Origin of the sequence: Sphingobacterium nematocida, assembly GCF_900168125.1 — a bacterium.
Classification (GTDB): domain Bacteria; phylum Bacteroidota; class Bacteroidia; order Sphingobacteriales; family Sphingobacteriaceae; genus Sphingobacterium; species Sphingobacterium nematocida.
Window position 1 is genome coordinate 115,343 of sequence record NZ_FUZF01000007.1, and the last position, 57,671, is coordinate 173,013.

Annotated in this window: 55 protein-coding genes and 1 pseudogene (1 of these 56 cut by a window edge); 34 read left to right on the forward strand and 22 right to left on the reverse strand. The window is 38.7% G+C overall.

Features of this window, described 5'->3' with window-relative positions; all coding sequences use genetic code 11:
• The 3 genes in view from B5X76_RS09745 to B5X76_RS09755 are tightly spaced (at most 26 nt apart) and all read right to left on the reverse strand, a layout consistent with a single transcriptional unit that may run on beyond the window.
• On the reverse strand, positions 1–182 hold the 5' end (the start) of the coding sequence (locus tag B5X76_RS09745; protein WP_139375267.1) for a gliding motility lipoprotein GldH. 280 nt of this gene lie to the left of the window's left edge; 182 of the gene's 462 nt are visible here — the first part of the coding sequence; its start codon is at positions 180–182; its stop codon lies off the left edge, out of view.
• Positions 183–208: 26 nt separating this feature from the next.
• Entirely contained in the window at positions 209–1,639 is a 1,431-nt protein-coding gene (locus B5X76_RS09750; RefSeq protein WP_176141036.1) for a PSP1 domain-containing protein, read from the reverse strand.
• Positions 1,640–1,647: 8 nt separating this feature from the next.
• Entirely contained in the window at positions 1,648–2,793 is a 1,146-nt protein-coding gene (locus tag B5X76_RS09755) for a DNA polymerase III subunit (RefSeq protein ID WP_079642924.1), read from the reverse strand.
• Positions 2,794–2,958: 165 nt separating this feature from the next.
• Here B5X76_RS09755 and dnaN point away from each other — a divergent pair, with 165 nt between their 5' ends.
• From dnaN to nadD, 6 genes are all read left to right on the forward strand, one after another.
• Positions 2,959–4,083 carry a DNA polymerase III subunit beta gene (dnaN, locus tag B5X76_RS09760; protein WP_079642925.1) on the forward strand — a complete coding sequence of 375 codons (1,125 nt, stop codon included), beginning with the start codon at positions 2,959–2,961 and terminating at the stop codon, positions 4,081–4,083.
• A 12-nt stretch (positions 4,084–4,095) separates the two neighbouring features.
• The gene (locus B5X76_RS09765; protein ID WP_079642926.1) at positions 4,096–4,755 is read left to right on the forward strand and encodes a DedA family protein; all 660 of its coding nucleotides are present in this window, start codon (positions 4,096–4,098) and stop codon (positions 4,753–4,755) included.
• A gap of 198 nt (positions 4,756–4,953) precedes the next feature.
• Positions 4,954–5,526 carry a CAP domain-containing protein gene (locus B5X76_RS09770; protein WP_079642927.1) on the forward strand — a complete coding sequence of 191 codons (573 nt, stop codon included), beginning with the start codon at positions 4,954–4,956 and terminating at the stop codon, positions 5,524–5,526.
• Positions 5,527–5,567: 41 nt separating this feature from the next.
• Positions 5,568–6,443, forward strand: coding sequence for a YicC/YloC family endoribonuclease (locus B5X76_RS09775; protein ID WP_079642928.1), 876 nt, complete (start codon positions 5,568–5,570; stop codon positions 6,441–6,443).
• A 4-nt stretch (positions 6,444–6,447) separates the two neighbouring features.
• Positions 6,448–7,017: a guanylate kinase gene (gmk, locus tag B5X76_RS09780; RefSeq protein ID WP_079642929.1), complete on the forward strand. Its 570-nt coding sequence runs from the start codon at positions 6,448–6,450 to the stop codon at positions 7,015–7,017.
• Positions 7,017–7,598, forward strand: a complete 582-nt coding sequence (nadD, locus tag B5X76_RS09785) for a nicotinate (nicotinamide) nucleotide adenylyltransferase (RefSeq protein ID WP_079642930.1) — start codon at positions 7,017–7,019, stop codon at positions 7,596–7,598. Before gmk ends, nadD begins: the two co-directional genes overlap by 1 nt.
• A gap of 3 nt (positions 7,599–7,601) precedes the next feature.
• Here the strand turns inward: nadD and B5X76_RS09790 are convergent, their stop codons facing one another.
• The 3 genes from B5X76_RS09790 to kduI are packed head-to-tail and all read right to left on the reverse strand — an operon-like array spanning position 7,602 to position 10,367.
• Entirely contained in the window at positions 7,602–8,366 is a 765-nt protein-coding gene (locus B5X76_RS09790) for an SDR family oxidoreductase (RefSeq protein WP_176141040.1), read from the reverse strand.
• Positions 8,367–8,380: 14 nt separating this feature from the next.
• Positions 8,381–9,502 (reverse strand): DUF4861 family protein, encoded by a 1,122-nt coding sequence (locus B5X76_RS09795; RefSeq protein ID WP_079642932.1) that lies wholly within the window; start codon positions 9,500–9,502, stop codon positions 8,381–8,383.
• Positions 9,503–9,521: 19 nt separating this feature from the next.
• The gene (kduI, locus tag B5X76_RS09800; protein ID WP_079642933.1) at positions 9,522–10,367 is read right to left on the reverse strand and encodes a 5-dehydro-4-deoxy-D-glucuronate isomerase; all 846 of its coding nucleotides are present in this window, start codon (positions 10,365–10,367) and stop codon (positions 9,522–9,524) included.
• A gap of 189 nt (positions 10,368–10,556) precedes the next feature.
• Here kduI and surE point away from each other — a divergent pair, with 189 nt between their 5' ends.
• The 7 genes from surE to B5X76_RS09835 all read left to right on the forward strand — a co-directional run bounded on the left by surE (position 10,557) and on the right by B5X76_RS09835 (position 18,175).
• Positions 10,557–11,339 carry a 5'/3'-nucleotidase SurE gene (surE, locus tag B5X76_RS09805; RefSeq protein ID WP_079642934.1) on the forward strand — a complete coding sequence of 261 codons (783 nt, stop codon included), beginning with the start codon at positions 10,557–10,559 and terminating at the stop codon, positions 11,337–11,339.
• Position 11,340: 1 nt separating this feature from the next.
• Complete coding sequence (locus B5X76_RS09810; protein ID WP_079642935.1) at positions 11,341–11,601, forward strand: hypothetical protein; 261 nt, start codon at positions 11,341–11,343, stop codon at positions 11,599–11,601.
• A gap of 9 nt (positions 11,602–11,610) precedes the next feature.
• Positions 11,611–12,486: a menaquinone biosynthesis family protein gene (locus tag B5X76_RS09815; protein WP_079642936.1), complete on the forward strand. Its 876-nt coding sequence runs from the start codon at positions 11,611–11,613 to the stop codon at positions 12,484–12,486.
• 144 nt (positions 12,487–12,630) lie between these two features.
• Positions 12,631–15,924, forward strand: a complete 3,294-nt coding sequence (secA, locus tag B5X76_RS09820) for a preprotein translocase subunit SecA (protein WP_079642937.1) — start codon at positions 12,631–12,633, stop codon at positions 15,922–15,924.
• Positions 15,925–15,935: 11 nt separating this feature from the next.
• A complete protein-coding gene (locus B5X76_RS09825; RefSeq protein WP_079642938.1) occupies positions 15,936–16,391 on the forward strand; it encodes an SPOR domain-containing protein in 456 nt (151 codons plus the stop codon).
• Positions 16,392–16,403: 12 nt separating this feature from the next.
• Positions 16,404–17,594: a M20 metallopeptidase family protein gene (locus tag B5X76_RS09830; RefSeq protein ID WP_079642939.1), complete on the forward strand. Its 1,191-nt coding sequence runs from the start codon at positions 16,404–16,406 to the stop codon at positions 17,592–17,594.
• A gap of 17 nt (positions 17,595–17,611) precedes the next feature.
• Positions 17,612–18,175, forward strand: coding sequence for a hypothetical protein (locus B5X76_RS09835; protein WP_079642940.1), 564 nt, complete (start codon positions 17,612–17,614; stop codon positions 18,173–18,175).
• Here the strand turns inward: B5X76_RS09835 and B5X76_RS09840 are convergent.
• The gene (locus B5X76_RS09840; RefSeq protein ID WP_079642941.1) at positions 18,172–19,473 is read right to left on the reverse strand and encodes a M20/M25/M40 family metallo-hydrolase; all 1,302 of its coding nucleotides are present in this window, start codon (positions 19,471–19,473) and stop codon (positions 18,172–18,174) included. The genes B5X76_RS09835 and B5X76_RS09840 overlap by 4 nt on opposite strands.
• Before the next feature lie 199 nt (positions 19,474–19,672).
• On the opposite strand from B5X76_RS09840, the gene B5X76_RS09845 reads away from it, so the two are divergent.
• The 4 genes from B5X76_RS09845 to B5X76_RS09860 all read left to right on the forward strand — a co-directional run bounded on the left by B5X76_RS09845 (position 19,673) and on the right by B5X76_RS09860 (position 22,237).
• Positions 19,673–19,987 carry a rhodanese-like domain-containing protein gene (locus tag B5X76_RS09845; RefSeq protein ID WP_079642942.1) on the forward strand — a complete coding sequence of 105 codons (315 nt, stop codon included), beginning with the start codon at positions 19,673–19,675 and terminating at the stop codon, positions 19,985–19,987.
• Positions 19,988–20,258: 271 nt separating this feature from the next.
• A complete protein-coding gene (locus B5X76_RS09850) occupies positions 20,259–21,677 on the forward strand; it encodes a Glu/Leu/Phe/Val family dehydrogenase (protein ID WP_079642943.1) in 1,419 nt (472 codons plus the stop codon).
• A 30-nt stretch (positions 21,678–21,707) separates the two neighbouring features.
• Positions 21,708–22,010, forward strand: a complete 303-nt coding sequence (locus B5X76_RS09855; RefSeq protein ID WP_079642944.1) for a hypothetical protein — start codon at positions 21,708–21,710, stop codon at positions 22,008–22,010.
• Positions 22,007–22,237 carry a DUF6358 family protein gene (locus B5X76_RS09860; protein ID WP_079642945.1) on the forward strand — a complete coding sequence of 77 codons (231 nt, stop codon included), beginning with the start codon at positions 22,007–22,009 and terminating at the stop codon, positions 22,235–22,237. The genes B5X76_RS09855 and B5X76_RS09860 overlap by 4 nt, the downstream gene beginning before the upstream one ends.
• Before the next feature lie 57 nt (positions 22,238–22,294).
• On the opposite strand, the gene gcvT is transcribed toward B5X76_RS09860, so the two are convergent.
• From gcvT to B5X76_RS09895, 6 genes and pseudogenes are all read right to left on the reverse strand, one after another.
• Complete coding sequence (gene gcvT / locus B5X76_RS09865) at positions 22,295–23,374, reverse strand: glycine cleavage system aminomethyltransferase GcvT (RefSeq protein ID WP_079642946.1); 1,080 nt, start codon at positions 23,372–23,374, stop codon at positions 22,295–22,297.
• A 184-nt stretch (positions 23,375–23,558) separates the two neighbouring features.
• Positions 23,559–24,388, reverse strand: a pseudogene (locus B5X76_RS09875) (DUF6929 family protein).
• Between the two features lies 1 nt (position 24,389).
• On the reverse strand, positions 24,390–25,073 hold the full coding sequence (locus B5X76_RS09880; protein ID WP_079642949.1) for a pseudouridine synthase: 684 nt from the start codon (positions 25,071–25,073) through the stop codon (positions 24,390–24,392).
• Positions 25,073–25,441, reverse strand: a complete 369-nt coding sequence (locus tag B5X76_RS09885; protein ID WP_079642950.1) for a DUF4359 domain-containing protein — start codon at positions 25,439–25,441, stop codon at positions 25,073–25,075. The genes B5X76_RS09880 and B5X76_RS09885 overlap by 1 nt, the downstream gene beginning before the upstream one ends.
• 85 nt (positions 25,442–25,526) lie before the next feature.
• Entirely contained in the window at positions 25,527–26,018 is a 492-nt protein-coding gene (locus B5X76_RS09890; RefSeq protein ID WP_079642951.1) for a DUF4112 domain-containing protein, read from the reverse strand.
• Position 26,019: 1 nt separating this feature from the next.
• Positions 26,020–26,739 carry an SIMPL domain-containing protein gene (locus B5X76_RS09895; protein ID WP_079642952.1) on the reverse strand — a complete coding sequence of 240 codons (720 nt, stop codon included), beginning with the start codon at positions 26,737–26,739 and terminating at the stop codon, positions 26,020–26,022.
• 132 nt (positions 26,740–26,871) lie between these two features.
• Between B5X76_RS09895 and B5X76_RS09900 the strand changes: the two genes are divergently transcribed.
• Positions 26,872–27,063, forward strand: coding sequence for a cold-shock protein (locus tag B5X76_RS09900; protein ID WP_079642953.1), 192 nt, complete (start codon positions 26,872–26,874; stop codon positions 27,061–27,063).
• Between the two features lie 79 nt (positions 27,064–27,142).
• Here the strand turns inward: B5X76_RS09900 and B5X76_RS09905 are convergent, their stop codons facing one another.
• On the reverse strand, positions 27,143–27,634 hold the full coding sequence (locus B5X76_RS09905) for a DUF805 domain-containing protein (RefSeq protein ID WP_079642954.1): 492 nt from the start codon (positions 27,632–27,634) through the stop codon (positions 27,143–27,145).
• Positions 27,635–27,717: 83 nt separating this feature from the next.
• Complete coding sequence (gene recO, locus B5X76_RS09910; protein WP_079642955.1) at positions 27,718–28,440, reverse strand: DNA repair protein RecO; 723 nt, start codon at positions 28,438–28,440, stop codon at positions 27,718–27,720.
• Between the two features lie 395 nt (positions 28,441–28,835).
• On the opposite strand from recO, the gene rpmB reads away from it, so the two are divergent.
• From rpmB to rimO, 5 genes are all read left to right on the forward strand, one after another.
• Positions 28,836–29,069, forward strand: a complete 234-nt coding sequence (rpmB, locus tag B5X76_RS09915) for a 50S ribosomal protein L28 (protein ID WP_021069554.1) — start codon at positions 28,836–28,838, stop codon at positions 29,067–29,069.
• Between the two features lie 74 nt (positions 29,070–29,143).
• Positions 29,144–29,326 carry a 50S ribosomal protein L33 gene (rpmG, locus tag B5X76_RS09920; RefSeq protein ID WP_002998409.1) on the forward strand — a complete coding sequence of 61 codons (183 nt, stop codon included), beginning with the start codon at positions 29,144–29,146 and terminating at the stop codon, positions 29,324–29,326.
• A gap of 49 nt (positions 29,327–29,375) precedes the next feature.
• Positions 29,376–29,537, forward strand: coding sequence for a DUF4295 domain-containing protein (locus B5X76_RS09925; protein ID WP_079642956.1), 162 nt, complete (start codon positions 29,376–29,378; stop codon positions 29,535–29,537).
• Between the two features lie 211 nt (positions 29,538–29,748).
• Positions 29,749–30,711, forward strand: a complete 963-nt coding sequence (gene ftsY / locus B5X76_RS09930; RefSeq protein WP_079642957.1) for a signal recognition particle-docking protein FtsY — start codon at positions 29,749–29,751, stop codon at positions 30,709–30,711.
• 174 nt (positions 30,712–30,885) lie between these two features.
• Entirely contained in the window at positions 30,886–32,220 is a 1,335-nt protein-coding gene (gene rimO / locus B5X76_RS09935) for a 30S ribosomal protein S12 methylthiotransferase RimO (protein ID WP_079642958.1), read from the forward strand.
• Positions 32,221–32,255: 35 nt separating this feature from the next.
• On the opposite strand, the gene B5X76_RS09940 is transcribed toward rimO, so the two are convergent.
• Entirely contained in the window at positions 32,256–33,080 is an 825-nt protein-coding gene (locus tag B5X76_RS09940) for an N-acetylmuramoyl-L-alanine amidase (protein WP_079642959.1), read from the reverse strand.
• A 95-nt stretch (positions 33,081–33,175) separates the two neighbouring features.
• On the opposite strand from B5X76_RS09940, the gene rlmN reads away from it, so the two are divergent.
• Positions 33,176–34,249 (forward strand): dual-specificity RNA methyltransferase RlmN, encoded by a 1,074-nt coding sequence (gene rlmN, locus B5X76_RS09945; RefSeq protein ID WP_245801017.1) that lies wholly within the window; start codon positions 33,176–33,178, stop codon positions 34,247–34,249.
• Positions 34,250–34,405: 156 nt separating this feature from the next.
• Positions 34,406–34,996: a ComF family protein gene (locus B5X76_RS09950; protein WP_176141037.1), complete on the forward strand. Its 591-nt coding sequence runs from the start codon at positions 34,406–34,408 to the stop codon at positions 34,994–34,996.
• Between the two features lie 125 nt (positions 34,997–35,121).
• Here the strand turns inward: B5X76_RS09950 and B5X76_RS09955 are convergent, their stop codons facing one another.
• Positions 35,122–35,505, reverse strand: a complete 384-nt coding sequence (locus B5X76_RS09955) for a VanZ family protein (protein ID WP_079642961.1) — start codon at positions 35,503–35,505, stop codon at positions 35,122–35,124.
• 176 nt (positions 35,506–35,681) lie between these two features.
• Between B5X76_RS09955 and B5X76_RS09960 the strand changes: the two genes are divergently transcribed.
• The 5 genes from B5X76_RS09960 (at position 35,682) to B5X76_RS09980 (ending at position 42,588) form a co-directional block, all read left to right on the forward strand.
• Positions 35,682–36,026, forward strand: coding sequence for a PadR family transcriptional regulator (locus B5X76_RS09960; protein WP_079642962.1), 345 nt, complete (start codon positions 35,682–35,684; stop codon positions 36,024–36,026).
• A gap of 18 nt (positions 36,027–36,044) precedes the next feature.
• Entirely contained in the window at positions 36,045–37,670 is a 1,626-nt protein-coding gene (locus tag B5X76_RS09965) for a PspC domain-containing protein (protein ID WP_079642963.1), read from the forward strand.
• 50 nt (positions 37,671–37,720) lie between these two features.
• On the forward strand, positions 37,721–40,123 hold the full coding sequence (locus B5X76_RS09970) for a TonB-dependent receptor domain-containing protein (protein ID WP_079642964.1): 2,403 nt from the start codon (positions 37,721–37,723) through the stop codon (positions 40,121–40,123).
• Between the two features lie 307 nt (positions 40,124–40,430).
• On the forward strand, positions 40,431–41,255 hold the full coding sequence (locus B5X76_RS09975) for an SMP-30/gluconolactonase/LRE family protein (RefSeq protein ID WP_079642965.1): 825 nt from the start codon (positions 40,431–40,433) through the stop codon (positions 41,253–41,255).
• Between the two features lie 37 nt (positions 41,256–41,292).
• Positions 41,293–42,588 carry a UDP-N-acetylmuramoyl-tripeptide--D-alanyl-D-alanine ligase gene (locus tag B5X76_RS09980; protein WP_079642966.1) on the forward strand — a complete coding sequence of 432 codons (1,296 nt, stop codon included), beginning with the start codon at positions 41,293–41,295 and terminating at the stop codon, positions 42,586–42,588.
• Here B5X76_RS09980 and B5X76_RS09985 read toward each other — a convergent pair.
• Entirely contained in the window at positions 42,585–43,205 is a 621-nt protein-coding gene (locus B5X76_RS09985) for a trimeric intracellular cation channel family protein (protein ID WP_079642967.1), read from the reverse strand. The two genes, B5X76_RS09980 and B5X76_RS09985, sit on opposite strands and share 4 nt — an antisense overlap.
• A 188-nt stretch (positions 43,206–43,393) precedes the next feature.
• Between B5X76_RS09985 and B5X76_RS09990 the strand changes: the two genes are divergently transcribed.
• From B5X76_RS09990 to B5X76_RS10005, 4 genes are all read left to right on the forward strand, one after another.
• The gene (locus tag B5X76_RS09990) at positions 43,394–44,782 is read left to right on the forward strand and encodes a DUF3472 domain-containing protein (protein WP_079642968.1); all 1,389 of its coding nucleotides are present in this window, start codon (positions 43,394–43,396) and stop codon (positions 44,780–44,782) included.
• A gap of 501 nt (positions 44,783–45,283) precedes the next feature.
• Complete coding sequence (locus B5X76_RS09995; protein WP_079642969.1) at positions 45,284–46,507, forward strand: CotH kinase family protein; 1,224 nt, start codon at positions 45,284–45,286, stop codon at positions 46,505–46,507.
• Positions 46,508–46,524: 17 nt separating this feature from the next.
• A complete protein-coding gene (locus B5X76_RS10000; RefSeq protein ID WP_079642970.1) occupies positions 46,525–48,870 on the forward strand; it encodes a hypothetical protein in 2,346 nt (781 codons plus the stop codon).
• 10 nt (positions 48,871–48,880) lie between these two features.
• Positions 48,881–50,101 (forward strand): carboxypeptidase-like regulatory domain-containing protein, encoded by a 1,221-nt coding sequence (locus B5X76_RS10005; protein ID WP_079642971.1) that lies wholly within the window; start codon positions 48,881–48,883, stop codon positions 50,099–50,101.
• 167 nt (positions 50,102–50,268) lie between these two features.
• On the opposite strand, the gene B5X76_RS10010 is transcribed toward B5X76_RS10005, so the two are convergent.
• The 4 genes from B5X76_RS10010 to B5X76_RS10030 form a co-directional block, all read right to left on the reverse strand.
• Positions 50,269–50,745: a hypothetical protein gene (locus B5X76_RS10010; protein WP_079642972.1), complete on the reverse strand. Its 477-nt coding sequence runs from the start codon at positions 50,743–50,745 to the stop codon at positions 50,269–50,271.
• 312 nt (positions 50,746–51,057) lie between these two features.
• On the reverse strand, positions 51,058–53,865 hold the full coding sequence (locus B5X76_RS10015) for a peptidase associated domain and porin domain-containing protein (RefSeq protein ID WP_176141038.1): 2,808 nt from the start codon (positions 53,863–53,865) through the stop codon (positions 51,058–51,060).
• A gap of 2 nt (positions 53,866–53,867) precedes the next feature.
• On the reverse strand, positions 53,868–55,022 hold the full coding sequence (locus B5X76_RS10020) for a 6-bladed beta-propeller (RefSeq protein ID WP_079642974.1): 1,155 nt from the start codon (positions 55,020–55,022) through the stop codon (positions 53,868–53,870).
• Between the two features lie 696 nt (positions 55,023–55,718).
• Complete coding sequence (locus B5X76_RS10030; RefSeq protein WP_079642976.1) at positions 55,719–57,383, reverse strand: TlpA family protein disulfide reductase; 1,665 nt, start codon at positions 57,381–57,383, stop codon at positions 55,719–55,721.
• Positions 57,384–57,671 lie beyond the last annotated feature (288 nt).

Consider the following 57,671-nt stretch of genomic DNA (forward strand, 5'->3'; position numbering starts at 1 on the left):
CGTAGATTGATATATACGTTATATTTTGATTTATTATCGTCTATATGTACATCGAATCGAGGCTTTTCTTCGTATGACCAAGATCTATTTGGAATAGCTTGATTTTTTTCATAAACAGCGTCATTACTACAAGAAACCGATAGGCCAATCGCAATACAGGAATATAGAATATACTTTATCATATTATTGAAAAAGTAGTGACGAGCATTTATTCGCCACTATTATTGGGTTTATCGTTATTCTTATTTTTATTCCGATTATTGAATCTTTTCTTTTTCTTTTGTTCAGGCTTGTCCCCCCCTTCTGGATTTATGGTTGGTTTTGGTTGACCTGAATTCTTATTGTTATCCCTATTTTGGGAATTTTGTCTATTTGGCCTAGGACCTGAATTGACGTTGTTTTCTTTCTTTTGGGCTGTGGGTGTTTGTTTGGCTACAGACGATTCATTGGTTGTCCCATTTGTCTCGTTTTTTTGATTTGTAGCTTGCTTTGGCTTGCTTTTTTTCTTCTTCCGTCTTTTGTTTTTATCATCAAGACGAGTTAGACTATCCTGCCCAACAACGTTTTCGTAGTCTAGGATGACCGGTTTTTTTGTTTCTGTCGTTTGTGGCGTATAGTCTAGGGCATCAGGCTTGACACCGCCTTTATTCATCTCAGCAAGCTCTTTAACCTTACTTATAGATAGCGGGATCCAGTTTTCTGCACCAGGATAAGAGAACCACATCGTTTTCTTAAATATATCCGTTTTTTGGAGGTATGCCATTCCGCTAGTAGTTTCTATTCGATCTACATCATTAGGAATATCTTTAAGGGCATCCATATAACTGTCAAGCTCATAATTTAAGCAACATTTTAGTTTGCCACATTGACCAGCCAGTTTTAGGGTATTTAGAGATAAGTTTTGGTATCTAGCGGCGGATGTAGATACAGTTTTAAAATCCGTAAGCCACGTGGAACAGCAAAGTTCTCTACCACAAGACCCTATACCACCGAGGCGACTGGCTTCCTGTCTCATACCGATCTGCCTCATTTCAATTCTGATTCGGAAAGATTCGGCCATACGTTTTATTAGCTCGCGAAAGTCTACACGTCCTTCAGCTGTATAATAAAAGGTAGCTTTGGTTTTATCGCCTTGGTAATCTACATCGGAGATCTTCATGGATAAACCAAGATCGAGGGCTAGTTTTCTAGCTCGGTGCATTGTCTCCCATTCAAGTTCTTTTGCTACGTTAAATTTGTTAACGTCTGCCTCATTAGCTTTACGATAGATCTTTTTGACAACAGAATCTGGAGAGATATTATTTTTCTTCAATTGAAGTCTTACAAGCTCTCCTGTAAGCGACACATGTCCGATATCATATCCTCCTGTAGACGGTTCTACGGCAATCATTTCACCCATTTCTAGGTATATATTATCCGAATTTACGTAGTAGTCCTTACGCGATCCCTTGAACCGAACTTCGACGATATCAAAAGGTTTATAATTTGAAGGCAAATCCATATCGGATAGCCAGTCATATACATCTAATTTATTACATCCGCTGGTCATGCAAGAACCATTGTTATTGCATCCTGCTGGTACTGTACCTAATTTACTTCCAGTACCACAACCTCCAGATGAGCAACTGCCACACCCCATATTTCTTTCTATATATATTGAGTCCCTCTAGGGAACGTTTGATATTTGAACAATAAAACTAATTGCAAAGATAAATCTAAAAATAATATTTTCGCATTGCCATTCCGCTCAATTCCATAATGTGATTTTTCTAGGATATTGATAGCCTCTTCTAATTGTTCAAATTGGAATAACCCACTAAATTTTTCTACAAATGCAAACTCTTCTTCTTGTAAGAAGACCAGGTTTCTTAATCCTTGTTGCATTAATATGATCTGTCTCATCATATTAATGGCATAAAGTAAGAAACTTTTTTGATTTTCTCTTCCTAATTTTGAAAGTTTGTCTTCAGTAAGACTTATTATTTCCTTTCCATTGTCTGTCACGATACAGCGAAGCCATTGTACTAAAATGGAAAAAGTTTCGTTTTCGCCATGTTGATGAATCAAATTTAGTGCTTCTTGAACATTTCCATCGGCGATGAAAGCTATTTCCTTTGCTTTGTTAGTATCTATTCCCCTGTCTTCAATCAAATAATTTTTCATCTCATCGTGATGAAGTTTATTTATTTTGATTAATTGGGTTCGGGAAATAATGGTGTTTATTATTTTATCTTGATTTTCAGCAACTAACAGAAATAAGGTTTTGGCAGGAGGTTCTTCAATTAATTTTAATAAAGCGTTACCTTGCGTATCCAGATATTCTGGTAGCCACATAATTAAGACTTTATACTCAGACTCAAAGGACTTCAGACTTAATTTTTTAATAATATCATGGGCTTCAGCGATGTTGATATTCGCTTGTTTATTTCCTGAATCGAGTTGTTCTCTCCAAAAACTTAAGCCTAAATAGGGATTGGTAAGAAAAGCTTTGCGCCATTCATCCATATAAGTGGTAGCTGTCTCTTCTTTGCCCTTAGCAAAGAACGGATACGAAAAGTGTAAGTCAGGATGAATTAATTTTTCGTACTTTCTGCAAGAGGGACAAGCACCACAGCTGTCATCTTCATTTTTATTTTCACAATTGATATACTGTGCGTAGGCTAAAGCCAAAGCGAGACTTCCAGATCCTTCAGGACCTAAAAAAAGCTGCGCATGACTGACCCGGTTGTTTTTTACCGAGTTGATTAAATGGCTTTTAATGCTCTTCTGTCCTACTATTTCCTTAAACTGCATATTATTAGTCTATACAAACTTAGATAAAATGCGCTGTATTCACGAATACCAAATGGAAAAAGTATAGCTATATTCACGCTGTTAGAGAACATAAAGGACGAGTTTCATTGTAAAAATTTAAATCTTTTCAGTATTATTGCATATAAAAATATATCGAAGCTAGACATGAGATTTATAGTATCCACATCCGTATTATTGAAACAATTACAGGCCATAAGCGGGGCATCCAGTAGCAGTACTGTTCTTCCTATTTTGGAGAATTTTCTTTTTGAAATAAAGGATAATACGTTAACAATTTCTGCTACGGATTTGCAGACAAGTATGGTGACTTCTTTATCGATTGAAGCTAAAGAAGAGGGGCGCGTAGCAATGCCATCAAAAATTTTGATTGATACCCTAAAGACTCTTCCTGATCAACCGGTTGCTTTTTCTGTGGATACAAAGACCTTGGCTATTGAAATCAGTGCTGGTGACGGAAAATATAAGCTTAGTGGGGAGAATGCTGACGACTTTCCAAAAATCCCGGTAGTAGATAATGTTTCGACGGTAAAACTTTCAGCGTCTATACTTTCAGAGGCGATCAACAAAACAATATTTGCAGTAAGCAGTGACGAGTTGAGACCGGCGATGTCGGGTGTGTTAGTTCAATTGGGTGAACAAAACATCACTTTTGTAGCGACAGATGCACATCGATTGGTTAGGTACCGTCGTACTGATGTGGGGGCAGAGAAGCCAACATCGATCATTTTACCGAAAAAGGCACTGACGTTATTGAAGTCTTCTGTACCATCAGACGAAACATCGGTGTCAATAGAGTACAATACGACAAATGCATTTTTCCAATTTGGGAGTATTCATTTAATCTGTCGATTGGTTGATGAGCGCTATCCAGATTATGATGCTGTAATTCCTCAGGTCAACCCAAACAAGCTTACAGTAGATCGCGCGTTGTTTCTAAATACTTTACGTCGTGTTGTTATTTTCGCGAATAAAACGACACATCAGGTACGTCTGAAGATTAACGGTAGTGAGTTGCATATTTCTGCAGAAGATCTCGACTTCTCTAATGAGGCTCATGAACGCCTAAACTGTCAGTTTGAAGGTGAAGACATGGAGATCGGATTTAATGCTAAGTTTTTAGTTGAGATGTTAAATAACCTGAATTGTGAAGAAGTGGTGCTTGAAATGAGTACACCGAATCGAGCAGGTTTATTGCTGCCAGCGATTAAGCAAGATAATGAAGATATCTTGATGTTAGTGATGCCAGTAATGTTGAATAGTTTTAATTAATACATTACACCTTTGGATTTAATATATTCATTGATAGATTTTATTCTCCATATAGACGATCATCTTGTGGAGATTGTAAATAACTATCAGACCTGGACCTATTTGATTTTGTTTCTCATCATCTTTGTTGAAACGGGAGTCGTTGTAATGCCATTTTTACCTGGTGATTCATTGCTTTTTGCTGCAGGTATGCTTGCTGCACAGCCGAATGATCTTAATATTGTGATTATGATTGTTCTTTTGCTTATTGCGGCTATTACAGGTGACTCCCTGAATTATTCTATCGGGAAGAATTTTGGAATGCGCATCACCAAGTTTAAGCTTTTTGGTAAGCAAATGGTCACTGACGAGCAGATTGCAAAAACACATTCATTTTACGAGAAGTATGGTAGCAAAACCATTGTAATCGCCCGTTTTGTACCTATTGTAAGGACGTTGGCTCCTTTTGTAGGAGGGATTGGTAGAATGAAATATAGTACATTTATCACTTATAATGTGGTTGGAGCGATACTTTGGGTCGTTGGTATTACATTGGCGGGTTATTTCCTTGGTAATATCCCAATTATTAGGGACAATTTCTCTAAAGTGGTTTTGATCATTATTTTTCTTTCGGTACTACCGATTGTATTTGAAGTGGTGAAGGAAAAAATAAATAGAAATAAAGCAACATAATAAGTTGCGAAAAGTAAAAAAGGAAGGGGCATCCAAAAGGATAGCCTCTTTTTTTTATCCGGACGAATGACTGTTAACTTGTTCATTAATAATGATTTTTTTGTGTATAATCATTTGTACTGACGTAATAAGAAGATTTTATCTTTAGCGTATTAAACATTGAAACGAAAAAGGAGTCCATTCTAAAAGAATAAAAGTATGCGTATTATATTATTTTTCCTTTTAATCTCCACTTCTGCAATCGCTCAAAACAGAAGCATTACTACGGATGTACAGCAAGCTAAAGAAGCCTATGTCCTATTGAACGATATACGAATGCATCCAGAGAGATATGCTAAAAAATTAGGAATATCCCCTGTTGGAAAAGTTAAGAGAACAAAATTGGTATGGAATGAGGAGTTGGCTAGGGCTGCGGAGTTTAGAGCGTACGATATGGCTAAGCGTAATTATTTTGATCATGTCACTCCAGAAGGTTTGGGCCCTAATTATTACATTGTTAAGGCGGGCTATAGTTTAAATTCCGATTGGATCAAAAAGAAGTCTGCCAATAACTTTGAGTCTATAGCAGCGAACCACGCAACCGCGACCGACGGTATCAGGGCATTTATTATCGGTAAGGGCTCACCAGGGTATATGCATCGTAAACATGTATTGGGGATGGACGATTGGAATGGTTCGCTTATGGATATAGGTATCGGTTTCGTTCATTCGCCTACAGGTTCAACCTATAAAACCTATTTATGTGTTATAATTGCGAAACACGATTGGTAAAAGGGTGTTAGAAATAAACGTTAGTTTTCCTACCTTTGCATATGATAAAATCAATGACAGGATACGGTGTTGGCTCGTGTGAGAACGCGAAGGTTAAATACACTGTAGAAATAAAGTCCTTAAATTCCAAGTTTTTAGAGTTAGGTATACGTTTGCCTAAAGCCGTTTCGGATAAAGAACTAACACTTCGTGGTGAGTGCAGTAAACTTATCGAAAGAGGTAAGGTGAATATTATGATTTCATCGGAATATACAGACCAGACTGCAAAGGCTTCTTCTATCAATGGAGAGCTGTTAAAGAAATATTATAATCAACTTAAGGATATTGCATTGCAGCTTGGAGAAGTCCAGTCGAACTTGTTTAGTTTGGCATTGGGTATGCCTGAAGTGGTAACGAATAATGAAGAAGAAGTAGATGAGGCAGAAGGAAAAGTATTGTTGGATGCATTTTATCAAGCTATTGAAAAATTCAATGTATTCAGGGCAGATGAGGGGAAGGTTTTAAAGGTTGATTTGGAGAAGAGAGTACAGCTGATATTGGACTACTTGACTGAGGTTGAATCGGTAGAGGGAAGTAGAATACCTTTAATAAGAGAGCGTATTAGTCAATACATGGATGAAGCTGTTGGGAAGGAAAATATAGATAAAAATCGATTTGAGCAGGAACTGATTTTTTATATTGATAAGTTGGATATTACGGAAGAAAAAGTACGTTTAAGAAGCCATTGTAATTATTTCTTAGAGGCATTAAATGCCGTCGACTCCAACGGTAAAAAATTAGGTTTTATTTCTCAAGAGATGGGGCGGGAGATTAATACTTTGGGTAGTAAGGCTAATAATGCCGGTATACAGCAAATCGTTGTTCGAATGAAAGAAGAGTTAGAAAAAATTAAAGAACAATTATTAAACGTTCTGTAATCGCATGCGTAAAAAATTAATAATATTTTCTGCGCCATCAGGTGCAGGTAAAACGACTATAGTAAGATATCTGTTGAGTAAGTACAGCGATAAGCTTGAATTTTCTATCTCTGCAAGTACAAGAGATCCTCGTGGAACAGAGGAGGATGGAAAAGATTATTATTTTATCTCAAAAGATGATTTTTTGCATAAGGTGGCAAAACAAGAGTTTATAGAATTTGAGGAAGTCTATTCAGGTACTTATTATGGGACTTTGCGTTCTGAACTGGATCGTATATGGTCTTCGGGTAAAAGTGTGATTTTTGACATAGATGTTGTGGGTGGACTGCGGTTGAAATCTAAATTTCCTGAGGAAGCATTGGCAATATTTGTAAATCCTCCATCACTTGAAGTTCTTAAAGAGCGCTTATCAGGACGGGGTACTGATTCTGAAGAGAAGTTAAAAGAGCGATTTGCTAAGGCAGAGTTAGAGTTGAGCTATGCGAATAAGTTTGATGTAATCTTAAACAACTTTGACCTAGACACAGCGTGCAAAGAGGCAGAGAAGCTAGTACTTGATTTTCTAAATAGGTAATGGCAAATAAAAAGGTTGGACTTTTTTTCGGTTCTTTTAACCCTATTCATGTGGGTCATCTAATTATCGCTAATTATATGGCTCAATATACGGATCTTGAAGAGGTATGGTTTGTTATTTCTCCCCAAAATCCTTTCAAGGATAAAAAGAGCCTGGGAAATATGTATGACCGCCTTGAAATGGTTCATTTGGCTATAGAGGGAGCAGAAAAACTTCGCGCGTCTGATATAGAATTCAGTCTTCCACAACCTTCATACACGATTGATACATTAAGTTATATGACAGAAAGGTTTCCCAATAAAGAGTTCGTCCTCATTATGGGAGAAGATAACCTTATAGGCTTGCATAAATGGAAAAATGCGGAAGTATTACTGCGGGACTATCGTATTCTGGTATACCCGAGACCAGGATATGATGCTGGTGAATGGCGTCAGCATCCTTCTGTCACTTTGACAGATACGCCGCATATGGAATTGTCGTCTACTTTTATAAGAGGAGCGATCAAGGATAAAAAGGATATGAAATTTCTTGTCCCCGATCGCGTATTAGAATTTATTGATAAAAAGGGGTTATACCTTTAACCGCTATCGTCCCATCCAGCCACCATCAACCGTTAAAATAGTGCCGTGTACATAATCAGAAGCAGAAGAAGCCAAGAAAACAGCAGGACCTTTAAAATCTTCTACTTCCCCCCATCTTCCTGCAGGGATGCGGCTAAGAATAGATGCTGATCGATCAGCATCTTCTCGCAAGGCTTCAGTATTGTCTGTGGCGATATATCCAGGTGCTATGGCATTTACATTAACTCCTTTAGAGGCCCATTCGTTTGCAAAAGCTTTGGTTAGAGATCCGATGGCTCCTTTGGATGCTGCATAGCCAGGAACGTTAATGCCTCCTTGAAAAGTGAGTAATGAAGCCGTAAACACTATTTTGCCAGATCCACGAGTGATCATCTCTTTTCCTATTTCCCGCGTTAATATAAACTGTGCGTTCTGATTGATTTCTATAATTTGATCCCAGTATTCGTCTGGATGTTCGGCTGCTGGTTTACGTAAGATATTCCCCGCATTATTGAACAGTATATCAATTACAGGATGATCCTTTTTGACAAGTTCAATAAAGTCATATAAGCTTTTTCGGTCAGAAAAATCACATTGATAAGCATAAAATTTGCGGCCTAAGGATTTTATAGATTTTTCTACAGCAGAATTGCTTAACTCTAAGCTGGCGGATACACCAATGATATCTGCCCCTGCTTCTGCTAATGCTTCTGCGAGCGCTTTTCCAATTCCCCGTTTACAACCGGTGACTAAAGCTATTTTTCCAGATAGGTCAAAAGATGTTAGAATAGACATAGTGTTATTTATTTCAGTTTAACTTTAAGTGGGGTCTGTAATGATTCTGAATAATCTTCGACAAAATCTTCCCAATCATCAAAGGAGGTGATTTTCCCTGCCCTGTTCCAGGCTGCCCCATTGTAATATGTAAGCGAGGTATGGTTTTTTACAACTGTTTTCAAAAGAAACTGCTTGGTATCATTTGGTAAAAAATTGACTTTTCTCTTTGGGACGATAAGGGCTGTGCCTGTTTGTCCGAAGTTTTTGATTGTAGGCTCCCAGTAGATAAGTGTATTATTTTCCTGATCAAACTCGTATTTAGGATTGGTTTCATTACGTTTTGCTAATCCCAGTACGATAGGTGTGTTTTTAGCAGTGTTGTTTGCAAGATCTATTGTGATCTTATTGAAATTTTGGCCAGCATCTAAGCTTATCGTTTTAGAAAAAGTAATTTGTTGACCATCGAAATTTTGTGTCTCAAAACTAAGCTTAAATGTTGTCCGTAGGGGACCATTGTCCAGTATCTGATACGCTCTATAATGTTTAGTATACTGAATCTGATTTCCGAGAAAGAGTGCCATATCTCCTACCCCAAGAGTCTGTCCGACAGAATAGTAATCCAAACCATCTCCATGATCCTGGTGGTAGTCTTCGCTTTTATACCATTTATCGATAATTAGCTCTTTGGTTCTTTTGGACCAATAGTCCATACCTTGTGCATCATCTCCCCTTCCTTCTAAGGCTTTGCCGTACAGCCGAAACGCAACGACATCATTTTCCCAAGCGAAATCATCGAAACGCTCCGGAACGTATCGGGCATAGGTCTTCGGTTGGATAACTGTGGGCTTTTCATTTTTTATAACCAGTTTCAGGCTGCTTTTGGGAGCTATATCTACTTGGATCAGTACATTTTTGATTTCTGAGCCACCTAGTTTTTCTAGTTGATAGGGATATACGGCTTCAGCATTTTTTTGCACTATATTGAAAATACTATCCACCGTAAAATGTCTGCTGAATTGTTTATAGGGTATAGAAACTATCTCTAATCTATTTTTGTCGGAAGAGTTCGTGATCTCAATGAATTTTTGTGCTTGGACCAAAGAATGGCCTAGACAGCTAATCGCTAGAGTAAAAAAAATCGCCTTCATATTTTAACTACTTGGATGGTTATCTTAAATCTGTTATTGGGCTTTTATCCATATCGTCATAATCCATGTTTTCCCCAGCCATTCCCCATATAAAAGTGTAATTGCTGGTACCTGCGCCCGAATGTATAGACCATGGCGGCGATATGACTGCCTGCTCATTTTGCATCCAGATGTGTCTAGTCTCGTCTACAGGTCCCATGAAGTGGGATACGGCTTGTCCTTCTGGTACTTCGAAGTAAAAATAGACCTCCATCCGACGGTCATGTGTATGTGAGGGCATCGTATTCCATACTGATCCGGGTTTTAACTCAGTCATTCCCATCTGCAGCTGGCATGTCTGTATTACAGTATGTAGCAACATCTGGTTTATGGTCCGGTGATTAGCCGTTTCCATACTTCCTAACTCAATTTTGTTTGCTTCGGCCTTTGTGACGCGCTTAGTGGGATAGCTTTGATGTGCTGGTGTTGAATTTAAATAAAATTTAGCTGGATTATTACTGTTATTACTGCTGAAGTACACTTCTTTAGCTCCTTTTCCAATATATAAGGACTCTTTGGTATCTAGACTGTATACCTCACCATCTACCTCAACAATACCTGCTCCTCCGACATTGATAATACCTAGTTCTCTACGTGCAAGAAAATAGGATTCTTTCAATAAAGGTTCTATCGTGTCAAGTTTGATTTTCTGACTTGTAGGAAAGGCCCCGCCAGCCATGTATCGGTCGTAGTGGCTATAGACAAAGTGTATCTTGTTTTCGAAGAATAATTTATCGATTAAAAAGTTTTGACGGAGACCATTTGTATCCAATGATTTGGTTTCGTTGGGTCCAATCGCATACCTAGATTCAAAAGTTGTTGACATGGTTTTTTATTTGTTTGAAATCGTACTAAGCTTAAATATAGCCAAGATAGTTTGTAAACAACAATTCGGGGATTGTAAATTCACGGGATCGTTTGCGTAAAGTGACTGAAAGTAGTCTGGTCTGTGTTAGTGAAAGAAACGGAGTGAATTATAGTAGTGTGGGATTATATTATTTATTACCTTAGCTCTATGACAAAGAAGCAACCTACAATACTTGTTGTAAACGACGACGGGATAACAGCTCCGGGAATAAAGGTGCTGCTTGAGGAAATGAAGAAGCTCGGTAAGGTGATCGTGGTGGCTCCTGATGGTCCTCAGTCTGGCATGGGACATGCTATCACAATAGGTAAACCACTAAGACTTGATAAAGTGGATCTTTACGAAGGTGTAGAGATGTATAAATGTTCAGGGACTCCTGTAGACTGTGTAAAACTTGCCGTAAACCGTATTTTTAAAGGAGATAAGCCTGATTTATGCGTATCTGGAATCAATCATGGGTTAAATTATTCCATCAATGTCTTATATTCAGGTACTATGTCTGCCGCAGTGGAAGGCGCAATAGAAGCAATACCTTCTATCGGTTTTTCTCTAGATGACTTTTCACATGGAGCTGATTTTTCACATTGCAGACCTTATATAGGGGCTATTGCAGAGCAGGTATTGACGAATGGGTTGCCTAAAGGAACATTGCTTAATGTTAATTTTCCTCATGTGGATAAAGAAATTAAAGGGATAAAGATCTGTAGGCAGGCAAACGGTCATTGGATTGAAGAGTTTGAACACCGATTGGATCCCTATAATAGGGAATATTTTTGGTTGACGGGACAATTTGAATGGAGTGATCGTGGTGAAGATACAGATGTTTTTGCATTGAAGAATGGCTACGTATCTGTGGTACCTACACAATTTGACATGACAGCGCACCATGCTATTCAAGAATTGAACTCATGGAGTTTTAATTTTAAAAAATAAGATGAAAGATTCTTTTTGGTTTGGAGGATTAACGGCGGTTATCGCACCGATATTGGCTTATTTACTATCAAACTACACAAGCCTACAGACAAGTTTTTTTGCAGACAAGCCAATAGCAATATATGTGATTGCGGCTCTGGTTAACTTAATCACGGTCCGCTTTACTTATCGAGCAGAAAAGGAGTCTTTTGCTAAAGGGATGATTTTTGTAACGTTTGTAGCCATGCTTGTTTTAATAGTTACTACAAAAATGAAAATATAATTACAATCGATGAAATTAAGTTTAGGTTTTTCCCCCTGCCCAAATGATACCTATATTTTTGATGCATTAATTCACCACAAGATCGACACGGAAGGTTTGGATTTTGATGTGGAGTACCATGATGTAGAGAGCTTAAATCAGAAAGCTTTTCGGCAGGAGTTGGCTATTACAAAACTAAGTTACCATGCTTTCGCATACGCAATTGAAGATTATGAATTACTGGATTCAGGAAGTGCATTGGGGTTTGGTGTAGGGCCTTTATTGATTACCCGAAATAAAGAGCTGGCAGAAGAATTAATGGGGTATGTTGGTAAAGAATTACCAGAACGATTAAAAAATCTAGTTGTAGCAATTCCCGGAAAATATACTACGGCAAACTTTCTATTAGGTTTAGCTTTTCCCGATTTACAAAAAAAGAAAGAGGTTGTTTTTTCTGATGTGGAACAAGCTGTGGCGGCGCAGGACGTAGATTTAGGGTTGATTATTCATGAAAATAGATTTACTTATCAGGATAAAGGCTTGTATAAGGTAGTCGATTTGGGTGATTTTTGGGAAAAGACGACAGATAGCCCTATACCGCTAGGAGGTATCGTTGTGCGTAGAGATCTGCCAAAAGAAATCAAGGAAAAAATTAATCGTCTGGTACATGAAAGTGTAGAGTACGCATTTGCACATCCAAAATCTGGAATTGACTATATTCGTAGCCATGCACAAGAGATGGATGAAGCGGTGATGTATAAGCATATCGAACTGTATGTGAATATGTATTCGTCCGATTTAGGCCGCACCGGAAGATCTGCAATAGAAAAAATGTTTGAACAAGCGAAGGAGCTAAAATTGATTCCTGAAACGGATAAAAACATCTTTTTGACAGAAAGACGCTAATAAAGCAATAGGACAATAAAAAAAAACATTATAAGAGTGAAAGTTCTCATTTCGAATAAGTAAATTTGCCCGGTTAGTGCCAAAATGTCCTAATTATTTGTTTGGATTCAATTTTGTGCATGTGGAAAGAGATAAAAAAAAATTATGTTAAAATTCTTAAGTAAACTATTTGGTAGCAAGTCCGAGCGTGATATCAAAGCTATTCAACCTTATGTAAATAAGATTAAAGATGAATATAGCAAGCTAACCAATCTATCACATGACGAGCTTCGTGCCAAAACAATTGAATTTAAAGCACGTATTCAGGAATATTTAAAGGAAATCGATGCAGAGATTGCCGAATTAAAGAACAAGTCTGACGATACCAATACAGACATGTCTGCCAAAACGGAAGTTTATGAGAAGATTGACAAGCTAACAAAAGATCGTGATAAAAAACTAGAAGAAATATTATTAGAGATATTGCCAGAGGCATTCGCTGTTGTTAAAGATACTGCGCGTCGTCTTACCGAAAATTCGGTGTTAGAGGTGACGGCTTCAGATTTTGATAGAGAACTGGCTGCTCGTAAACCAAATGTCACTATTCAGGGAGATAAAGCCTTATGGAGCAATTCTTGGATTGCTGCGGGAAATGAGGTGAAATGGAACATGGTACACTACGATGTACAGTTGATTGGTGGTATCGTGTTGCATCAAGGTAAGATTGCGGAGATGTCTACAGGTGAAGGTAAGACGTTAGTCGGTACGCTACCTACTTATTTGAATGCATTATCTGGTCAGGGAGTACATATTGTAACCGTCAACGATTACCTAGCGAAACGTGACTCGGAGTGGAATGGTCCACTTTTTGAATTTCACGGCTTGAGCGTAGATTGTATTGACAAGCATCAACCAAACTCTCCACAACGTCGCGATGCATACAAGTGTGATATCGTATATGGTACTAATAACGAATTTGGTTTTGACTATTTGCGTGACAATATGACGCAAACGCCAGATGCAATGGTACAACGTAAATTGCATTTTGCAATGATTGATGAGGTCGACTCTGTATTAATTGATGATGCACGTACGCCACTGATTATCTCTGGCCCTATTCCGATGGGAGATCAACACGAATTCTATCAGTTAAAACCAAGAATTGAACGTTTAGTAAACGCACAAAAAGCATATATTAATACTGTATTTAACGAAGCGAAGAAGGCTATCGCTGCTGGTGATACAGATCCTGAAGCCGGAGGCTTGGCGCTATTCCGCTCTTTCAGAGGCTTACCTAAGAACAAGGCTTTAATTAAATTCTTGAGTGAAGGCAATCACCGTCAGATTTTGCAAAAGGTAGAAAACTACTATATGCAAGAGCAAAATCGTCATATGCCTAAGGCTGACAAAGAGCTTTTCTTTGTTATCGATGAGAAAAACAACCAGGTTGAGCTTACAGAAAAAGGGATCGAGCTTATTACGGCTTCTGGTGAAGATCCAAGTTTCTTTATTCTTCCGGATGTTGGGTCAGAGATTGCAGATATTGAGAAATCAACAGCTTCATTAGAAGAAAAAGCTACGCGCAAAGAAGAGTTGTTACGTGATTACTCTATAAAAGCAGAGCGTATTCATTCGATAAATCAATTATTGAAGGCATATACCTTATTCGAGCGCGATGATCAATACATAGTTGATGAGGGCAAAGTTAAGATCGTAGATGAACAAACTGGCCGTATAATGGATGGTCGTCGTTATTCTGATGGTTTGCATCAAGCGATTGAAGCTAAGGAAAATGTAAAAGTTGAAGATGCTACCCAAACTTATGCTACGGTAACGTTGCAAAACTATTTCCGTATGTATCATAAATTGTCTGGTATGACGGGAACGGCTTCGACAGAAGCTGGTGAGCTTTGGGAAATCTATAAATTAGATGTTGTTGAAATACCGACAAATAGAGGTATTCAACGTCATGATAAAGAGGATTTTATCTACCGTACAGCTCGTGAAAAATATAATGCTGTAGCTCAGGAAATACAAAATTTAACGGAGCAAGGTCGCCCTGTTCTTGTCGGTACGACTTCTGTGGAGATTTCGGAATTACTGAGTAGGATGCTAAAACTTAGGGGGATTAAGCATAACGTATTAAATGCTAAATTGCACCAAAGAGAAGCAGAAATTGTAGCTGAAGCAGGACATCCAGGACAGGTAACAATCGCGACGAATATGGCTGGTCGTGGTACGGATATTAAACTGACAGAAGAAGTTATCAAGGCTGGAGGTTTAGCCATTGTTGGTACAGAGCGCCACGAATCTCGTCGTGTCGATAGGCAGTTGAGAGGTCGTGCCGGACGTCAAGGTGATCCAGGATCTTCTCAGTTTTTCGTTTCATTAGAAGATCCGTTGATGCGTTTGTTCGCATCAGAGCGAATCTCCAATATTATGGTGAAGATGGGTGTTGAAGATGGGGAGGTTATGCAACATAGTATGTTGACCAAATCCATCGAGCGCGCTCAACGTAAAGTCGAAGAAAATAACTTTGGTATTCGTAAGCGTTTATTGGAGTATGATGATGTCATGAACTCACAGCGTACTGTAATTTACACTAAACGTAAAAATGCTTTATTTGGAGAGCGTCTGGATGTTGACTTGAACAATGCTATCTATGATGTAGTAGAAGATGTTGTAACTGAATCCAAAGAAGGAGGTTCTTATGAAGAGTTCCAAATAGAGGTGATTCGTTTATTTGCTGTAGATCCTGCTGTGACTAGCGAAGAATATACGTCCAGTAGTATTCCGGCCTTAACAGATAAGCTTTTTGATCAAATCATAAGTCATTACGAGCAAAAGGCAAAGCATATAGCCGCTCAGACTTTACCTGTTTTAACAAATGTAATGGCTGAACGAGGAGACATGATTGAAAATATCGTTGTTCCTTTTACAGATGGTATTCGTGGCATACAAGTTGCGACAAACCTTAAAAAGGCTATTGAGACGGAAGGTAAAGAGGTATTCCGTTCTTTTGAAAAAGGTGTTGTTTTAGCTTTGATAGATGAAGCTTGGAAGGAACATTTACGCGAGATGGATGATTTGAAACAATCGGTTCAGAATGCTGTCTATGAACAAAAAGATCCGATTATTATCTATAAAATGGAAGCCTTTAACCTATTTAAAGGAATGTTGTCTAGTATGAACAAGGAGATTGTAAGTTTTCTTTTCAAAGGTGAGATCCCTGGACAAGCTCCACAACAGGTACAGGAAGCAAAGCCGGTCGTTCAGCCAAAGGTTATAGCGACAAAAGAAGATTTAAGTTCTCCTACAGGTGTTTCTGAAGAGGATATTGATAATAAATCGGGGCAGGTAACTCAACCCATCAAGAAAGATCAAGTTATAGGACGAAATGATGAATGTCCTTGTGGATCAGGGTTAAAGTATAAAAACTGTCACGGTAAAAACGGATAAAAGATAAAGTAATGTTGAAAAAAGGGTTGATTTTGGGGTTCGTTCTAGGGACAATGATATTGTCTACTAAAGCACAGCAAACGGGTGTCGTTGAAGTATCTAAGGATACGCTGATTTCCATTTTGCAAAGTTTCAGAGCAGAACATGAAATCAACCCAACAACTACACGTACTATTAGCTTAGGACCAAAGGTTGTAGATAAAAGTAAGGCCACTCGTGTCAAGAGAAAAGGTTTTCGTGTACAGATATACTCTGGCTCGAATAGAAATGAAGCCTATGCTATTCAAGGACGATTTAAGAATCAGTACTCGGATATGGATAGTTATATAAACTATGATGAACCGAACTATAGAGTGAAAGTTGGTGACTTTACGAGTCGATCTGAAGCGAATAATTTCATGCGTGTCTTAAGGAATCAATACAGCAATGTTTTCGTTTTTCAAGAAGACATTTGGGTATGGGAATAAAGCTGTCCAGTTATGAATAACCTCAAGTTTGATATCCAACAGCTAGCAAAAGCTCTTTTTACAGAAACTGTCAATATACGTCGTCATCTTCATCGTAATCCAGAACTTTCGTTTGAGGAATTTGAAACCGCGACATTCGTAAAGAAGATTTTATCAGAGCTTGGTATCAGTTACCAAGCTATGGCGAATACGGGAGTTGTCGGTCTTATTAAGGGAGAATTGCCCTCTGATAAGGTCATTGCTTTGCGCGCAGATATGGATGCTCTTCCTATCATGGAGGTAGAGGGGCGATCATACGGTTCACAGCGGCCAGGTGTTATGCATGCTTGTGGGCATGATGTACATACTTCTTCCCTATTGGGCGTTGCGAAGATTTTGCAAGAGCTGCGGCCTCATTTTGGTGGGACGGTAAAGTTAATATTTCAACCTGGAGAAGAAAAGCTTCCTGGTGGAGCTTCTTTAATGATTAAGGAAGGGGTATTGAATAACCCTAACCCAACAGCTATCTTTGGCCAACATGTGATGCCCTTTATTGAAGTTGGCAAGGTCGGATTTAAGTCGGGGCAGTATATGGCTTCTACCGACGAACTTTATATGACAGTCAAAGGTAAAGGAGGCCATGGAGCTCATCCACATCAGAATATAGACCCAATTGCTATAACAGCTCAAATTATAACCGCCTTACAGCAGGTCGTAAGTAGGTACGCTGATCCAAGAATTCCAACAGTGTTGTCCTGGGGAAAGATCGCGGCTAATGGAGCAACGAATATTATTCCAAATGAGGTCTATTTGGAAGGAACGTTTCGTACCTATGATGAAAAATGGCGGGAAGGAGCGCATCAGCGAATGACAAGTATGGCCAAAGGAATTGCAGAAGCTATGGGAGCTACTTGCGATTTTGAGGTGCGTAAAGGTTATCCTTTTTTGACGAATGATCCCGCTTTAACAAATAAATCAAGGATTCTTGCCGAGGAGTATTTGGGAAAAGAAAATGTTGTTGATTTGGAGCTTTGGCCCGCAGGCGAGGATTTCGCATATTATTCACAAGAGATTCCTGCTTGTTTTTATCGACTAGGAACAGGAAATGTGGCCAAAGGAATTAATTCGGCCGTCCATACCTCCACATTTGATATTGACGAAGATGCTTTGCAGTTGAGTATCGGTCTGATGGCCTATATCACGATAGGCGAGTTGAATTCTTAGCATTTAGCTTCTGAAAAATGTCTTCACATCATATTGTACGGGAGAACCAAGAGCCTGCGCTTCTAATCCAAGACTTTAAAGCTCTGGATAGGGAAATGTTAGATCAACTTTTAGAGTGGTCCCCTACTATTATTGTTGATGAATATGCTGTAGATTTTCTTCTTGCCGAGGAAATAAAAATAGATATCGTTTTTTCCAAAAGCACACCCTTTTTTATTCAGGAGCAGACTAAGCTATTTTCTATTAGAGATTCCTTTTTAGATAGTGCTTTTGATTATTTAATTTCTAATTCGTATTCTGCGGTGAATATCCTTTGTTCGAGTCTCGATAGTTTGGCAGATAAATATGCTGCATTCATTAACATTGTAGCCTTTTACGATAATAAGAGATATGTTTATGTACAAGGGCATTATGAAAAGTGGAAGCAGAATGGGGAGAAAGTCTATGTAAATGAGGGAGCAGTGAAGTCCTTAGAAGGATTGAGGAGGCTTGGCCAGGGTGTCTTCGAAACAACGCATAGCGGCTTCTTTCGATTGGATTTCAATTCCTCAGACTTCATCTGCGTGGGTGAAGATATTTAATCTTTAAGTTTTTCTACACGGCTGGGTGTTTGGGAGCCATTAATGATACCAGTAGCTCCGATAGCAATAGCTTCAATACTTGACTTTATATTATCAATATCTAAAGTACTGACATCATCTTTGACCGTATGATAAAACTCATCTTTGTCAATCTGAGAAGTAGAAAAGGTATGTGCGGGTACCCCTAATGCCGCTAGAACAGCATTGTCACTACGATAGAACAGGTTTTGTTGCGGATAGGGATCTGGGTAAAATTTGAAAGAAGATCCAATTAGATTTTGTTGCATGAGGCTTCCGAGGTTCGATTTGTCATAGCCCGTTATGTAAAGAGAGTTTGGGCCAAACTTTGCGTCTTTTCCGATCATTTCTATGTTTATCATGGCTACAACACTGTCCGCATTGATATTGTTTGAAAAGTACTTGGAACCAAACATGCCAATTTCCTCCGCTGTAAAAGCCACAAATATTAAAGTTCGTTCATTATTATTAAGACTCTTATAATATTTTGCCAGACTGATCATTGCTGTTGTTCCAGACGCATCATCATCGGCTCCATTAGCGATCGAGTCCTGTCCTTCGGACTTGATTATGCCAATATGGTCATAATGAGCAGAAAATATCACGTATTTATTAGGTTTTGACTTTCCAGGAATAACTCCTGCCACATTTGAAAGGGAAATGGCCTTTACATTGTTATTGCTTACTATTTCAAAGTCTTTTGCTATTTTATCGGCAATGACGAAAACTTTAGTTGCTGAGGAGCCCGTTGCTGAAACAATATTTTCTTTGTTATAGATTTTGTTAAAGCGGGCTATAAACGAATTAAAAGTGGGATCGACAACGATTATGGCATTCTCATTCGATTGAGCAAAAGCTCTAAAGGAGCTTGCAAAATCGTCCTTTTTAGTTATAGTATATACAGGAATATTTGAGGAGGCATTCCAGCGGGTATGGGTTTCATCTCCCAATATCAGAAAGCTGCTTTGCTCTAAAATATTGCCATCCCAGGTAATGGAGCTATTTAGTCTACTGACCTGTTGCATGAAAAAAGTTTGCCTATAATTGCTTTCTGTGTACGAGTTAAGGCCGATCAAGCGAAATTCCTGTGCGATAAAATCTGCTGCCCGGTCTGCGTTCTCAGTTAGCGCATGGCGTCCCTTCATATCGTCCGAAGCTAGTGTATTTAAAATTCTTTCGATATAAGGTTTGTCTATTATCGATTGTGAAGGCGTCTGACTGAAAGCAGAGCTGCTGAGGAATAATGTAGAGAGTAAGGGGAGTAAAAGGCTGTATTTCATCTTTTCTGTTTTAGGAATCGTGGTACAATTTAGCAAATATGGCTGAAATAATTTTTTTAGTTATGTATTCGGGAATTTCAAGCATTTTATCTAAGTTTGATTATATTAAGTTAAAACAAAGAAATATCCTTGTTGTTTATAGGGTGTTCAATCCCAATTCATAAGGGAGTAAATATTGACAAACGAAAATCAAATATATATGAAAGAAGTTACAGTTCAAGAGTTAAAATCAATGATGGATCAAAATGAGCAATTTCAGTTGATTGACGTTCGCGAATCATTCGAATATGAGGTTTCTAATTTGAATGGGTTAAATATACCTTTAGCAGGGATCTTAATAGAATCGGAAAAGGTCTCTAAAGATATTCCGGTTATTATTCAATGTCGTTCTGGAAAACGTAGTGCACAAGCGGTTATGTTATTAGAGCAGCAAGGGTTTGAAAATTTATCGAACCTTAAGGGCGGAATATTGGCTTGGAAGGAAGAAATCGATCCTGATATTGACGTGTACTAAAATAGCGACGAGAATTTAAAATCTAGTTCGCGTTAATTTGTTGATAATAAAAGAGGTATTCGAAAGATTACCTCTTTTTGTTTTGCACGTGTTATGGGAGGCTTATGGCGGTTAGCTATTGATTTTACGATAAAAATTACAAGCTTTGTAAGCTACAGATGATGAATTAGTATTGTCGATGTTCTTTTATTGATATTTTGGTAAAAAAGCTGAATGTCAGTGTTTTCGTGGGCTGTTTTTGTTAATTTTATATAACAAATTATAGACGCATATGTCAACAAAAAATACGTATAGCTTTTTTAAAGGAGTGGAACGAAGCTTCGATAAAGCGGCCAAATTCACTCGGTTTTCTAAGGGAATATTAGAACAAATAAAGGCGTGTAATTCTATTTTGCAGGTGAAATTCCCAGTTCGGATTGGTGATCAAATTGAGGTTATAGAAGCCTATAGAGTGCAACATTCTCATCATAAATTACCTTGTAAAGGCGGAATTCGGTTTAGCATGGAGGTTAATCAGGATGAAGTGATGGCTCTTGCTGCCCTGATGACCTACAAATGCGCTATAGTGAACGTGCCGTTTGGCGGCGGTAAAGGTGGAATTAAGATCGATTCATCTAAATATACGGTCTCTGATTTAGAAAGGATAACTCGCCGCTATACTTCTGAATTGTGTAAAAAGAACTTTATCGGACCGGGAATAGATGTTCCTGCTCCAGATTATGGGACGAGTGGAAGGGAAATGAGTTGGATTGTAGATACATACTCTTCTCTAAATCCGAATGATGTTAATGCTATGGCATGTGTTACGGGAAAACCGATCTCCCAAGGCGGCGTTAGAGGACGGGTAGAAGCGACTGGATTAGGTGTGTTTTTCGGCATACGGGAGGCATGCTCTATCGAAGAAGATATGAAAAAGCTTGGGTTAACGACAGGGATAAAAGGTAAGAGAATTATTGTACAAGGTTTGGGAAATGTTGGATATCATGCTGCCAAGTACTGTCAAAATGCTGGAGCCATTATTGTTGGATTGATTGAATATAATGGTGCAATCTATAATGAGGAGGGTATAGATGTCGATGTAGCGCAAGCATATCGATCAAAGAATGGATCGCTTTTGAATTTTCCAGGAGCAAAAAATATCGAAAAGGCTGAAGAGGGGCTAGAGCAGGTTTGTGATATTTTAATCCCGGCAGCTTTGGAGGCCGTCGTCCACGCGGGAAATGCGGACCTTATTCAAGCAAAGATAATCGGTGAGGCTGCAAATGGACCATTGACGCCAGAAGCGGATGAAATTCTTAACAAAAAGGGCATATTGGTGATACCTGATATGTATCTTAATGCAGGAGGTGTTACGGTTTCTTATTTTGAATGGCTAAAAAATTTAAGTCATGTTCGTTATGGTCGTTTAGAGAAACGATTTAGTGAAAATCGTTATGCAGAAATTGTGAACTCCGTAGAGGATCTCACAAATAAGAAAATATCAGAAAAGGAGCGTAAGCTGATTTTGAAGGGGCCTGATGAGATTGATTTGGTTCACTCTGGTTTGGAAGATACGATGATGGGATCTTATCAAGAGATTCGTGATGTCTGGATGAATACGCCTGGTGTAGAAGATTTGAGAACAGCGGCATTTATCTGTGCCATTAATAAGATTGGTGTGGCTTACGAGGAACTAGGTATTTTTCCATAAACCCTGATCCTTTTTTCGTATTTTCGAAGCATGAAAAATTTATTTCACCAGACTAAACAGGCATTCTATTTTAGTCTGGCTTTTTATTTATTGACAATAGCGATGATGGTGCTTAAGGTGCCCTTTTCCTTAGTGTTGTTTAGTGTATCATTGTTAATATCTATGATCTGGGTCATGCTGGTGTTACGAGAGGTTATGTTATCGACGAGGGTGAACAACGTAGAACGTGTCGTTTTAATACTTTTTGTTATTTTGACAAATATTCTAGGAGGTATCGTATATTTTGTATTTGTTAGAGAGCGGGTAATTGGTAAAGAAAATATAAAAAAATGAAGAAACATTTTATTTTAAACTTGCTACTGAATTTAGGTATAATCTTTTTGATTATGAGTGGTGTTGCTGCTTACCAAAGCGGTAATATGTTGATTTTAGGAGCCGCTATAGCTATATCTGTTGTTTTAATCTATTTGAAGGTGGTTCTTCTGAAATATGTGAAGACAGATTTGGTAAAGCGACAAAAAGAAAAGGCCTCTACGGGGAGCAAAAATAAAAAGGGTTAATATTTAAATATTAACCCTTTTTATTTTTTATTTATAATACCTATACTTTGCAGTGTACTACTTTACAAAAGGAGGTTTTTTGACTATTGCCTTAATTTTCTGATTTCTTATATTGATATAAATATCAGTTCCTTCTTTTGTAAATGCATTGTTGACATAGCCTAAGCCTACAGATTTTTTTAATGTAGGCGATTGTGTTCCTGAAGTTACACGCCCGATTATATTGCCATCTACATCTACGATTTCGTAATCATGACGAGGGATACCTCTATCAATCATTTCAAAACCAACTAATTTTTTTGGAGTACCAGCCTCTTTCTCGGATTTTAAATTTTCAGAATTTACAAACTCCTTTGTAAATTTCGTTACCCAGCCGAGACCAGCTTCTAGAGGAGAGGTAGTATCGTCGATATCGTTTCCGTATAAGCAGAACCCCATTTCTAAACGAAGGGTGTCACGTGCTCCTAGACCTATTGGTTTGATACCAAATGGTGCTCCAGCGGTGAAAATAGCATCCCATACCTTCTTCACATCTTCATTTGCTACGTAAATCTCAAATCCGCCCGCACCAGTATATCCCGTCGCAGATACGATAACGTTTTCAACACCAGCAAACGTTCCTTTTTGGAATGTATAATATTCCATGGAAGCAAGTTCTATGTCGGTGAGCGACTGCAGTGCCTCTGCGGCTTTTGGACCTTGGATAGCTAATAAAGATGTCTTATCGGAGATATCTTTCATATCAACGCCAAAGGTGTTGAATTTGCTTATCCAGTTCCAGTCTTTCTCAATATTGGAAGCATTAACAACCAAAAGGTAAGTTTGATCATCCAATTTGTAAGTTAGGAAATCATCAACTATTCCGCCATTCTCGTTTGGTAAGTAAGCATATTGTACTTTACCATCGTATAGTTTGGATGCATCGTTGGAAGATACTTTTTGGATTAAATCCAGAGCTTTTTCTCCTTTCAAGATAAACTCTCCCATATGACTCACGTCAAAAACGCCTACAGCATTACGTACTGTTTCGTGCTCATCATTTATGCCAGAATATTGTACAGGCATATTAAAACCCGCAAAAGGGACCATCTTTGCACCTAATGATACATGCAAATCTGTCAAAGCTGTGTTTTTCATCAGAAATTAATTGTTTTTTGAAGGACATGAAGCGATCATAGATGGGATGTGCTTTTTCTTATTTTGCACGGATAACATCATGAAAGTTTCATTCTTTAGCTATATAAAATGTATTATTACAAAAATACTTATAAAGTTGAGATTATAGCCTTATATTTTGCAATATTGATAAAAATAGATTGGTTTATTTTGGAACCGACAGTTTGTAGATTATTGTGGTCGATGCTTGTTGGTCAGAATCTTCACAAAGTAAAAATATCAACTGTTTTGGATCTTCTCGGTAGATTGAAAGTCCCTCAAATTTATGCGTATTAGAGATTGGAATAAATGAGGTTAGTGCTAACGTATTTAAGTCTATTGACCCAAAGAAGGATCCCCTATTTGACCATCTTCATATGTAGAGCCCGTCTGTTCAATAGCTGCAATAAAATATATTTTTTCACCAACTAGAATCGCATCAGTAAATGCTGGGCATCCAGTTTCTTGTTCAGGCAGTGGTATGTCTATGTATTTTATCGGTGTCAAGAAGTCTTTTTTTATTAATATAATACCGTTGTTTTTTTCAGGGCCATTGCCTCTATTAAAGAGATAGAGTGTATCCCTGTGTAAAAAGGAGCCTTCGATATTAAGATTTTTAGAATTTATACCTAGTTGGGAATGTATCTTTTCAGACAATGTAGCGGTCGAGAAAGATTCGGCATTGTCGAACGAGGTAAGTGCTACTTGAAAATTCGTTGTTCTGCTAGATGTAGACATAGAACCAAGTAAATGTAACGAATCTTTGTACTTAAAAATCGATTCTAAATCTAATTTGCTTTTTTTTGGTACCCTTTCATTTTGATTTGACATATCAATCAATAGATTTTTGTCCAGCTGCTTTTTAGGTATACTATAGGTATAAAGATAGTTACTATCGTCACAGACAATATATAGTCTATTTTCTTCGTAATAAATCCCTGAAGCGGCGCTCAGTCCCATGATGCTACATAATACTTCGAGGATAATGTCTTTCATATTACATGCTTATTTTTAGAATGTCAAGTACACGTAGGAACTCCGGCTGCAAGTCTGCTTTTATTTCAATAGTTTCTCCAGAATGAGGATGCTGAAAGGATAGACTTGTTGCATGAAGGAGCATGGTATCCATTGCAAAGCGTTCTTTCCATAATTTATTCTGCTTATTGCAACCATGGGGTCTATCTCCGATTATAGGGTAGAGTATATGTGCAAAATGTCGACGTAACTGGTGCATTCTGCCTGTTTCAGGGTTGGCCTCTACAAGTGAATATCTAGATGTAGGGAACTTTCCATGTGGAACTTCTATCTCAGCCTGTGCTAGCCTGTGGAAGTGCGTTATCGCATTTTGTGAGGTCCCGTTTTCTTTGATTAAGGGATAGTCAATGACCCCTTTATCGGCACAGAAACCACGCAATATCGCCCAATAACGTTTGTCTATTTTTTTTTCGGCAAAGAGTGTTTGTGCAAGCCGGTCTGTTTCTTTATCCAGCGAAAACAACAAAACACCGCCTGTTTTTCTATCCAAACGATGTGCTGGATAAACGGTCATGCCTATTTGATCCCGTAGTTTTTGAAGAGCAAATTCGGTGGTGTCATTAGCTATAGAAGACCGATGTACGAGTAAACCGTGGGGTTTATTTACAGCAATCAAAAAATCATCTTTATAAAGAATTTCTAACATTATAAATCTTTTAATATACCGATTATCTCATCCGCTTTTTCATCGATCTTAGGGCTTAACCAGACAGTTCTGAAGGCTCCAATTCCTATAGGAGCCTCTTTGTCCTGCCATTTGAGCCGGACAATAGAGAATAAATAATAGTTTTTAATCGAGACAGTTCGATCCATAAAATCTTGAGTGATTTTATCACCAAATAATGTCATACCCAAGCGGACAGCATCTTGATCTTTGTATTTTAATTGTTTTTCGAGAATACTTGTTGCTTTAGTTTTAATAACCTTCTCAAATTGTTCTCTAGGAGGATTTGTTAATATAGCACCCAAAATTAAGGCAAGCATGACCAGGGCAAAAATTCTCGTTTTAGACATACCACAAACCTAAATAAAATGCTTTGCTTTCGCGAATAGTTGTTTTTAAAAATGGTGATAAACAGCTGTATTTTTTGCCCATTATCTAGAATAGATTACTGATATAGTCGATCAACCATCTCGAGAGTGCCCACATAATATAGAACACGAGTATGCAGACCAAAAGTAATACAATGAAGATACTGATCAATAGCCCTTTCGCACTTCCTTGGTGTTTGTTCTCAAAATAATGCTCACGTAGTATGGTAATGTTTTTTTGATTAGCCTTATTAAAGAAATCAAAAATCTGACCAAAGAAAGGAATGGAACCCCAGAAAGCATCATAAATGACATTTAACAGCATCTTTACCGCTGCTTTGGAACCTACCCCATTGCGAATCATAACAAGTACTAATAAAATGGAAGTTGCAAAGGCTATAAATTGGCCGGCATATGGTATTAAATTTAATAAGGGATCCAGACCAAATCTGAATCCCCCGATATTAAATTTATTGTCTAAAATTAAAGATACGCGCTCAACCCAAAGGAACTCCTTTTTGAGTTTCTGAATGCGATCTGATCCGGATGTCGCGTTCACGTTATTTTAATTCAAAAACACCATCAATGTAACAAGTCAATTTAATCGGACGGATATCAATATTTAAATCACTTGATTCCATTCCTCCTGCCATATCCATACTTGCAGATTTAGCATACATTGCTCGAGGCATAGGTATCAAGTCATTGAAGTTAATACTACTATTATCGTTGATGACCAAAACTTTCCCGACAGACTGTCCGTCAGCGGCAGCAAGTATTTCTGCATTTTGTCTTGCATCTTTCACTGCGATTGTTTTTAATTCTCGCTCAATTTCTCTTTTTTGAGAATGATCGTAACCATTAATGGAAGTGCTTTGCAGACCCTGCGGATCAATTTTTTCTAACATACTATTCAAGCCGTTTAGATTCGTAACCTTGATACGATATTGGCGAGACTGCATAAGCTCGTTGTTTTTTTTCTTGTTTTCGTAATTATAGCTATAGATGTTTTGGATAGTAACATCTTCTTTCTTTACGCCGGCGGCCATGGCGGCATCAAAAAGCTGCTTTTCTATGGTTTCTATTGCTACTTTTTTCTTTGTATTGCCATCCATATAGAACTCTTTGAGACTAACGGAAAGATAAATAATGTCTGGGGTGACCTCTTTTTCGGCATATCCTTTAGTAGCTACTTTTCGACTACTTTCTATGTTTGTACTTTGAGCGTTTACCATAACGACAGAACTGATTAAAAAGAATAGAGCGATTATTTTTTTCATGATACTATATTTCTAAAAGTTTAATACATCGATAGACAAAGAAAATGACAAAATGTTTAATATAGTTTTAAAATAAATGGTAAGTTTTTGTTTTTTATCCATTATCTTTAGAGAAATTAATAAATTAAAGTAATGCAAGAAGGTAAAGTAAAGTTCTTTAATGAGACCAAAGGTTTCGGTTTCATTGTCCCTGCGTCAGGCGAGAGCGAAATTTTTGTTCACGTTTCAGGATTAGTTGACAAAGTTCGTGAAGGTGATGATGTCACTTACGAAGTTGAGCAAGGCCGCAAAGGTCTTAACGCGGTAAATGTAAAAGTTATCTAGTAGATTCTATTATATATTTATTGTGAAAAAGCCCGAAACTCTTAGAGTTTCGGGCTTTTTTTGCTTAAATTATCAATAACTATTGATTGTCGTTTTTGAATGGATTGTTCTGATTAGAGAATGGGTTATTTTGCCCCGAAAATGGGTTGTTGACATCGCGTTGTCCTGCAAAAGGATCTTCATTTTCACCACCTTTTGGATCCGCTCCGTATTCATTTTGACCCTGATCACCCTCTTGGATCAGTAGGTAGAGCACATAAAAAATTCCGATACAAGTTAACACCCAAAGATAGTTCCATCCTGATTTTCCGGTGTCATGTAAACGTCTAACAGTTACAGCAAGCCCTGGAATGAATACAGCTAGTGAGTATATTCCACCAAGAACACCCGTTCCGCCGCCGTAAGCAGCAAGCTCATCCCCTCCCATCTTTAATCCAAAAATACTATCTACAATACCTAAAACGATACTGATACCGATATTGACCAAGGTGAACATCCAGTATTCTTTTCTTCTGGCACGTCCGTTAAAATTTGCATAATTGTCTCTGACGACTTTTAAATACCATTCCATAGTTGTTATAATTTATTAGTAGTGAAGTTTTGTAACAAAAGTATCGTTACTCAAAAATAGAATAAATTTTTAAGACAGGAAATTTAATGGAAAATTTCTTCTAGAATCTCTAATGAGTTCACAGCCCCGAAATTGTCTGAATGAAGTCGGTAGAAATTGATAATTTGCTCGAGAATATATATGCGATCCGAGTGTTTTATTACGAGATTATGGCTCTGTTCGTAACTGCTACCCAAGATGGTGCTGAATAAGCTTGTGTGTGGTTCTTGTAGTACATAACTGTGGGCAGGTAGATTGTTAATGAAGCGGCCCTCCATCAAGTCGAAATAAGGTTTTGATTGCGCTGTTGTGCTCGGGAGGTATCCCAGGAATCGACTCAATTTCATCAAAAAGCATAAATGAAAGTTCTGAATTGGGAGATCGGTTTGATCTAACCAAAGGATAGACTGAAAAACGAAATGAAACAGTTGGGGATCGGGTTGTTGATGTCGAAGTACTTTATACAAAATTTCATTTAAGAATAGAGCTACAGCACTTTTTCTGATATCTAGTGGGATGTGTAATAAAGCGGGGGCTGGATGAGCTTCTTTGATCCGCTGTAAAGAATTGTCTTCTTTCACGTATACAACCATATCCAGAAGGTGAAGAGGTTGTAACATATTGACATGTATTTTTGCTCTAGGCTTTCGCGCGCCATTGATTAAATAAGATTGTAAACCAAGGTCTTCTGTGAATATTTGCGTGACGATACTGCTCTCTGAGTAATTTGTTACTTTGAGTGCGATACCTTTGGTTTTTTGTAACATTAATTTGCCGAATATATTGTGCAAACAAACTTAATGAAATTAGGTCTCTTGTCAAACTTCCGGTAACTCCCCTCCTATTTTCACATGTATATAATCTGTTCTTTAATGGTCATATGGAATATCCAAAATATTTTCATGTGTGTTTGTGCAGTCAGTGCTACATGGATATTTTACATTTATTAAATGTGAATTGTTGAAAACTATTTTGTGGATCCAAAAGGAAAATAGTATTTCAAAACATATACCTTTGTGAATAAACCCCATTTTAAGATTATTTTAAAAATAATTCTAGTCTGAATTGTTGTAAATCCAAAAAGAAATTTAGATATTTGCAAACTCTTTGCAGAGAGTGCAAAGGTGATTTGTGTAAATAGACAACATTAAAAATAAATATCATGTCAAGAATTTGTGATTTAACAGGCAAAACGGCATTAAAAGGAAATAACGTATCTCACTCGAACGTTAAGACCAAGCGCAAGTTTTATCCTAATTTACAAACCAAGCGTTTCTACATTCCTGAAGAAGATCGTTGGATTACGTTGAAAGTATCTACGTCTGCAATTAAGACAATTAACAAAAACGGAATTACTTCGGTTATCAGTAAATTTATCAAAAAAGGATACGTTTAGTAGATAACTGCCTGTTAATTAAAGATATTCATGAAATCGATCCGTCAACTGACGGATTAAAATAAAGTAAAACAATGGCTAAAAAAGGAAATAGAGTACAGGTAATATTAGAATGTACTGAGCACAAAGAAAGTGGTCTTCCAGGTATGTCACGTTACATCACTACGAAGAACAAAAAGAACACTACTGAGCGTTTGGAATTAAAAAAATTCAATCCGGTATTGAGAAAAGTAACTGTTCACAAAGAAATTAAATAATTCATATTTGAATAAGTGTTATACTTGTTCATTTTAAAAATATCATACTATGGCAAAGAAAGCGGTAGCATCGTTACAAAAAGGTGGTGGTAAAGAATATACGAAAGTAATCATCACAACTAAGTCTGCTAAAACAGGGGCTTATTCTTTCAAAGAAAGCATGGTGCACAATGACAACGTAAAAGACGTTCTTGCTGCAGCAAATAAATAAGCAGAAGATATTCCTTTTTTAAAGTTTTTCTTTAGAAAATTTAAGAGCCGTTTTGGTGCATAAGCCGAAAGGGCTTTTTTAGTATATTTGCTTTCGAAGAATGAAGGAAACGGAATGTTGAAAGCTCGAAATGCTGTAAAGTACGTTACTTCTGACTTTTAATTTCTTAACCGAGCTTTTTTAGAGCTCATCTTTTAGATAATTTGTAAACATGGGGTTATTCGATTTTTTTAAGAAGAAGCAAGAAACACCTGAGGCACAAGAGGCCCTGGATAAAGGGTTAGAAAAGACTAAAGAAGGTTTTTTCTCGAAGATCACGAAGGCTGTCGTTGGTAAAGCGACGATAGACGATGATGTGTTGGACAATTTGGAGGAAGTTTTGGTTACGTCAGATGTTGGTGTGACGACTACTTTAAAGATTGTAGAGCGGATTCAACAGCGTGTCGCGAGAGACAAATATGTTGGAACAGAAGAATTGAACCGACTTTTAAAAGAGGAAATCCAAGAACTGCTAGCAGAGAACAATAGCGATGATTTCCAAAATTTTGAGTATGGTAATCACAAGCCCTATGTTATTATGGTTGTCGGTGTGAATGGTGTTGGAAAGACAACAACAATAGGTAAGCTAGCCCATCAGTTGAAAGCAGCAGGAAACAGTGTGGTTTTGGGTGCTGCAGATACTTTTAGGGCCGCTGCTGTAGATCAGATAAAACTATGGGGAGAACGTGTCGGAGTGCGTGTGGTTGCCCAAGCAATGGGGTCAGATCCTGCTTCAGTTGCTTTTGATACGATAAAGTCTGCAGTATCTAATGGGGATGATGTTGCTATTATAGATACGGCTGGACGCCTACATAATAAAGTTGGGTTAATGAATGAGTTGGGGAAGATTAAAAATGTGATGCAAAAAGTCATTCCTGGTGCGCCTCACGAGATTTTGCTCGTTTTGGATGCTTCTACTGGACAGAATGCGATCGAGCAGTGCACACAGTTTACCCAAGCTACCGATGTCAACGCCTTGGCGTTGACCAAATTGGACGGTACGGCAAAAGGTGGCGTTGTAATCGGCATATCAGATCAGTTCAAAATTCCGGTTAAGTATATTGGCGTAGGTGAAAAGATTGGTGATTTGCAGTTGTTCAATAAGAAGGATTTTGTAGAATCACTCTTTAAATAAGTTTTTGTCGCATCGATCTAGGGTTTGCATCGATTTCTCCAAGAACAAAAATATTTATAAGTGATGGCAAGGTGCAGGTGGTTCCATGTGTTGTACACACTGCTCAATACTATAGAGTGAGACCATTCCCAATCATCGGGCGCACTTTCATGGCCATTAAGAGATAATAATTAAATGAAAACAAAGCAAACAAAAGCTGCAATTTCTACAGCAAGACCACGGGTTAACGTGGTTACATTAGGCTGTTCAAAAAATATTCACGATAGTGAGGTTTTGATGGGGCAATTGAAAGGCAATCAGATTGATGTCGTTCACGAATCCAATAATATTCAGGCCAATGACATTGTTGTAATTAATACATGTGGATTTATCGATAATGCGAAGCAAGAATCTATCGATACCATATTACAGTTTTCTGAGTTGAAGGACCAAGGGAAAGTGAATAAGGTAATCGTTACAGGGTGTCTTTCTGAGCGCTATAAACCCGAACTTCAGACCGAGATCCGGAATGTAGACGCTTATTTCGGTACGAACGATTTGCCAGATTTGTTGTCTTCAATAGGAGCGGATTATAGACATGAGCTACTGGGCGAACGATTGTTGACTACTCCTTCTCATTTTTCTTATTTTAAGATAGCAGAGGGATGTAATCGACCCTGTTCATTCTGTGCTATCCCATTAATGCGGGGCAAGCATGTGTCCAAATCCATCGAAGATTTGGTTAAGGAAGCCAAATTTCTTGCATCTAATGGTACAAAGGAACTTATTCTTATCGCTCAGGATCTGACCTATTATGGACTTGATATCTACGGGAAAAGGAATCTTTCCGACTTATTACGGCATCTTTCTGATGTAGAAGGTATTGACTGGATCCGACTGCAGTACGCTTATCCCTCCGGATTCCCGATGGATATATTAGATGCAATGAATGAAAGGAGTAATATCTGTAATTATCTTGATATGCCATTACAGCATATTACAGATAATATGTTGACGTCAATGCGCCGCGGTACGACCAAGCAGAAACAGATCGATTTAGTAAATAAAATAAGAGATAAGGTACCTGATATTGCCTTGCGGACAACATTGATCTGTGGGTATCCGGGAGAGACGGAACAAGATTTTGAAGAGATGCTATCTTGGGTAGAGGAAACTCGCTTTGATCGTTTAGGATGTTTTACTTATTCGCATGAAGAAAAGACCCATGCTTATAACCTGGAAGATAATGTTGCTGAGGAAGTCAAGCAGGAGCGTGTGGATGCCATTATGGAAGTGCAGCAGGGAATATCTTACGATATCAATCAGACTAAAGTCGGAAATACCTATAAGGTATTGGTCGACCGGGTAGATGGAGATTATTATGTTGGTCGTACGGAGTTCGATTCACCAGAGGTGGATAATGAAGTTATATTAAGTGCAAAAGACAACTATCTGAGGATAGGCGATTTTGTAAATGTAACCGTTGATCGAGCAGAGGATTTTGATCTGTATGGATCAGTAGTTAAATAAAATAAAGAGGGCATTTTTTAATGCCCTCTTTATTTTTATAAGAATTTTTTAAAGATAGAGTAGAGTATCTTTAGGTCGTCTTCCGTCAGTTGCGCCGTGTTTGTGTCGCGCTGTATATAGTGCTGTTTAAATGCTTTAATGCTAGCATCAAGGTTTTTTACATCATATCCGATTACGCGTAAAGCAAGTCTAGGATCAAAATTTGTAGGGACACTTTCTAAATAATCATCGTACCAGTAACCAAACCCATTCTCCGCAAGCGTTTTCCAAGGAAATCTAGAGGGATCATTCTTCCGTGTAGGAGCGTAGTCCATGTGTCCAATAAAATTTGCTTGAGGAATATTGTACGTTTTCTTAAGGTAGGTCAGGAGTTGTATAAGGGACTGGATCTGTTTGTCGGTCCAGGGGTCTGTAGTGCCATTGTTGTCGAGCTCAATGCCAATTGAAGAGGAATTTAAGTCGGTATCATTTCCCCAGCGACCTGCCCCCGCATGGTGTCCTCGGTATAAATCATTCACCATCTGTACTATTTTTCCGTTTCTACCGATAACATAATGCGAACTTACTCCAGCTTTGGTACTGTGGAATGTTTTTACGGTCTGGGCTAAAGAATCCTGGGCTGTATGATGGATCATTACGTAATTCGGTTTGCGAATACCAAAATTGATGGAACCAATCCACTCCTTATCTATAGTTTCAATTTTTTCTAATTGTGTGCTTACAGGAGCTTCTTTATATTGGCTGGCGAATTCTTTAGCCTTTTTCTTGTATACTTTTTCTGTAGCAGCATATTTGTTGGAGCTGCAGGAGGCCATTAGTGCTAGTACAGCGAGGAGAGGGATAAATAAAGACTGTTTCATTATTATTTGTTGATTTCCATGCAATATAGCAATACTAGCGCAAAATTTGATGTAACGCGCTTGATGCGGAAACAAATACTATAAAAAGAAGAAAATTGACGTATCTTTGTATCGTGTTGAGTACTACAAAATTGATTGATATACGAAGTCTTTCATTAGAACAATTGAAAGATAAGCTGGTTGAGATGGGCGAGCAAGGCTTCCGTGCGAAGCAAATTTACGAATGGATCTGGCAGAAGTCTGCTATTGACTTTGATCAGATGAGTAATTTGAGCAAGGAGTTGAGAGAGAAGCTCAAAGCGGGTTTTACAATAAACTTCGTGAAAGTCAAGGAATCTCAGGTGAGTAGTGACAAGACGATCAAAAGTAGTTTTAGCCTTTATGATGGCAACATTATTGAAGGCGTTCTTATTCCGACTCCGGATCGAATGACAGCTTGTGTCAGTTCTCAAGTAGGCTGTAGCTTGACCTGCAAGTTTTGCGCAACCGGTTATATGGATCGAAAACGTAATCTTAATGCGGATGAGATATACGATCAGGTTGTATTAATCAGTAAACAGGCCGAGGATAATTATGGAATACCACTCAGTAACATTGTTTATATGGGTATGGGAGAGCCATTGTTGAATTATGCTAATATGATGAAGTCGGTAGAGCGTATTACGGCACCCGATGGCTTAAATATGGCCGCCAAGCGTATCACCGTATCTACCGCTGGTATTGCCAAGATGATTAAAAAACTAGGTGATGACGAGGTTAGGTTTAACCTGGCACTCTCTTTACATGCCGCGAATGACTCTAAGCGAAATGAAATCATGCCGATCAACGAGCAAAACTCGTTAACGGCGCTCGCCGAGGCGTTGAGATACTACTATTCTAAAACGAAGAATCCCGTTACTTTTGAATATATTGTGTTCCATAATTTTAATGACGAATTGCAGGATGCCAAAGAATTAGCAAGATTCTGTAAGCATGTACCTTGCAAAGTCAATATTATCGAGTATAATCCGATATCTCTAGCCGATTTCGTAAATGCAGAAGCTGATAAAATTGAAACTTTTGCCAGCTATTTACGTAGCCAAGGTGTTATAACTAATGTCCGACGAAGCCGTGGGAAGGATATAGATGCTGCTTGCGGACAGTTAGCAATAAAGGAAAAAGCAAACTAATTCGTTTTTCCAGCATATTTAGTTAAGTTTACAGTATACCAATAGTAGACTGTTTTGGACTTAAAAGCTTTTCTCAAAGACTTATTACATACATTACTACCCGAATTGTGTATGTCTTGTGATGCTGTTTTGTTCGCTCAAGAACAGGTGCTCTGTATGACATGTAGGTACCATTTGCCGTTAACGGATTTTCACTTAGATGCGGACAATGCAACCGCTAGACAACTATGGGGCAAATTGGACTTCCAACTTGCGATGTCGATGCTCTATCTCTCTAAAAGCTCCAGAACAGAGCGATTGTTACACCGGTTGAAATACGGAAATAAACCACAAATAGGAGTTTTCCTGGGAAGAATGTACGGCTTGACATTGAAAAATACCATAGCTCAGCAGCAGTTTGATATGATTATCGCAGTCCCTATTCATAAGAAGAAGCTCCGTCAAAGAGGCTATAATCAAGCATACCAATTTGCAAAGGGATTATCCGATTCGCTCGGTATATTCGCATATGAGGATATTTTGGAAAGAAAGGTATATTCCGTCAGTCAGACCAAAAAGAGCCGTACAGAACGTTATGAGAATGTGAAAGGGGTATTCGTAGTTAGTAAAAAAAGTCCACCATTAAAAGATAGGAATGTTCTCTTGGTTGATGATATTTTGACAACAGGAGCGACAATTTGTGAGGCGGGAATGGTTTTGCGTAACGCTGGAGCAAAGGTCAGCGTATTGACAATTGCTAGAGCTTAGCCTTTATCTTCTTTTTCCAGAGATTGGTTTTGGACACCCGCAATCTTTATTAAAGATGCCACAGGACTGTAGTGTTAGTCCCAGGATCAAAAAGCATAAGAACCAAGTTAAATATCTTCTTTTCTTCATTTCTCTCTTTTATAAAAAAATATAAAGGCAAATGTAGCCATTCCTATTCCTGTAATGTCTGCAAATATATCCCACAGATCAGCGGTTCGTGTAGGAGATAGATATTGTTGAGCAGCCTCTGTAACAAAGGCAAATATAACAGTACTAATAACAACTTTGGTAATGCTTAACCATTTATTTACAGATCTTTTTGACTTAAGAATGGATTCCCAGTATAAAAGGATACATAAAATAAAGAATATTCCGCAGTGAACCATTTTATCAAAGCCTTCATAAAAAGTTACACTATCGACTTCAAAGCTTCGAGAAGGAAGAAGAAGGATGGTCAACATTAATATAGCCCATACAATAGCCCAAATATAATTTTTCAGATACCTCATCGTCCCAAATCTCGTATTTAGGAATGAAATAAGCGTTATTTTATTGAATTAAGTTTTCTTAAAAAATGTTAATGAAAAATTATATACCTGTATTACAGTGTTTTATGATTTATATTTAAAAAATATAGTACTATGTATTGCAAAGTACCATCCAAAGGATATAACTTTGTATTGTTATGGTAGCAGAGAATACACAAACCCAGATGCGAAAAGGGATATTAGAATACTGTATCCTTTCCATTATTTCCAAAGGAGAGATATACGCTTCAGATATAATTGCAGAACTAAAGAAAGCGGAGTTACTGATTGTAGAAGGTACCCTGTACCCTCTATTAACCCGACTCAAAAACAATGGTTTGCTAAGCTATAGTTGGCAAGAGTCTACTTCGGGGCCGCCTCGAAAATACTATCAGATCACTTCTGAGGGGTTAGAGGTACTACACAGATTAGATATTACCTGGAAGGAACTCTTATATGCCGTTGAAACCTCATTGACCGGACGTAAAGAAACCAAGAATTAACCATTAGAATATATCATCATGAACAAGACAATAATTATCAATATAAATAGCATTGTTTTTCATATCGAGGAAGATGCTTACGAGGTCCTTAGAAGTTATATGATCGAGATAAAGAGGCACTTTAGCCAATCAGATGATAGCGGAGAGATACTACAGGATATTGAAAATAGAATAGCCGAGATGTTTACGGAGCGGATTCAGGCAGGGCGTAAGGAAGTAATTTCGATGGTAGATGTGAATGAAGTCATTGCGCAGATGGGGCGTGTGAGTGATTTTGAACAAGCAGACGAAACGACAGAGGAACCCTATGAGTCAAAATTTAGAGAGGAATATAGACGTGTCGTTTCGGAGAAAAAACTAATGCGTAATCCCGACGATACTGTGATCGGTGGTGTATGTAGTGGTTTGGGTTATTATTTTGGGCTACAAGCCAAGTGGGTTCGTATTCTTTTTATATTACTTTTTTTATTCGGTGGGTCAGGAGTTCTTTTGTATGTCGTTCTTTGGATTGTCATGCCTACAGCCGTTACTCGGGCAGACCGAATGTCTATGCGAGGGGAAGAGCCCAACCTTCAGAATTTTAAAAAGAATTTTGAAGAAGAGCTAGACGGGTACAAAGATGAATTTTCAACTGTCAGGGGACAATTTAGTAAAGGAGCTCAAGCGGTTGGAAGTGGAGTTTCTAGTTTTTTTCGGTTCTTGGGAAAAGGGCTCGCGTTTCTAATGCTTTTTTTCTGTGGTATGGTGATCATTGGGATGTTGGTAACCCTTGTGGGGTTTGCAACAGGTATTCTTGGATACCAAAATGAGATGGTCTTTCCAGGGCTGGAATTATTGTCTACCGGACAGGCGTTAATTGCATTATTAGCTGGAGTGATGGCTATTACCATTCCCTTTATTGCATTATTGCATATTTTTCTTCGTATGTTATTGAATACGAGTCCAATGAATAACTATCTCTCCTTGAGTCTGTGGGCGGGCTGGATTGTATCTATTATTTTGGTGCTGTTTTATGTCTTCGTGGGGATTCAGGAATACAAAGAGTCTAGTACGATCAAAGTAGAAAAATCTTTGGAGAAAAGGAGTGTTTACCATTTTGGAGAAAAAGATATTCGGGTAATTGATGGGGCGACATTAGAGAATGGAGATAAAAAATATACACTTAAAATGAAGCGTGAAGAATTGTCTAAATATTTGAGAAGAGATATTAATATCCGGTTCGAATACTTAGACTCTTTAGAGACACCTTATATCCAATACAACTATTTTGCCAAGGGACGTACTTATCAAAGCGCTTCAGAACGAGCTTCAAGGATTAACTATCTTGGCCATGAGGATAAAGGTAAGGTCGTATTTGATAGTCACTTTGCATTAGCGACAGACGAGCCCTATCGTGATCAATCGGTGTCTGTGATTGTATTTCTACCGGTAGGCTCTAAAGTTACGATAGATGAGTCTATTCATAACAAGATGTGGTATCTCCCTTATTCAGACTGTAAGAATGAGTATGCCGACGATGAAAAAGAAAAGCATACAGAGTGGGTTATGAAACGTTCAGGGTTACAGTGTGCACCCTCACATATAGAAAAGCCCAAAAAGAAAGAGGAAGATGCAACTAAAGCAGAAAAAGAGTCGTCTAATTAAAAGTCGGGATTAATTTATTTAGCTTAATCGATCCTATTACGGTACCATTTATGAAGAGAGTTTTATTTTTAATGCTAAGTCTGTTCTCGTTATCGGCCACAGCTATTCAGCGGCCGGCAATACACGGGAAAGTGGTCAATCAGGACAATGAGCCGATCAATGGAGCTTCTGTCTACCTGATTACGACGACGGCTCGGGCCATTTTAAAGACAGCAGTAACGAATGCAGATGGAGTCTATACGATATTGGACTATCCCCGTGGAACATTTATCGTAGAAGCTACAGCTATAGGATTTGGTAAGGGAGAGACCGAAATATTCAGCGTTGATGATTCTGGTTTAGGCCTGCCTGTGATTAAGCTTGGACCTCAGACAAAAGAAATTGAGACTGTTACAGTTCGTAGAGAACTACCATTGATACAGAGCACAAATGGTAAACTGGTGATGAATGTCGAAAATTCTTCCGTTAGCGCGGGCAATAATGCTTTTGAGGTATTGCAAAGAGCACCAGGAGTTAGTGTAGATAAGGATGATAATATTAGCCTAATGGGGCAGCAGGGCGTGAATGTGACTATCGACGGTAGGCCCACCTATATGACTGGAGAGCAGTTAGCTACATTTTTAAAAAGCACAGATGGTAGTCAGATTAAAAGTATAGAATTGTCTACGACACGCTCGGCGAAAGACGACGCAGAGGGGGCTGCAGGCGTGATTAATATTACACTCAAGAAAAACAAACTAGAGGGATTTAATGGTTCTTTTGTCGCAAGTGCAGGTCTTGGGTTGAAATTTCGTGGAAACTCTTCTATTAACTTGAATTATAAAAAGAACAATACAACCTTTTTCAGTACTTATTCCTACACGGACAATCGAACTAAAGAAACGTTGGATATAATGCGTGTCATTCCCGACGGACAACAAAAGACTATTTTTGATCAAGTTACTGAACTCGGCGAAAAGGATAGAACACATAATTATAGGCTCGGGGTAGAACAAAAGACTTCCAACCGGAACACACTTATGTTCCAGTTTAGTGGAAATAATAACGTAGAAAATCAAGACAATCCCGGGGTAACAAAGATAGGAAGTAAAGTTGGGGTAATTGATTCTATCATGAAGGCCTTCACTGTGGGCAAGGAGACGTTTAATAAGTATTCATTCAATGCTAATAATGAGTTTAGGATAGATACATCTGGCAAGAAACTAACCGTTGATCTAGATTATAGCCTATTTAAGACAAATACGTTATTGAATTATGAGTATAATACTTCTCCGGATGGGAGTGATATCTATCCTACCGAAAGAGAAAGAAGTGATGCATTGACTGATATTAAGATTTTTGCTGCCAAGCTGGATTACACACAAAAGCTCTGGAAGGGTAATATAGAGACCGGTTTGAAATACAGTAATGTCGAATCAGACAATGGTATTGTGTTCGATCAGGAGATCTCTGGTCAATGGCAAAATAATACGGGACGCTCCAATACGTTCAACTATGTGGAGCAGATCGCAGCAGGGTATTTTGATTATAGCACACAAGTCAAAAAATGGGGAATTAAAGCAGGACTTCGTGGAGAGTATACCATATCCGATGGAGTATCAGAAACTGAAAATAAGAAGGTAAAGCGAGATTATTTTGATTTATTTCCCTCGGCATCCTTGAGCTATAATCTCAGTGAAAATCATGTATTCGCTTTGAATTATGCGCGGAAAATATCGAGACCCAGTTACCGACACCTCAACCCCTTTGAATACTATATAGATAAGCGTACTTTCATGCGTGGTAATCCCTATCTCAATGCGCAGTATACCGATGGTTTTTCACTAAACTACACACTCTTCAAGATGTTTAATATAGCGGTAGGACACGACTTTACAAATGATGCTATGGTAGAGAGTATGGGGCAGGATACTGTTGCTAAGACAACATGGGTGATCCGTGAAAACCTAGGAAAGCAGAATACTACTTATCTCAATCTGACCATTCCCGTTCGTATCGGCAAGTTCTGGACTATGTATAATAATTTAACCGGTATATATATGCACTTCAGGGGACCGATAGCTGGTTATTATGTCAATCAGGGATCCGTATTTTTTCAAGGAAACTCGACGAGTAATTTCAAGATCAATAAGTCCGTTTCTGCCGAATTAGCTATGCGTTACAACTCACCGTTTTTGTACAATGTCTATAAAATCGAAGGACGTTTCAATACAGATATTGGAATGACATATAATTTTAAAGATCAACGTAGCTCACTCAAGTTAGCGGTGACCGATGTATTACATAGTAATCATAATAATTTATTCACCAAGTTTCAGGAGTATGATTCGGAGATTCGGCAGTATAATGATACACAATCTGTTCAGATCACTTTTAATTATAAGTTTGGAAATCTCAAGCAGGCTATTCGTCGTCGGGATAATGCAAGTGATGAAAAAGATAGGGCTCAATAAAGATATTGTGATTTAAAAGACCGTGTTTAGTTTTAGTTGAACCGTAAGCCTAAAGTGCTTGCGGTTTTTTTATGCGTTAACGGACCGTCGAATTAAACTTTTTAAGAAAGCTTAGTCCAACTGATTGTATCAGTATGGAAAAGCAACTAGGGATAATAAAATTATGTTTCATATGTGTATAATTTGATTTTTATCTGTCATATGGAATATTCAATACAGATATTTCGTATATTGAAATTTCAAAAGATATATTTTGTTGCTATAATCACGCATATAAAAGATTGATAGCCTCATAAAAAGGAAAATTATGAAGAAGATATTTTTAGTCTTAGGGTTAGCTAGTGTCATTTTTACGACACAGGCTCAAACACACAAGCTGGAGAAACTTTGGGAGGCAGATCAAGGATTGCCTGTCCCGGAATCGGTGCTGTACGATGCCTCAAAAGGACTGCTGTATGTTTCTCTCATTGATGGGGCAGGAAGCGAGAAAGATGGAAAAGGAGGAGTGGCTCTTTTGAATCCCGATGGATCCGTCAAAAATGCGAATTGGATAACAGGTCTTAACGCGCCTAAGGGTCTTGCGTTGTATAAAGGCCTTTTATATATCGCCGATATTAATTCGGTCATAGTTTCGGATGTTGTGACAGGGAATGTCATTGACGAAGTAGAGATTAAAGGATCTACTTTTTTGAATGATGTTACAGTGGATGATAATGGAGTGGTGTATGTGTCCGATACCAGAGATAATAAGATTTACCAGATTCGTAATGGCAATTCTTCCTTATACATGGAAAATGTGCCGAGTGTCAATGGATTGAAATATCTGAATGGTTCGTTGTATGCGTTAGCGGGCCCTGAGCTTTGGAAGATTGATGCTAATAAGAAAACACAGGTGGTAGCGAAAGGTTTTGAACAAGGAGGAGATGGATTAGAACCTGTTGGTAACGGTGATTTTTTAGTGACCTGTTGGCCAGGCCTGATTTATTACGTCAAAGCAGATGGAGGTATCGAGAAGTTACAAGATGTACAGGGTAAAATGAATACTGCCGATTTGGGTTTTAATGCTAAAGAACGGATACTATATATTCCGACTTTTAACAATAATAGCGTGATAGCGTATCTGTTGAAATAGATTTTTAATTACTTTTGTCCCACTAAAGAGACAGGCCATGCAGATTGAAGCGTTGTACAGCATCTACAAGCAGTACCCAAAGATATCTACGGATACCCGTAATATCATCACTGATAGTATATTTTTTGCACTTAAGGGAGCCAATTTTAACGGCAATGCCTTTGCAGATCAAGCCTTGGATAGTGGTGCGCGCTACGCTGTGGTTGACGATGTCGCTTATCAAAAGGATGAGCGGTATATATTAGTTGAGGATGTCTTGACTAGTCTTCAGGACTTGGCGCGATACCATCGCAAGCAGTTGCACATTCCTATTATTGGAATTACTGGTACAAATGGTAAGACAACTTCCAAGGAGCTATTGTATGCTGTACTTTCACAACGATACAAAGCCTTTGCTACCAATGGTAATTTAAACAATCACATCGGTGTGCCCCTATCTATCCTTTCCATTGATGCTACGATTGAGATTGCGATTATAGAAATGGGAGCCAATCATTTGGGAGAAATCGCCTTTCTTTCGGATATTGCTCATCCGACACATGGTCTCATTACCAATGTTGGAAAAGCCCACTTAGAAGGGTTTGGCTCTTTCGATGGTGTCAAGAAAACCAAAGGCGAGTTGTATGATTATTTGCAGGATCATGAAGGGACATTATTTCTACAAGGGGATAATAAGGACCTGGTCGAGATGGCTTCGCATAGAAACATCCATAAAATAGTACGTTATGGCTTTAGTCCAGACAATGACGTGATTGGTAAATTGCTTATTGCAAATCCTTATCTTGCTATCAGTTGGAAAGAAAGGGACAAATCTGCTATTTACGAAGTCTCGACTAATCTGACCGGTTCTTATAATACAGAGAATTTTTTGGCGGCTATTGCTGTGGGGTTACATTTTGGTGTGCCAGCGATCTCGATCAACGAGGGGATAGCCGGATATATACCGACCAATAATAGATCTCAAATTACCAAAACGAATCGTAATACAGTTGTTGCAGACTTTTATAACGCTAATGCCAGCAGTATGGTTGCTGCATTGGACAATATGAAGGTGTTGACTGTAGAACACAAGGTTGTGATCCTAGGTGATATGTTTGAATTGGGCGATGATTCCTATACAGAACATGCCATTATCATCCAAAAAGCCAAAGCTTTGCCGTTGGAACGCTTGATTTTTGTTGGAAAGGAATTTTTTAAACATCGCAGCGATGACGCGGAGTTTTATGAAAGTACTGCTGATGCACGAACTGCTATTGTAGGTCTGTCAGGAAGCTTTATCTTGCTTAAAGCTTCTCGTGGGATGTCATTCGAGCGACTATTAGAAGTTCTTTAATCTTTTTTATCGTCCACGTCCGACACAGCAGGTAGAGATAGGTTATATTTTACGGATACCAATCGGATACCCACTACAAAAGAGGCCGAGATAAATGCATTCCAGCCTCTTTCTAATCCAAAATACTCTAAGATTACAAATAAGAGTGCCCCAGACAGACAGGCCGATGCATATATTTCCTTTCGGAGAATGAGGGGGGTCTCATTCATTAAGGTATCACGTATTACGCCTCCCATGGCGGCAGAAAACATACCAAACATCATTGCGGCAATATTGCTGCTACCGTAGTCCAATGATTTTTGTGTTCCTACTACTGTAAAAAATCCAATTCCGATGGCATCAAATAGCGTCAGTGTTTTAGCCCAGTTATAAAGATGCCGGTTTGCGATGATGGAGATAAATACTCCGATAAAAATAGCGATAAGGTAGTTTCCATCTTCGACCCACACCGGTCTTATATTTAAAAATACATCCCTTAGTGATCCGCCACCGATGGCTGTTACAAAGCCCATAAAGGTAGCACCGAAGACATCGATACCCCGTCTGTTGGCAGCCATTGCACCCGATATGGCAAAAACCATAGTTCCCAGAAGATCTATACCGTATATGATATTCATAATCTAAATACTGATAAACAATGATACAGAAAATATAAATAGAAAGCATGTTGTGGTATGGATTTTCGAACGGCATGTCTTGGCAATCGATTGTGTAAAAACTTCATCACAGCGCCTGTAATCGCTAAAAAGACTTAATTTTAGGAAGAATTAAATTTTGTAAGACTAACCTACATAAACATCACAGGATGAACTATAGATCACTAATTTTATTTGGCCTATTCTGTATGGTATGGCAAGGGTATGCGCAGCAACAAAAAACATTTGCCATTCCAGCCAATAAAGCATATGCAGAGCCCTTTGAACGGAAGCATGAAGAGGTGGGGGTTCGTATTCCGGTAGGTTATCCTGAAGACCAGGGAGATATATCACATTGGACAGCGCAGAGCCGAAAAGTGGTGTGGTACCTTTATCAAAAACCAGGTAGTTATCAGATGCAGTTTGAGTATAGCAATAAAGGCAAAGCGACCCCATTTCAATTGCGAATCACACCTTGTTATGAGATATTGGACTACAAGCCTACTACACATATGCTGAATTTTGATACAGGGGCTGAGAAAGGTTTGACAACCTCCATTCCCGTATCTATAAAAAACACTGGGTATTATCGATATGAACTTACCGCGCTATCTACACCGCCGCTAGATTTGCGGATTCACTATTTACGCTTTCATACAGCGTCATTAGATGGGCAGGTCAATCAGACCGACTATCAGTCATCTCCATCTGTACACATCAACTTTAGTTCTACCGGTACAACTGATAAACGTTATAATTGGCTTTACGAAGACGTAGTAGTACCTGTAGGAGCAGATCCTTTTCACACCTTTTATATGGCTATCGGTTTTTACCGCGGTTATCTTGGTATGCAGACCAATTCGGATAGCGAACGCAGGGTCTTGTTTTCCGTGTGGGATAGCAAAGATGCAGAAAACGATAAGACTATAGGGCACGATGATTTTGTATCGTTGGTAGATAAAGGGGGAGCTACCACTGTAAATTCTTTTGGTGGCGAGGGTACAGGTGGGCAGTCCTATGTGCCTACAGCGGGGTGGGAGACAGGCAAGCGAGTTTCTTTCATCATGAATGTCTTACCGCAGGATAATAATTCGGTTGTTCTTTCGGCTTGGTATAAGCTTGAAGGACAGCTTGACTGGAATTATATCGCTTCATGGCGTGCGCCAAAGGAACAACGATATTTTGATGGATTTCACTCGTTTTTAGAGAACTACGGTTTTGTCAATGGGCAACATAGACGCATGGCCGAGTATTATAATGCCTACGGTTACGAGGCACAGTCTAATCGATGGGTACACTTGAACAAAGTTCAGTTTAGCAATACCGATGGCAAAGAAGGGCAGCGTGTCGATTACGAACAGGGTGTATCGCCTTTGCATACAGACCGCTTTTACATGTCTTCAGGAGGGTATACTCCAACAGTTAAGACTGCTGATACGGTGCCTTTGCAGCAGACATCACCAGCTGTAGACCTCAGTCTTTTGGAAAAGCGCGTACAAGAAGCCCTTGCAAATGAATCTAAACATAAAGATATGATTAAGAAAAAGAGCTTGAAATAATTATGCAAGTCCAAACTTTCTGGGAAAATAGGAAGCAGCTAACATATAGTACCACATTCATGTAGACTGATGGTGTTCTCCTTTTTTAATTATTGGCCTTAGTGATCAATACAACATATTTTGACTAGGAGTTTTGTGCTCTAGGACAGCGAGTTTTTTTATGCTTTCATAAAAAATAATGTTGTTTAATCAATTGTTATTGATTAACTTACGTGTTAAAACTTAAATTAGACAAACCATGAATTATCGCAATCGATTGCTTATCGTTGTGCTTCCACTTATTTTTTTGTAAGCTGTAAAAAGAATAATGTCAGCGGAGAAGGAGATGATCCTGTAGTAGAACCCATTACCATCACCGAGTTCATATTTCGTGCCGCTGACAATCCTACCATACCAACAGATCTGCTGCTCGATCAGAAAGACGATCAGTTCAGTGGCAGTCTTTCCAGGTATGGACCACAGCAGCTGATAGCAAGCTTCAGCACCAATGCTGAAAAGGTAATGGTTAATGGTGTCCAGCAGCAAAGCGGAATCAGTGTCAATGACTTTGTTAACGAGGTATCCTATACCTTTATAGGTAAAAACGGAAATAAGAAGGATGTAAAGGTAAAGATTGTCTGGACAACGGCCGAGGTACCACATATACAGATCACAACAGCAGGCGGAGAGGCGATAAGTTCCAGGGAAAATTACTTACAGGCTACCGTTTCGATCGATGGTAAAGGACGCTATTTGGATTTTTCCGGTAGTACCGAGGTTAAGGGGCGAGGCAACTCCACCTGGGCTTACCCCAAAAAACCCTATCGGCTTAAGTTGAACAGCAAGTCCGAGATTTTGGGAATGGGTTCGGCCAAGAATTGGGTTCTGCTAGCCAACTATCTAGATCCATCCCTGATGTCTAATGCCGTCGCGATGAAAATTGGACAGGATTTGGAAGTGCCGTTTACCAATACCATTATACCCGTAGATCTCACGGTCAATGGGGTGTATAAAGGAAGCTATGTTCTGACTCAACAGATCGAAGTACAGGACAATCGGGTGAATATTGGGAAGGACGGCTATCTGTTGGAGCTGGATACCTATTTTGACGAGACCTACAAGTTTTACAGTACGGGATACAGCCTCCCCGTTATGATCAAAGAACCCGAGCTGGAAGGATCATCAGAGATAACGCCATTAAAGACCCAATTCGATACTTTCGAGGCGTTGATCAAGGGAGCCTCTTTCCCCAATAATAATTATGGAGACTATTTTGATAAAGATGTCTTTGCGCGATACATATTAGTTTACTTCCTTGCTGGCAATGAAGAGATTAATCATCCGAAGAGCGTTTACATGCACAAGAAAGCTGGCGGCAAGTTCACATTTGGCCCATTATGGGATTTTGACTGGGCCTATGGCTATGAAGGGAGCGGTATACACTTTACAAACCCCAACCGGCCACTATTCTGGTCAGGGACCAACAAGGGAACGGTATTTCTCAAACGATTATTTGAAGACCCCGAGGTACAGGTGGCTTTCAAAAAACACTGGACCAATTACAAGGAAAGACATATGAGCCAGTTGATCCATTATATTGATGCGTATGCCTCATTGATCAAAACGTCTAAGTCCAGAGACTATGCCGTATGGGGTAGAGGAAAGGATTTTGAGGCAGAGGTTGGCAAACTCAAAAAATACATACAAGACCGGGCTTTATATATCGACAGGTTTGTGCAGTTTTAAATCTATAAATTGAATTTATGAGGTCAATTGTTGTTATTCTATTTCTTTTTTTTAATCTGCCCCAAGTGTCAGCACAGGAGCTGCCCCAAATCTACGTACATACGGACCGATCAATGTATGCCCCCGGAGACACGGTCTGGTTTAAAGCTTACCTGATGTATGATGGTAGGCTGGACTCTACCATCCACAACCTGTATATTGACTGGGCAGATAGTGCCGGCAATGTACTGGCAAACAACGTGCACATCGCATCCCAAGGGTACAGTTTCAGTCAGTTTGTCGTTCCTGCAGACCTATCTTCTTCAGTGATCTATCTCAATGCCTATACCGGCAATATCGAAGACAAAGGCTATTTGGGGTACACTAAGCCGCTGTATATTCTGGGGGATGGAAGGCAGGTCAGCTATCGGGAAAACACCAAGAGGCTGGTCGTCAGTTCTGGTGCGAAGTACCTGGTACAGGGTATGACCAATCGCATTTATACCCGGGGCGAAGATAGTCGCGGCCTACCCTTTCCTTATCAATTGGAGCTTTTGGACGGGCAGTACGATGTTGTCAGCACGACCACATCCGATTCTGCAGGGATAGCCCATATCGATTTTGAGCCCGAGATGGCGGGATACATGCTTCGCTGGAAAGATTCTGATGGCAAGCTCACCGTAGAACAGCTTCCTGCCGTACAGCCCGAAGGCGTGCTGATCAGCTTGGTTCAGGAGGGAGCTGGTTATTACGCTATCTTAAAGCCCTCTGCAGGCATGGTGGGCGACTATGTGCTACATGCCCGACTCAATCAGTTGCAGCTGTTTGAGCAGCCTGTTATGATCAAAAAAGGCGGTTTGAAAATAGCAATAACACCCGATATGTTACGTTATGGCCTTTTGCAGTTATCATTAGTAAACAGCAAAGGCCAGGAGTGCGCGTATCATTCCGAAGTGGTGCAGCAGGAGGATATACGGGCAGAGCCACAGGTGCAAATTTTGACAGCGGAGAAGGGGCCTAGGGCCAAGCAAAAAATAAACTTAAGTATTCCCCATGTTGCCTATGCCAACCTTTCGGTATCTATCGTAGACGACTTTAGTCTACCCGACAGCAGCGATCGTATGGAACGTGCGTTACTTAATAGTCAGGTTGTAGGGGCCGTATATATTCCATCAGCTATCGAAGATTGGGTACATACCATACCTTGGAATCGGGATTACAGCCTCATCGACGAGCTTCCTGCACGAAAGGACGCAGCTTTATATGTCCAGGGGCAGGTCAGCATGCCCGACAAAGGGTGGAAGCGGTTTGAAGCCTCTACCCAAAAAGAAGGAACGCTGAAAGTAGGGATTCCGCGGGGTTCGTTATCCTTAGGCTACCGACCTATCAGGCAAGATACCGTGCATTACCCTTTTAAATACCAAGCGGTCGAGCTCGATGACAATCGTCGAATAGTACTAAAAGACTTACAATATTTCGATACGATGGAGTTTCGGCTTTCGCATATTGATCGGAAAAATCAGTTTGATGACATCAAGGTAGATTATCGGTTTAAGCCCTTTGCCGATCATACTCAGCTGACTGTGCCTTCTGCTTACTTAAACAAACATATTACCTATTTGGATAGGGCTGCAGCCCATATGGAGCAGGTCGATGCTGCGTTTGCCAAGTATTTAGGTGGGCAACGCCAAATCCAAACGGTGGTCGTACGTCGCAAGGTAAAGCCGTTAGCGGTTCGGGATATGGAAGATAAATTTATGGTTACCGAATATTTTAAAAACTCTGTCGCCGATTTTCTTCCACAAGACGATCCCTATGTCATTAAATATTCCACAACGCTGTTAGATTATATTCGTAGAAGTAAAGAAATAAATTTGTTATTCGATGAGAATGAGAATGTCCGTTCAGGTCGATTTAAACGTATCTATGTTAATGAGCGGAAATGCTATGATGTGTCCGATGGTTCAATTTCTATTATAGACGTAGAAATGCTTCGTGATGCTTGGAGGACGGATATGAGTCGGATAGGCTTGATCAAAATTATTCAAAGTTCTTTCGGTGATGAATTAGCACTTTATGTGTTCGCCGCGAGTAATGTCAATCGTGATCTCGGGCGAAGGATTAATTTAGGTAAGCTCGGAGGGTATACACCGATTTATCAGATCACAAATGTCGATTATGGGCAGGCAGATGCGAGCCGCCATCAGAAAGACGAGCGACAGACTTTATATTGGCACCCACTCTTGTTAACAAATTCGGAAAATGCTTCCCATGCTACTATAGAATTTTATAATAATGAATTTGGACGCGATTACTGGATCGTTATCAAGGGTATAACAGCCGAAGGTAAGCTTGTTGATTACACGAAGAAGATAAAATTATAAACCACATCCTATGTTGCGACTTATAATCCTACTTTTAGTTTTCATTTATCCTTGGATTGGATTCGCCCAAAATACTATATCGGGTAAAGTTGTGAACAAAAAGACCAGAGAAGTCATTGTGGGTGCAACTGTGTACATGGATAATACCACTATTGCTACAAGCAGCAACAAATCTGGCGAATTTGCTTTAAAAACTATGGAGGTTGCCAGTTTTAATATTGTATGCTCCGCAGTGGGCTATGAGGTGACTACCATACAATTAGGCCAACCCGATGACAAAGACCGTCATTTGTTGATAACACTTGTGCCCAAGGTGATAGCTATAGAGGAAGTTGAGGTGTCGGCATTTTTAAAAGATGGCTGGAAAATATGGGGAAAGAGGTTTACATCGTCATTTATCGGAAGTAGCACATTTGCTGAACACTGTATGATCGAAAACCCCGAAGTTATCAGGTTCCGGTATAGCGAAGATGATAAAGTGCTGCATGCTACAGCAAGTGTGCCGATTAAGATTACCAATAAAGACCTAGGTTATACATTGTACTGCGATCTTAAGACGTACGAAATGCATACAAAAACAGGTAATCTTTATTATGACGGTTATCTGCGGTTTGAAAGTGTAGGTAGACCGACAGGGAGGATGAAAGCCTATCGTAAAGCGGCGTATCAATCATCATTTATGCGTTTCATACGAAGTACATTTCATCAAAACTGGGAAAAAGACGGCTATGTAGTTAAGGAGTTATTTTTGGACCCTAATTTGGATCGCGAGCAGGCTCTTAAAACATTAGAAGATATAGAAGAGATCATTCGGACTGACTATGCCGGCAATGCAAAAGCTTACTGGAATGTGGTAGGACCTAAAGGACTTCTCGCAAAAGATAGGTTAATGGAGCTGGTCAGCCAGCCAAAAACAAATCTTATCTATGGAAAAAGGCTTGCAGAAACAGATATCATTTCGTCTCGAAATCACAACAGAGGTTTAGCTAATGTGTCCTATAAGAGCGCCTTGCAAATAGAAAACAGTAAAATCAAGCTCGACGCCAATTATGTAAAATATGATATAAAAGGAAACAGTAACTCCCGATTGATATTTACGCCGGTAGATGCAGAGGTCGAGATCAATAGGTTAGGCGAATTTAAGCCCATTAAAAACTGGAGTTTAGATGGCTATTTTGCTTGGTTTAATAAAATGTCTACTATATTACCATTGGATTATGAGGTAAAATAAGATGGGACTGTCTCACAAAGTAGACTTCATCGTCCTTTCGACTGCAGCGTAGCGAAATGGAGAAATCTACAAGCTTGAAATTTAAGCTTGTAGATTTCTCGACTACACTGTGTTTCACTCGAAATGACGTTATAGTTTTTGATTTGAGACAGCCCTTGATATGTTGTTTAAAATATCACATTGGAGTTGCCACTCCACATAAAACTCGAATAAACAGAAAGATGATCAGGGTAAGATGTGTAATATTCCCCGAATACTTGGACTGTCCCATCCCATTCAATGGCGATAGGACCATCATTTATTGGTGAATATAGACCATTCGAAAGACTAATACTTAAATCTAATAATTCAACATTAAATGAAAGTGAATAGGGATAGGTTTGATAGTTATCATCATAAAACGCACTTACAACTCCATACACCTTACCATAATTTATGTAATTGAAATTGTGCGAATAATCGTATCCAACTTCTACTCGAATAAGTATTTTTCTATTGGAATAAGGATCGTCAATAGTAAATTGATTTGCATCTGGTTGCATATGTTCGAAGGTGTAAGGGCCTCTAATGTAAGATTGCGCATTCACCCTATTAACTGATAAAAAAAACATAAATGCAGATAGTAATGCGATAATAGTTTTCATAAGATATAAGTTTTAATTTGTTAATACAATAAATTTACCAGAACTATTCTAAAATTACAAACCGTGTGATAGGAGAAAGTAATAATATCACACGGTAATTTATTGTATGTCAATATGTATATCATCTTATGAGTCGCCTTTTATGATATGTTAACATTTTCCGGCGAGAAGTTTGACCTGCAGAATAATGCGTTAAATTTAACCAAAATCAATAAATACCTTCCCTAAATAACCAAATAGAAATATCAGCCCTAATGATCAATCATAAAGGTTAGCGAGTTGATTCCAAAAAAACGTCCCACTAAAGCAACTTTATTTAAGACCAAATTTTCTCGGAAAATAAGATATGGAGAGCATATAATACTGAGTCAGGATATTGCGGTAACCCGTAGTAAATTCAGTTAATCCATTGGTATAATATAGTCCTTTATTTTGCCTTAGCAAGTCATAGGCCGCAACTTTGAATTCTAAACTGTTATCCTTCAATACCCTGTAGGTTGTATTTGCATTCCAGATGATAGCATGGTCGCTGTTGTAGGTGGATGTATTGTACCGTACTGTAGCATTCGAATTTAGAGACCATCTTTTGGTCACAGCATATGCCATACTCAATCCAGTATTCCAGCTGTATGATCTATAGTCGTTATTTCCCGTCGTGTTAGATTTGTCCTTACGTTCGTAGCGAGTCCAACTATTAATCCAGCCCAGCTGATATTTATTCAGTACTGTATAGTAGGTGTTAAGATCAATATTCTGATTATTATTTACCATTTCCTGCAGTTCGGTTCCGATATATTGGAATTTATTGCCCCAGCTAGTTCTACTATTTAGATTTAGAGATAAGGTTTGATTTTTTCCAATCAGAAAAGGTTTTTTTATAGCTATATTCATGCTGTATAGCCCCATAGGTTTTCTGATCTGTGCCAGGTATGCTTGCTGTTGGTTTTCTGCATAGACGATACTATCGGTTAGTCCGTTTTGGTAACTTTTATAGTTAAAATAGTACGAAATATCATAGCCATTTTGTCTAGATTGTCGGTAGCTTGTATTTAGACCAAATGAATGAATGCCCGTTTTTTCTAACAGGGTTGTGCTGCCATAATAGCGGTAGGCGGGATTGATATCGTCATATATCGGCCGCATTCTATCTAGTAAAGGATACTCTTCATTAAAATTATACGAAATACTCACGGGCCAAAAAAACTGGTTGTTCTTGTTGTAGTTATAATTTAAACTAGCTTCAGGTAATATGGAGGTATAGGACAGTGCCAAATTACGATAGTCCAGATTCGATCTATTATCATCCCGATATAGGCGAGCCGCCAATTTTAGGTTTAGACTCAGGTTAGATGACATCCGTCCATAGAGGTTTTTGGACTTTATGTTGTATCTATAGCTTATGCGTGGTTCATATTGCCAAAGGCTGAAATTGGACACATGGCTTAGGTCTTTATTTTCAGTAGGCGTGTTTACTATTTGGTCATTTACTAAATTGTCGGTTGTTGTGCTGTAGTAGCGTATATTGCTGCCGATTTCCAAGCCCATTCTACTCGCATTTAGGTCCAGGTTGAAGTTTTTAGAACTCATGTTTTCGTCATAGCTGCGCAGATAGTTTTTGTTCAGGTTAGTGTTGGTAAGGTTTGTATAGTCCCCCTGTCTAAGTTGCTCATTTGCCGTTTTAGAAACATTGGCATTTAATTTTAGATTGTAATTCACCTGGTCTAGGTAACTATATTTATGATCTCCTCGCACGACCATGTATTTTCCAGCCTTACTGAATATATCCAGATGTGTCATCAGGCTTATAGTCTGAACGTTGTTGTTTTCATCATTATTCAAGGTATTTGTCGATTTAATATTTTCATAATCATACTTACTTTCCGAGCTAGATATATTGCTGTTATGTGTATTTGTCGCGTTAAGATTTGCCATTAGATTGATTTCCCTTCCCTTCCATTTACTGACCGAATTTTGATAGTTAGTACTTAAATGCTGCGATCGCCTACTATTTTCTGCATCCGAAATATGAGACCGGGTATTGCTTGCGTTATCGACATTGAGCAATTGCGTATTCGACTCATTCTTTATGTTATTGCGATTCCATGTACTCAGGACATTTGTATTGAAGAGATGTCTTTTGCTCACATCATTGGCCCCTATTATATCGTATTGGTACCTGCCACCCAATACATGTTGATTGAGTATTCCCGATCGTAGGAAGTCAGAGTCAAAGTCCGCATTTACATCTATTCCCTTATAAGTTGTGTTTTTAAGGAGCTGGTCAATACCCGTAAGGTCCTTATTGACATTATTGGTCGAGTAGGCAATACTTGCTTGAGTTCTATTGGTCGAGTAGTTGAAGTTTGCACTCGTCTCGTATCTGTCTTTGTTTCCTAAGCCTATGCCTGCAAATCCAAAATACATTTTTTCTTTACCCTCCTTGAGCACGACATTCATTTCATATTTTTGGTCCTCTGGATTTTCCTTTTGTTCTTTTTTTTCTCTGGTATCGTAGATCTGTATCTTATTTACAGCCTTTTTATCGATATTCTGCAATATAATTGCCTTTTCCGTTCCAAAGAAAGATTTACCATTGACCAACAGGTTTGGGATATCCCGACCATTATAGGTCACCGCCCCATCGCCCCATACCACCAAGCCAGGGAGCTTATGCAGCAGATCCTCCACTACCGCATTAGAGTCCAGCTCAAAGGCGTCAGCGTTGAACTCCAACGTGTCACCGTTCATTCTTATAGGCGGGATGATATCGATAGCCTCTATTTCGTTTAGCGCCAATTTCATGTTGATATGCCCCATGTCCAGGTGTTCCCCTTTTTTTAGCGTAAATTCTTTTGTCAATTTTTGAAAACCTTGATAGGAGAGTTCGATTAGTAGTATTTTTTCGGGACTCAATTCTTCCAGAACAAATTTTCCAAAATTATCCGTAAGCGTTACCTTGTCTACCGATTTTTTGCCCTTTTCATATATCGATACGGTGGCAGATCGTAGTACATTATTATAGGTAGAGTCTACCAGTACGCCGTGTATCTTGGTTTGGGAGTAGGCTGCATGTATTAGACAGAGGCCTAATACTAAAAGATAAAATATGGTCTTTACCATGATCATTTGATCTTAAATCGGACGAGTACAGGATTGTTATATTTTTCGAGATCAGCGTATTCTTTGCGTATGCTATGGCGTTCATCCATCGATTTGTTCTTGGCGCTTCTGACTTGTTGTGGGTAGATATACGAATAGAGGTACTCTCCATCTGTAATGATATTATTTGTATCAAAAAAGCTAAGATAATCGTTCGATTTATCCGGAATGATATAATCCAGTCCCCAGGCTTCTTTTGATTCTAGGTCATAAGCTATCCACCTCGGATCATGATACCTACCCGCTAGAAATATCAAATATCGGTGGTGCGGCACTACATTTCCCAGCCCATACACTTTTTGCGGGTTGGCTTTTATATATTTTTCGTAGGTTTCATAATCTTTATAAATTTGTCCAGCACTACTGTCCATGGTATTATTAAAGGGAAATATGATATCATATACTTTTTCAATACCCGCCGCGTTCAGTTTAAATATTTTTGTGTTATTGGGAAGTGTACAATACGCCTCGCTATTGTTTATTTTACTGAAAGCGTAGCCTAAGCTATAGTATGATCTTATGGTATCTTTGCTGTCGTATCTTATCCATATGTTATCACCCGCACTGATCGCCCGGTTATCCTTTTTGGTATTTCTGTAGTAAGGATTTGTGAATGATAGCTCTTTATCGTCCAATTGTAGTCTTTCGCTAACATCGTTGTTTTCCTCATATTGTTTACTTAAGGTATCCAAAATGTTTCCTTCTTTACCTATGGTGACTTCAAATTCACCATGAGAAGCCACAAAATTCCCATCTTTTACTTTTATTTCGTAGAAAAGGGTATTGCCGTATCGTGATTTATGTCCTTCTATCTTGGTTATCTTTTTTATGAACGTTCCATCTTTGTTATACAAGAAGAGCGCGCCGCTGATGCTTGATAATATGGCTATTCGATCTTCCAAGATAGCGATATTACCAATATTGTCGATCAGATTAGTTTTATCCCCTTTCAAGGGAATATACTGCAAGTCGCTTATTCTGTCAGCTACCGTTCCTCCTTTAGTTTGTTCCAGTATGATTCTGATCTTTTCTGTTGGTATCTGAGGTGGATAGATCAGCCGTTGGCCTTGGCACAAGAAAAAAGAAAGAACAAGGGTGAAAAGCAGATATATTCTCATCGTAAATAATTGATTTTGTGTTTTGGTTATTTACATTAAAAATAAACATAGATTATACAGTATTCAAAATGATTTGGATATTTTAAGGTTATTTAACATCTGTCTGTCCGGTCTATGGATAGGTTTCAAAATGATGCGTTTAAGTTTTCCTTCGCTCATGATGTATGTCTTGAACCTTAGGATATCGGTAGGTAATTATATAGTGCTGTCATCTTTATGATATGTCAAAATTCTCTGGCGATAAATTGGTACAAGTTTTCAATTAAAAGTCTTTCTTAAATAACCAAATAGAAACACAAGACCCAGTAATACAACATGAGCTATGAAATTTATTTTAACGGCTTTTGGTGATGGATTATAATCATAACGGTGGGATATTCCGCTTTTCGGGTCTACTTTCATAGCCTTGACCAGTAGTGCTTTAAAGACGTAATAAAATATTGCGACGTTTAATAGTGCATATAACCAAAGTTTCGGTTTTGACAGCTCGGGTAATGAAAGATACCCGGGCCAAAATAAATCAACAATCGAATATAGTATGCCCAAAAAGACGAATAGTGCCATATTTACAAAGCCAATTGCTTTAAAGAAGGGATCGTCATGATCTTCAAAATATAAATAACAAAGCCTGAAATATTTATAAACGCATACCATTTTTTAGTGTTAATTATCTTAAAGGGATAAATAGTCAATCTACTATAGAGACGATGTGTTAAACTTATCCGGAAAAAGCCGTTTTAATTCATGGTCCAGATTGTGAGATGCAAAATTATCATCCCTAATACGGCCTTTGTCATCGACCAATACGTATCTTGGTATTCCGTTAAATTTGAACAACTCGCGCAGCAAGAGATATTCATCGGCGGTTATACGGTAGGAGTTTTTTAAAAAGTTCTCTTTATTATAGGCCTCAAAAAAAGCCGTGTCTGGCGTTCCCCTCTCATCCGTGATAAAAACAAAATCAATATGCGGATTGTCTGCCATTGCTTTTCTTTTGGTGAGGCTACTCTCTATTCCTGCTCGGCATGGCCCACACCATTGCGCCCAAAAATCTATCACCAATATCTTTCCTTCGAAGGGCTGTACTATTTTTTTGAATACGTTAGCACCTTTCGTGTTAGGGAGTTCATAGCCCGTTTTCTTGCGTTCTGCTAATTGCTTTAATCGGCTCACTTCCGCCTTAAAAATAGGGGCGGTCGCATTTGCTAAATATCGATCTGTTATCGCGTTTGTCATACTATCTGTCCTCGCATAGTTCAGCCTTCCTTTAAGTCTTCGTAGGCCAGCAATATGATAGACCAGCGGAGTTTCGGTAGTTTTATAGACGGATTTAAAATCGCTAAGCATTAAAGCTTCTGGATTTTCTTCATGCTGGTGTTTTAGCATGGGGTACAAGGGCGAAAATTCAAACCTGTTAATAAAAGTTGAGAAGTCATTTGATACCAATAATGAAGGGTCGTCTAGTTTTAATCTGTTTACAAATCCATAGAATGATATTTCAACGGGTATCTTAAGGGTCTGATTCGTCGTGTCCTGTTCGGCTAAGTAGTCTCTACTCAGATTGTATTCAAATATGTAATTGGCATATTTGATATTCAGCTCGTTACGGATTATTTGCTGAGCTCTTGGAGATAGATTACCTCCCTTTAGTACACGATCTATTCGCTCGTATTCGTTGTCCCATGCCGATAGTTGGTTTTTAAGAAATAGATTTGGTTCCTGTGTCTTTTGCAGTTCACGAAATACCTCATAATCCGGCTTGTTAAATTTTGTTTTGGCGATCTCGTCGTTTATCCTTTTATTTTTGCCCATGTAGGTTATATCAGTGCTTAAAGACTTATTCCACCTAAGCACCAGCCCTAAGGTTTGGCCCGGCTCAATGTAGAAAGGGATCCATTGGTCATTAATAAGCAGGTTATGCGTTGTAGGATGAAATACAGGCAGTACTGCCTCGAAGCGACCATCCGGATATATTTGGATAGTAGTCGGTATGTCCTCACCAGTCATCACATGTTCTTGGTATATGATGCCACTCGTGAACCCCAGCTTTACATCATAACCTTTTATATACCCTACTATAGTGGCGCTGTCTCTTTTGAAGAATCTTTTGGGGTCAAATTCGGCTGTTTCCTGCTTCTCTGCGGAGGCAGTTTTAGTATCAAGCCATTTTTGTATGTCTTCGGGTATCTTGTATTCTTGTTTTCCTGACTTGGTAGAGTCAAGCGGAATGTCTTTAACGTTCTTGTTGTGATTGCTAGCTGTGGTAGACGACAATGGGATCGTATAATTTTTCGAGGACAGCGAATAGCCGCCGTACAGCGCACATATGGTCAGTATCAGACTTATGGTGATTTTTTTCATGACATCTTCTCCTAAATAAAAGCTATGCTACTTATGAAAAAACAAGGATTAGGTTTAGCCATAAGGATTATAATTGTTCATGTCTAAAATAGCGATTTTTCTTGAATCCGATCATAATCTTCTATTAAATCTATTTTAGGGCTACTAAGAGTTTTATGTTCGTGGAAACAGGCTGATTAAAAACAGTGTAAACCTTAACTTTTTTTCCTTTTATCAATTGTATTGTTGAGGGGACTAATTTATCGTCATCTTTAAAATCATGTGCGAGTTTAATATTTCTTAGGTTTC

Coding starts and splice junctions, on each gene's coding strand:
- B5X76_RS09750 (WP_176141036.1), bottom strand. CDS start 1,639: ATGGGGTGTGGCAGTTGCTCATCTGGAGGTTGTGGTACTGGAAGTAAA.
- B5X76_RS09755 (WP_079642924.1), bottom strand. CDS start 2,793: ATGCAGTTTAAGGAAATAGTAGGACAGAAGAGCATTAAAAGCCATTTA.
- dnaN (WP_079642925.1), top strand. CDS start 2,959: ATGAGATTTATAGTATCCACATCCGTATTATTGAAACAATTACAGGCC.
- B5X76_RS09770 (WP_079642927.1), top strand. CDS start 4,954: ATGCGTATTATATTATTTTTCCTTTTAATCTCCACTTCTGCAATCGCT.
- B5X76_RS09775 (WP_079642928.1), top strand. CDS start 5,568: ATGATAAAATCAATGACAGGATACGGTGTTGGCTCGTGTGAGAACGCG.
- gmk (WP_079642929.1), top strand. CDS start 6,448: ATGCGTAAAAAATTAATAATATTTTCTGCGCCATCAGGTGCAGGTAAA.
- nadD (WP_079642930.1), top strand. CDS start 7,017: ATGGCAAATAAAAAGGTTGGACTTTTTTTCGGTTCTTTTAACCCTATT.
- B5X76_RS09795 (WP_079642932.1), bottom strand. CDS start 9,502: ATGAAGGCGATTTTTTTTACTCTAGCGATTAGCTGTCTAGGCCATTCT.
- kduI (WP_079642933.1), bottom strand. CDS start 10,367: ATGTCAACAACTTTTGAATCTAGGTATGCGATTGGACCCAACGAAACC.
- surE (WP_079642934.1), top strand. CDS start 10,557: ATGACAAAGAAGCAACCTACAATACTTGTTGTAAACGACGACGGGATA.
- B5X76_RS09810 (WP_079642935.1), top strand. CDS start 11,341: ATGAAAGATTCTTTTTGGTTTGGAGGATTAACGGCGGTTATCGCACCG.
- B5X76_RS09815 (WP_079642936.1), top strand. CDS start 11,611: ATGAAATTAAGTTTAGGTTTTTCCCCCTGCCCAAATGATACCTATATT.
- secA (WP_079642937.1), top strand. CDS start 12,631: ATGTTAAAATTCTTAAGTAAACTATTTGGTAGCAAGTCCGAGCGTGAT.
- B5X76_RS09825 (WP_079642938.1), top strand. CDS start 15,936: ATGTTGAAAAAAGGGTTGATTTTGGGGTTCGTTCTAGGGACAATGATA.
- B5X76_RS09830 (WP_079642939.1), top strand. CDS start 16,404: ATGAATAACCTCAAGTTTGATATCCAACAGCTAGCAAAAGCTCTTTTT.
- B5X76_RS09835 (WP_079642940.1), top strand. CDS start 17,612: ATGTCTTCACATCATATTGTACGGGAGAACCAAGAGCCTGCGCTTCTA.
- B5X76_RS09840 (WP_079642941.1), bottom strand. CDS start 19,473: ATGAAATACAGCCTTTTACTCCCCTTACTCTCTACATTATTCCTCAGC.
- B5X76_RS09845 (WP_079642942.1), top strand. CDS start 19,673: ATGAAAGAAGTTACAGTTCAAGAGTTAAAATCAATGATGGATCAAAAT.
- B5X76_RS09850 (WP_079642943.1), top strand. CDS start 20,259: ATGTCAACAAAAAATACGTATAGCTTTTTTAAAGGAGTGGAACGAAGC.
- B5X76_RS09855 (WP_079642944.1), top strand. CDS start 21,708: ATGAAAAATTTATTTCACCAGACTAAACAGGCATTCTATTTTAGTCTG.
- B5X76_RS09860 (WP_079642945.1), top strand. CDS start 22,007: ATGAAGAAACATTTTATTTTAAACTTGCTACTGAATTTAGGTATAATC.
- gcvT (WP_079642946.1), bottom strand. CDS start 23,374: ATGAAAAACACAGCTTTGACAGATTTGCATGTATCATTAGGTGCAAAG.
- B5X76_RS09880 (WP_079642949.1), bottom strand. CDS start 25,073: ATGTTAGAAATTCTTTATAAAGATGATTTTTTGATTGCTGTAAATAAA.
- B5X76_RS09885 (WP_079642950.1), bottom strand. CDS start 25,441: ATGTCTAAAACGAGAATTTTTGCCCTGGTCATGCTTGCCTTAATTTTG.
- B5X76_RS09895 (WP_079642952.1), bottom strand. CDS start 26,739: ATGAAAAAAATAATCGCTCTATTCTTTTTAATCAGTTCTGTCGTTATG.
- B5X76_RS09900 (WP_079642953.1), top strand. CDS start 26,872: ATGCAAGAAGGTAAAGTAAAGTTCTTTAATGAGACCAAAGGTTTCGGT.
- B5X76_RS09905 (WP_079642954.1), bottom strand. CDS start 27,634: ATGGAATGGTATTTAAAAGTCGTCAGAGACAATTATGCAAATTTTAAC.
- recO (WP_079642955.1), bottom strand. CDS start 28,440: ATGTTACAAAAAACCAAAGGTATCGCACTCAAAGTAACAAATTACTCA.
- rpmB (WP_021069554.1), top strand. CDS start 28,836: ATGTCAAGAATTTGTGATTTAACAGGCAAAACGGCATTAAAAGGAAAT.
- rpmG (WP_002998409.1), top strand. CDS start 29,144: ATGGCTAAAAAAGGAAATAGAGTACAGGTAATATTAGAATGTACTGAG.
- B5X76_RS09925 (WP_079642956.1), top strand. CDS start 29,376: ATGGCAAAGAAAGCGGTAGCATCGTTACAAAAAGGTGGTGGTAAAGAA.
- ftsY (WP_079642957.1), top strand. CDS start 29,749: ATGGGGTTATTCGATTTTTTTAAGAAGAAGCAAGAAACACCTGAGGCA.
- rimO (WP_079642958.1), top strand. CDS start 30,886: ATGAAAACAAAGCAAACAAAAGCTGCAATTTCTACAGCAAGACCACGG.
- B5X76_RS09940 (WP_079642959.1), bottom strand. CDS start 33,080: ATGAAACAGTCTTTATTTATCCCTCTCCTCGCTGTACTAGCACTAATG.
- B5X76_RS09950 (WP_176141037.1), top strand. CDS start 34,406: ATGACATGTAGGTACCATTTGCCGTTAACGGATTTTCACTTAGATGCG.
- B5X76_RS09955 (WP_079642961.1), bottom strand. CDS start 35,505: ATGAGGTATCTGAAAAATTATATTTGGGCTATTGTATGGGCTATATTA.
- B5X76_RS09960 (WP_079642962.1), top strand. CDS start 35,682: ATGGTAGCAGAGAATACACAAACCCAGATGCGAAAAGGGATATTAGAA.
- B5X76_RS09965 (WP_079642963.1), top strand. CDS start 36,045: ATGAACAAGACAATAATTATCAATATAAATAGCATTGTTTTTCATATC.
- B5X76_RS09970 (WP_079642964.1), top strand. CDS start 37,721: ATGAAGAGAGTTTTATTTTTAATGCTAAGTCTGTTCTCGTTATCGGCC.
- B5X76_RS09975 (WP_079642965.1), top strand. CDS start 40,431: ATGAAGAAGATATTTTTAGTCTTAGGGTTAGCTAGTGTCATTTTTACG.
- B5X76_RS09980 (WP_079642966.1), top strand. CDS start 41,293: ATGCAGATTGAAGCGTTGTACAGCATCTACAAGCAGTACCCAAAGATA.
- B5X76_RS09985 (WP_079642967.1), bottom strand. CDS start 43,205: ATGAATATCATATACGGTATAGATCTTCTGGGAACTATGGTTTTTGCC.
- B5X76_RS09990 (WP_079642968.1), top strand. CDS start 43,394: ATGAACTATAGATCACTAATTTTATTTGGCCTATTCTGTATGGTATGG.
- B5X76_RS09995 (WP_079642969.1), top strand. CDS start 45,284: ATGGTTAATGGTGTCCAGCAGCAAAGCGGAATCAGTGTCAATGACTTT.
- B5X76_RS10000 (WP_079642970.1), top strand. CDS start 46,525: ATGAGGTCAATTGTTGTTATTCTATTTCTTTTTTTTAATCTGCCCCAA.
- B5X76_RS10005 (WP_079642971.1), top strand. CDS start 48,881: ATGTTGCGACTTATAATCCTACTTTTAGTTTTCATTTATCCTTGGATT.
- B5X76_RS10010 (WP_079642972.1), bottom strand. CDS start 50,745: ATGAAAACTATTATCGCATTACTATCTGCATTTATGTTTTTTTTATCA.
- B5X76_RS10015 (WP_176141038.1), bottom strand. CDS start 53,865: ATGGTAAAGACCATATTTTATCTTTTAGTATTAGGCCTCTGTCTAATA.
- B5X76_RS10020 (WP_079642974.1), bottom strand. CDS start 55,022: ATGAGAATATATCTGCTTTTCACCCTTGTTCTTTCTTTTTTCTTGTGC.
- B5X76_RS10030 (WP_079642976.1), bottom strand. CDS start 57,383: ATGAAAAAAATCACCATAAGTCTGATACTGACCATATGTGCGCTGTAC.